This window comes from Pseudomonas sp. SWRI22, assembly GCF_014268395.2.
Classification (GTDB): Bacteria; Pseudomonadota; Gammaproteobacteria; order Pseudomonadales; family Pseudomonadaceae; genus Aquipseudomonas; species Aquipseudomonas paracarnis.
In genome coordinates this window covers 576,717-634,387 of the sequence record NZ_JABWQK020000001.1, presented here as the reverse complement: position 1 = coordinate 634,387, position 57,671 = coordinate 576,717, and the positions used below count along the sequence as shown (strand labels likewise).

49 protein-coding genes (2 of these 49 cut by a window edge) are annotated in these 57,671 nt (G+C 61.2%); 28 read left to right on the top strand and 21 right to left on the bottom strand.

Features of this window, described 5'->3' with window-relative positions; translation table 11 throughout:
• On the bottom strand, positions 1–556 hold the 5' portion of the coding sequence (locus tag HU730_RS02675; RefSeq protein WP_054897776.1) for a L,D-transpeptidase family protein. 1,046 nt of this gene lie to the left of the window's left edge; the window shows 556 of its 1,602 coding nt (coding positions 1–556); it begins with the start codon at positions 554–556; its stop codon lies off the left edge, out of view.
• A gap of 39 nt (positions 557–595) precedes the next feature.
• Between HU730_RS02675 and HU730_RS02670 the strand changes: the two genes are divergently transcribed.
• Positions 596–1,324, top strand: coding sequence for a murein L,D-transpeptidase catalytic domain family protein (locus HU730_RS02670; RefSeq protein WP_019817186.1), 729 nt, complete (start codon positions 596–598; stop codon positions 1,322–1,324).
• Between the two features lie 30 nt (positions 1,325–1,354).
• Positions 1,355–2,101 (top strand): creatininase family protein, encoded by a 747-nt coding sequence (locus HU730_RS02665; RefSeq protein WP_020301789.1) that lies wholly within the window; start codon positions 1,355–1,357, stop codon positions 2,099–2,101.
• 171 nt (positions 2,102–2,272) lie between these two features.
• Here HU730_RS02665 and HU730_RS02660 read toward each other — a convergent pair whose 3' ends face one another.
• Both HU730_RS02660 and HU730_RS02655 read right to left on the bottom strand, forming a co-directional pair.
• Entirely contained in the window at positions 2,273–2,614 is a 342-nt protein-coding gene (locus tag HU730_RS02660; protein WP_034125705.1) for a hypothetical protein, read from the bottom strand.
• A gap of 46 nt (positions 2,615–2,660) precedes the next feature.
• Positions 2,661–3,305, bottom strand: coding sequence for a hypothetical protein (locus tag HU730_RS02655; RefSeq protein WP_054897774.1), 645 nt, complete (start codon positions 3,303–3,305; stop codon positions 2,661–2,663).
• Between the two features lie 137 nt (positions 3,306–3,442).
• Here HU730_RS02655 and HU730_RS02650 point away from each other — a divergent pair, with 137 nt between their 5' ends.
• The gene (locus HU730_RS02650) at positions 3,443–3,727 is read left to right on the top strand and encodes a hypothetical protein (RefSeq protein ID WP_034125707.1); all 285 of its coding nucleotides are present in this window, start codon (positions 3,443–3,445) and stop codon (positions 3,725–3,727) included.
• Here HU730_RS02650 and yfcF read toward each other — a convergent pair.
• Entirely contained in the window at positions 3,686–4,318 is a 633-nt protein-coding gene (gene yfcF, locus HU730_RS02645; RefSeq protein ID WP_186526836.1) for a glutathione transferase, read from the bottom strand. The genes HU730_RS02650 and yfcF overlap by 42 nt on opposite strands.
• 146 nt (positions 4,319–4,464) lie before the next feature.
• On the opposite strand from yfcF, the gene HU730_RS02640 reads away from it, so the two are divergent.
• Positions 4,465–5,904, top strand: a complete 1,440-nt coding sequence (locus tag HU730_RS02640; protein ID WP_186526837.1) for a hypothetical protein — start codon at positions 4,465–4,467, stop codon at positions 5,902–5,904.
• Here the strand turns inward: HU730_RS02640 and HU730_RS02635 are convergent.
• Entirely contained in the window at positions 5,901–6,443 is a 543-nt protein-coding gene (locus tag HU730_RS02635) for a DUF924 family protein (protein ID WP_054897772.1), read from the bottom strand. The genes HU730_RS02640 and HU730_RS02635 overlap by 4 nt on opposite strands.
• Before the next feature lie 71 nt (positions 6,444–6,514).
• Here HU730_RS02635 and HU730_RS02630 point away from each other — a divergent pair, with 71 nt between their 5' ends.
• Positions 6,515–7,669, top strand: coding sequence for a DUF1624 domain-containing protein (locus tag HU730_RS02630; protein ID WP_186526838.1), 1,155 nt, complete (start codon positions 6,515–6,517; stop codon positions 7,667–7,669).
• 77 nt (positions 7,670–7,746) lie between these two features.
• Here HU730_RS02630 and metE read toward each other — a convergent pair whose 3' ends face one another.
• Positions 7,747–10,089, bottom strand: coding sequence for a 5-methyltetrahydropteroyltriglutamate--homocysteine S-methyltransferase (metE, locus tag HU730_RS02625; protein ID WP_052199933.1), 2,343 nt, complete (start codon positions 10,087–10,089; stop codon positions 7,747–7,749).
• Between the two features lie 344 nt (positions 10,090–10,433).
• Here metE and HU730_RS02620 point away from each other — a divergent pair, with 344 nt between their 5' ends.
• Together HU730_RS02620 and HU730_RS02615 are read left to right on the top strand one after the other, a co-directional pair.
• A complete protein-coding gene (locus HU730_RS02620; RefSeq protein WP_032896982.1) occupies positions 10,434–11,531 on the top strand; it encodes a carboxynorspermidine decarboxylase in 1,098 nt (365 codons plus the stop codon).
• Positions 11,532–11,559: 28 nt separating this feature from the next.
• On the top strand, positions 11,560–12,804 hold the full coding sequence (locus tag HU730_RS02615; RefSeq protein WP_032901677.1) for a saccharopine dehydrogenase family protein: 1,245 nt from the start codon (positions 11,560–11,562) through the stop codon (positions 12,802–12,804).
• Positions 12,805–13,136: 332 nt separating this feature from the next.
• Here the strand turns inward: HU730_RS02615 and glsB are convergent, their stop codons facing one another.
• From glsB to HU730_RS02600, 3 genes are all read right to left on the bottom strand, one after another.
• Entirely contained in the window at positions 13,137–14,045 is a 909-nt protein-coding gene (gene glsB / locus HU730_RS02610) for a glutaminase B (RefSeq protein ID WP_014718789.1), read from the bottom strand.
• A 55-nt stretch (positions 14,046–14,100) separates the two neighbouring features.
• Positions 14,101–14,445 (bottom strand): hypothetical protein, encoded by a 345-nt coding sequence (locus HU730_RS02605; RefSeq protein WP_014718790.1) that lies wholly within the window; start codon positions 14,443–14,445, stop codon positions 14,101–14,103.
• 73 nt (positions 14,446–14,518) lie between these two features.
• Entirely contained in the window at positions 14,519–14,929 is a 411-nt protein-coding gene (locus HU730_RS02600; protein ID WP_034125714.1) for a hypothetical protein, read from the bottom strand.
• 109 nt (positions 14,930–15,038) lie between these two features.
• On the opposite strand from HU730_RS02600, the gene HU730_RS02595 reads away from it, so the two are divergent.
• Entirely contained in the window at positions 15,039–15,884 is an 846-nt protein-coding gene (locus HU730_RS02595; protein WP_054897762.1) for a helix-turn-helix transcriptional regulator, read from the top strand.
• Positions 15,885–16,008: 124 nt separating this feature from the next.
• Here HU730_RS02595 and HU730_RS02590 read toward each other — a convergent pair whose 3' ends face one another.
• Both HU730_RS02590 and HU730_RS02585 read right to left on the bottom strand, forming a co-directional pair.
• Positions 16,009–16,803, bottom strand: coding sequence for a class II aldolase/adducin family protein (locus HU730_RS02590; protein WP_072447767.1), 795 nt, complete (start codon positions 16,801–16,803; stop codon positions 16,009–16,011).
• Positions 16,804–16,980: 177 nt separating this feature from the next.
• On the bottom strand, positions 16,981–17,190 hold the full coding sequence (locus tag HU730_RS02585; RefSeq protein ID WP_057977469.1) for a hypothetical protein: 210 nt from the start codon (positions 17,188–17,190) through the stop codon (positions 16,981–16,983).
• 196 nt (positions 17,191–17,386) lie between these two features.
• Here HU730_RS02585 and HU730_RS02580 point away from each other — a divergent pair, with 196 nt between their 5' ends.
• A complete protein-coding gene (locus HU730_RS02580; RefSeq protein WP_020303039.1) occupies positions 17,387–17,890 on the top strand; it encodes a DUF4142 domain-containing protein in 504 nt (167 codons plus the stop codon).
• Between the two features lie 30 nt (positions 17,891–17,920).
• On the top strand, positions 17,921–18,481 hold the full coding sequence (locus tag HU730_RS02575) for a type 1 glutamine amidotransferase domain-containing protein (RefSeq protein WP_096144327.1): 561 nt from the start codon (positions 17,921–17,923) through the stop codon (positions 18,479–18,481).
• A gap of 60 nt (positions 18,482–18,541) precedes the next feature.
• Here HU730_RS02575 and HU730_RS02570 read toward each other — a convergent pair whose 3' ends face one another.
• Positions 18,542–18,748, bottom strand: a complete 207-nt coding sequence (locus HU730_RS02570) for a hypothetical protein (protein WP_003191730.1) — start codon at positions 18,746–18,748, stop codon at positions 18,542–18,544.
• A 299-nt stretch (positions 18,749–19,047) separates the two neighbouring features.
• Here HU730_RS02570 and HU730_RS02565 point away from each other — a divergent pair, with 299 nt between their 5' ends.
• The 4 genes from HU730_RS02565 (at position 19,048) to HU730_RS02550 (ending at position 31,485) form a co-directional block, all read left to right on the top strand.
• On the top strand, positions 19,048–19,524 hold the full coding sequence (locus tag HU730_RS02565) for a hemerythrin domain-containing protein (RefSeq protein WP_003191732.1): 477 nt from the start codon (positions 19,048–19,050) through the stop codon (positions 19,522–19,524).
• A gap of 183 nt (positions 19,525–19,707) precedes the next feature.
• Positions 19,708–22,344, top strand: coding sequence for a Tc toxin subunit A (locus HU730_RS02560; RefSeq protein WP_096144328.1), 2,637 nt, complete (start codon positions 19,708–19,710; stop codon positions 22,342–22,344).
• Between the two features lie 34 nt (positions 22,345–22,378).
• A complete protein-coding gene (locus HU730_RS02555) occupies positions 22,379–27,058 on the top strand; it encodes a neuraminidase-like domain-containing protein (RefSeq protein ID WP_186526839.1) in 4,680 nt (1,559 codons plus the stop codon).
• Entirely contained in the window at positions 27,055–31,485 is a 4,431-nt protein-coding gene (locus tag HU730_RS02550; RefSeq protein ID WP_186526840.1) for a SpvB/TcaC N-terminal domain-containing protein, read from the top strand. The genes HU730_RS02555 and HU730_RS02550 overlap by 4 nt, the downstream gene beginning before the upstream one ends.
• 54 nt (positions 31,486–31,539) lie before the next feature.
• Here HU730_RS02550 and HU730_RS02545 read toward each other — a convergent pair whose 3' ends face one another.
• From HU730_RS02545 to HU730_RS02535, 3 genes are all read right to left on the bottom strand, one after another.
• Positions 31,540–34,434, bottom strand: coding sequence for an RHS repeat protein (locus HU730_RS02545; protein ID WP_186526841.1), 2,895 nt, complete (start codon positions 34,432–34,434; stop codon positions 31,540–31,542).
• Between the two features lie 129 nt (positions 34,435–34,563).
• Positions 34,564–35,109 carry a putative natural product biosynthesis protein gene (locus tag HU730_RS02540; protein WP_181125023.1) on the bottom strand — a complete coding sequence of 182 codons (546 nt, stop codon included), beginning with the start codon at positions 35,107–35,109 and terminating at the stop codon, positions 34,564–34,566.
• A gap of 62 nt (positions 35,110–35,171) precedes the next feature.
• On the bottom strand, positions 35,172–35,555 hold the full coding sequence (locus HU730_RS02535; RefSeq protein WP_054918556.1) for a DUF2946 domain-containing protein: 384 nt from the start codon (positions 35,553–35,555) through the stop codon (positions 35,172–35,174).
• Positions 35,556–35,736: 181 nt separating this feature from the next.
• Between HU730_RS02535 and HU730_RS02530 the strand changes: the two genes are divergently transcribed.
• The 14 genes from HU730_RS02530 (at position 35,737) to HU730_RS02465 (ending at position 52,589) form a co-directional block, all read left to right on the top strand.
• A complete protein-coding gene (locus HU730_RS02530) occupies positions 35,737–36,345 on the top strand; it encodes an SCO family protein (protein ID WP_034125726.1) in 609 nt (202 codons plus the stop codon).
• Positions 36,345–36,827: a copper chaperone PCu(A)C gene (locus HU730_RS02525; protein WP_054896538.1), complete on the top strand. Its 483-nt coding sequence runs from the start codon at positions 36,345–36,347 to the stop codon at positions 36,825–36,827. Before HU730_RS02530 ends, HU730_RS02525 begins: the two co-directional genes overlap by 1 nt.
• Before the next feature lie 144 nt (positions 36,828–36,971).
• Entirely contained in the window at positions 36,972–37,466 is a 495-nt protein-coding gene (locus HU730_RS02520) for a DUF1543 domain-containing protein (protein ID WP_186526842.1), read from the top strand.
• 107 nt (positions 37,467–37,573) lie between these two features.
• Positions 37,574–37,855: a peptidylprolyl isomerase gene (locus HU730_RS02515; RefSeq protein ID WP_034125729.1), complete on the top strand. Its 282-nt coding sequence runs from the start codon at positions 37,574–37,576 to the stop codon at positions 37,853–37,855.
• A gap of 129 nt (positions 37,856–37,984) precedes the next feature.
• Positions 37,985–39,844 carry an extracellular solute-binding protein gene (locus tag HU730_RS02510; RefSeq protein ID WP_186526843.1) on the top strand — a complete coding sequence of 620 codons (1,860 nt, stop codon included), beginning with the start codon at positions 37,985–37,987 and terminating at the stop codon, positions 39,842–39,844.
• Positions 39,844–40,902 carry a microcin C ABC transporter permease YejB gene (gene yejB / locus HU730_RS02505; RefSeq protein ID WP_005788805.1) on the top strand — a complete coding sequence of 353 codons (1,059 nt, stop codon included), beginning with the start codon at positions 39,844–39,846 and terminating at the stop codon, positions 40,900–40,902. Before HU730_RS02510 ends, yejB begins: the two co-directional genes overlap by 1 nt.
• A complete protein-coding gene (locus HU730_RS02500; protein WP_034125731.1) occupies positions 40,902–41,924 on the top strand; it encodes an ABC transporter permease in 1,023 nt (340 codons plus the stop codon). The genes yejB and HU730_RS02500 overlap by 1 nt, the downstream gene beginning before the upstream one ends.
• A 10-nt stretch (positions 41,925–41,934) precedes the next feature.
• Complete coding sequence (locus tag HU730_RS02495) at positions 41,935–43,506, top strand: ABC transporter ATP-binding protein (protein ID WP_186526844.1); 1,572 nt, start codon at positions 41,935–41,937, stop codon at positions 43,504–43,506.
• 145 nt (positions 43,507–43,651) lie between these two features.
• A complete protein-coding gene (locus HU730_RS02490) occupies positions 43,652–45,052 on the top strand; it encodes a sigma 54-interacting transcriptional regulator (RefSeq protein ID WP_186526845.1) in 1,401 nt (466 codons plus the stop codon).
• A gap of 286 nt (positions 45,053–45,338) precedes the next feature.
• Positions 45,339–46,730: a GntP family permease gene (locus HU730_RS02485; RefSeq protein ID WP_054896542.1), complete on the top strand. Its 1,392-nt coding sequence runs from the start codon at positions 45,339–45,341 to the stop codon at positions 46,728–46,730.
• Between the two features lie 7 nt (positions 46,731–46,737).
• On the top strand, positions 46,738–47,511 hold the full coding sequence (locus tag HU730_RS02480; protein WP_186526846.1) for a 3-hydroxybutyrate dehydrogenase: 774 nt from the start codon (positions 46,738–46,740) through the stop codon (positions 47,509–47,511).
• 127 nt (positions 47,512–47,638) lie between these two features.
• Entirely contained in the window at positions 47,639–49,594 is a 1,956-nt protein-coding gene (locus HU730_RS02475; protein WP_186526847.1) for an acetoacetate--CoA ligase, read from the top strand.
• A gap of 138 nt (positions 49,595–49,732) precedes the next feature.
• A complete protein-coding gene (locus tag HU730_RS02470; RefSeq protein ID WP_186526848.1) occupies positions 49,733–52,270 on the top strand; it encodes a PAS domain-containing protein in 2,538 nt (845 codons plus the stop codon).
• 43 nt (positions 52,271–52,313) lie between these two features.
• Positions 52,314–52,589 (top strand): peptidylprolyl isomerase, encoded by a 276-nt coding sequence (locus HU730_RS02465; RefSeq protein WP_003174397.1) that lies wholly within the window; start codon positions 52,314–52,316, stop codon positions 52,587–52,589.
• 125 nt (positions 52,590–52,714) lie between these two features.
• Here HU730_RS02465 and HU730_RS02460 read toward each other — a convergent pair whose 3' ends face one another.
• From HU730_RS02460 to HU730_RS02435, 6 genes are all read right to left on the bottom strand, one after another.
• The gene (locus tag HU730_RS02460; RefSeq protein WP_186526849.1) at positions 52,715–53,620 is read right to left on the bottom strand and encodes a sugar kinase; all 906 of its coding nucleotides are present in this window, start codon (positions 53,618–53,620) and stop codon (positions 52,715–52,717) included.
• Positions 53,621–53,763: 143 nt separating this feature from the next.
• Entirely contained in the window at positions 53,764–54,972 is a 1,209-nt protein-coding gene (locus HU730_RS02455; protein WP_186526850.1) for an amino acid deaminase, read from the bottom strand.
• A 9-nt stretch (positions 54,973–54,981) separates the two neighbouring features.
• Entirely contained in the window at positions 54,982–55,746 is a 765-nt protein-coding gene (locus tag HU730_RS02450; RefSeq protein ID WP_034125739.1) for an IclR family transcriptional regulator, read from the bottom strand.
• Positions 55,747–55,880: 134 nt separating this feature from the next.
• On the bottom strand, positions 55,881–56,270 hold the full coding sequence (locus tag HU730_RS02445) for a RidA family protein (RefSeq protein ID WP_057014351.1): 390 nt from the start codon (positions 56,268–56,270) through the stop codon (positions 55,881–55,883).
• 14 nt (positions 56,271–56,284) lie between these two features.
• Positions 56,285–57,067: an amino acid ABC transporter ATP-binding protein gene (locus HU730_RS02440; protein ID WP_186526851.1), complete on the bottom strand. Its 783-nt coding sequence runs from the start codon at positions 57,065–57,067 to the stop codon at positions 56,285–56,287.
• Positions 57,064–57,671, bottom strand: the 3' portion of a protein-coding gene (locus HU730_RS02435; protein WP_057977441.1) for an amino acid ABC transporter permease. Its footprint extends 55 nt past the window's final position; the window shows 608 of its 663 coding nt (coding positions 56–663); its start codon lies off the right edge, out of view; it ends in the stop codon at positions 57,064–57,066. The genes HU730_RS02440 and HU730_RS02435 overlap by 4 nt, the downstream gene beginning before the upstream one ends.

Here is a 57,671-nt window from a genome sequence, read left to right as displayed (position 1 = left end):
CGCTGGGCCGCGCCTGATCGAAGGCTTGGGCCATGTCTTGCAGGCCGGTGGCGGCGAACGCCAGTACCTCGGCATTAGGATCGCCACTGGGCGGCTGTGAATGCCATAGAGGCTCAAAGCGCGATTGCTGCAGGCGCCCGTAATGCAAATCCTGCAGGGCTTGCAGGTACTGCTGGCTGTTGGCGATATCGCTGCACAGCACGTTGGCCGTGGCATCCGCCGCGGGCAAGCTATAGTGGGTGGGGTCCAGGCCATCGTCGGCCAGCATCAGCAACTGGCTGTGCAAGGCTTGCCGGCGTTCGTCAGCCGACCATAGCGGGGCATCGCCCTGCTGCTGGTAAAAGGCTTGCAGGCGCACCAACGCGGCAGCATCGATACGCGGCGCAAGGTGCGGGCAGACACTGGTCAACTGCGCCAACGCCTGTTGCAGTGGCGCCAGCGCGACCGGTGCAGGGGTGGTGACGGGCAATGGCTCCACCGGCAGCGTTTCGGCTGTAGCGACCAATGGTGCAACGAGCAGGCAAATGCTCAAGTAACATGCGTGTTTTTTGAACAATTGACTTAGCTCCACTCCACAGCGGGGACTCGACTGTAGATGCTGACTTTTATACGCCTGCTCAGGCTAACCAGCCTGGGCTTGATCACTGGGTGCCTGGCTTTATTGAGCAATGTTGCGCTCGCCGCCAATGGCACCTCTCCTTCCCTGTATAGCAGCCTGGCGCGCTCGGCTCCAGAACTCAATCCCACCGTGCTGAAAAGCGCCCTGAGCGCCGTACAGTGCGCGGTCAATAACGGCGAGGAACGTTCCGATCGCCTAGCGGTTATTGACTACTCCCAGCCCTCGACCGCCCGTCGCCTGTGGATCTTCGACCTGCGCAAAAAGACCCTGGTATTGCGCGACCTGGTGGCCCACGGCGCCAAGTCCGGGGAAAACTTCGCTACCCAGTTCTCCAACCTCGAGGGCAGCCACCAGTCGAGCCTGGGGTTGTTCCGCACCCAGGAAAGCTACCTGGGCGCCCATGGCTACTCGCTGCGCATGGACGGTCTGGAACCCGGCTTCAATGACCAGGCACGCGACCGCGCCATCGTGATTCATGCCGCCGACTACGTCAGCCCTTTGTGGAGCAAGCGCGAAGGCCGCATCGGCCGCAGCCAGGGTTGCCCGGCCGTGCGCCCGCAAGTTGCCCGTCAAGTGGTGGACAAGCTCAAGGACGGGCAGTTCATGTTTTCGTGGTACCCCGACCAGCGCTGGCTGAAGTCGTCGACCTACCTCAATTGCAAACCCCAACAGGTGGCGAGTAGTCGTACAATCCGTGGCGGATAGCCTGTCCCCATAGATAAAAGAGAGCGTCGCATGCTTCTACACACCTCCACCTGGATCGAAATCGGGCAGTTCCTGGAACGCAGCCGCACGGTGGTGATTCCCATCGGTTCCAACGAGCAACATGGCCCCACCGGCCTGTTGGGCACTGACTGGATGTGCCCGGAAATCATCGCCCACCACGCCCAGAAGCACGCCGATATCCTGGTCGGCCCGACCTTCAATATCGGTATGGCCCAACACCACCTGGGCTTTCCCGGCACCATCTCCCTGCGCCCTTCCACCTTTATCGCCGCAATTGGCGACTGGGTGCGCTCGTTGGCCGGGCATGGTTTCGAAAAGATCCTGTTCCTGAACGGCCACGGCGGCAACATCGCCACGATTGAAGCGGCGTTCTCCGAGCTGTACGCCGAAGCCAGCTTCGCCCGCCGCCCGGCCGGGTTCGCGCTGAAGCTGGTGAACTGGTGGGACCTGGAAGGCGTCACTGACCTGGCCCAGCGTCAATTCCCGGTCGGGCATGGCAGCCACGCCACGCCGTCGGAAATTGCCGTGACGCAGTGGGCGTATCCGGACGCGATCAAGTCTGCCGACTACTCACCACGAATCGCCAACACCGGCCCGATCCGCGAGGCCCTGGACTTCCGGGCGCGCTTCCCTGACGGCCGCATGGGCTCGGACCCGGCGTTGGCTACTGTGGAGAAAGGCGGTGAGTTGGTGGCGTTGGCGGCGCAGGGATTGGTCAAGACTGTCGACAGCTTCAGCAACGAAGCCAAACCCTGATCCAAATGGGGCCAATACCCTGTAGGAGCGAGCTTGCTCGCGAAAAAATCATAGGCGCCGCGTTTATTCAGGGAGCGCGCGTTACCGTTGACGTCTTTCGCGAGCAAGCTCGCTCCTACAGGGTGTCAAAGGTTGCCCCCGCCCACCTTTGGATTTGCGTTGTGCCTGGGTTTATCTGCAATCCTGTGCGGCCTGCTCCAGCCGCGATGGCTTGATCGCCGAAGCCAGCGGCTTGCGCTCGTACAGGAAGACCTTGGTGCCGTCCTGGGACTTGTAGGCCTCCAGCACATCATCGGCGGCAATCTTGCTGGTCAACAGCACCTTGGCGTGGCGCGAGTTCTGGGTGACGGTCGAGGTGATGCCGTGCTTTTCCAGCTTGGGCAACACGCATTGCACATAGCCGTCGGGGGTCTTGTTGGTTTGCAGGGTCAGTGATGGGGCATTGGGCGCCGTGATACAGCCGGTCAACAATAACGAAGCACAAGCCAGGGCCGGGGCGAAGAAAGAGCGCATAAACATTCCTGAAAATAACCAAATAGGGTTCACAACCATTCGCGGGTCAACCTGCGCGAACCAGGGCCTTGAGCGACGCATCGAACTGCTTCAGGGCATCTTGCTGTACATCGCGTTGTTGCTCGATCAGTGCAGCAATCTCCGGCGCCGCCTTGTCGTGCACCCACACTGACGGCACGTGCTTGTCCACCGAGCCTTCGGCCTTGGCGATAAACTGCAGGTTCGCGTCGTAGAAGCGTGCGACAAAGCGTGCTTCGACCCGGTCATTACGCTGGGTCAGCAATTGGTTATGGGTATCGAGCACCACCACCACATCCGGGTGCGCCTGCACCAGGGCATCCAGGCTGCTATAAACCGTCACCGAGAAAAAAGTGCCCTGCAACGAGTGCATCAACCAGTCGATCGCCAGTTCCGGGTCGGAGCTGTTGACGAACGCCTCGCGAATCCGCCCATCCAAGGCATCCTTGGCGCCGTTCAGCGCCATGGCGTGGTAGCGTTCAAGGTAGCTGAGGTTGTCGCGGGTGTTTTCGCTGAACAACACCCCCACCGACTGGGCACGCTGCAGAGAGTCTACGCTACCCACCAGTGGCAGCAAATGGCCTGTACGCACGTCATCGGCCATCGCCGGGGTGGTCATGACCGCGGTGCCCAGCATCAGGGCCATCAAAGCCAACTGGATAATCGTCCTCATCGCGCATTTTCCTTGAGCTGCGTCTCGATGTGCAGATTCTGCGCGTTTGGCGAAAAAACAGAACTTGTGATCCTTGATGGTGACTATCATTTGAACCGATAGTGTCAGGCCGCCCATAAAATCTATAAGGACCCGCCATGAAGCCCTACCAGAAAATCTTCGATCGTATTCGCGAGGCAGTCCTGCCAGAGTTTCGCGAGCGAGTCGCCGACTACCTGGTCGAGTACGAAACCGTGCTGCTGGACTCACACGCCGACGCCGCAAAAGGCAGCGCCAGCGCCGAGCAACTGCGCGGCTACTTGCGTGGTTTGAACACCATGCGCGTGTTGGGCATGGCCGATTGGGAAGACCTCGACCGGCGCGTTGCCCAGCAGGCAGAGCTAGAGCGCGGGCCGTCGCAGCTCGACCCACTCGCGCACTGACGGCCGCTGCCACTGGCGTTGCGCGTAGGCCACCAGTTGCGCTGGCATGGCGTCACCGTTGAGGATCAGACGATTGAGCATCACCGCCAGGTCCACATCGGCAATCGACCACTGGCCGCACAGGTACTCGCGGTTATCCGCCAGCAAGGCTTGCGCCGCGGTGATCAACTTGGTCGCGGCGGCTTGAGCCTCTGCTGACAACGGCGGCCTCTTCTGCCCGCAGAACACCACCAGCGTCGAGCGCTCCTGGCGAATCGGCAGCAGGTCGCTGCGCAACCACGCTTGAACCTGTCGCGCCCTCGCCCGCTGCTGCACATCCGCCGGGTACACGCGGGTCTCAGGGTAGGCCTGGTCCAGGTACTCGGTGATGGCCGAAGACTCCGACAGCGCAAAATCACCGTCTACCAGGGTCGGCACTCGCTGGGTCAGGGAGCGTTGGACGTAATCTGCCGCCTGGTTCTGCCCGGCATCGAGGTCCAGGGTGAGGGTCTCGAACGCCAGGCCTTTTTCGCGCAAGGCGACAAACACCGACATGGCATAGGGGCTGGTGAACAGCGAATCAACGTAGAGGTGCAGCGTGCCTTGGCTCATGGACAATCTCCTGGTGTGAGGCATCACGCTACGAGATCAGGGCCGATAAAGACAATGCAGGGTTTTTATGGGGGCATTCCTGGCAGGAATAGCGCGGCTAGTGGCAATATTATGGCTCACGCTGATTTTCAAGGAAGGAACAGCACATGAAACAAGCAGTTGTGGTTATCCACGGCATCGGCGAACAGCGCCCAATGGACACCTTGCGCGGCTTTGTCGAAGCGATGATCCCCACGGACACCCCCGATGGCACACCTCTGTACTGGAGCAAGCCGGATCGGCTGTCGCGCAACTTCGACCTGCGCGTACTGAAGGCCTCGGGCCGTACCTCGACGGATTTCTATGAATACTACTGGGCCCACAAGATGCAGGGCACCAAGTTCGGCCATCTGCTGGGCTGGCTGTGGGATATCTTCAAGCGCCCGCGTCGCGACATTCCCGAGGCCATCGTGCCGATCTGGCGCAGCACGCGCTGGACGGTGCTGGTGTTATTGCTGCTGGTTGCCAGCGGTACATTGGCCACGGCCTGGGGCCAATTGCCCCTTAGCGACAACCCCTTCGCGCTGATCCCCCTGCTGCTCGCGGCCATGGGACTGGCGCTGCGCTATTCGGCGCTGGCCTACCTGGGAGACGCCGCACGCTACCTCAGCCCCAACCCGCAAAACGTGATGGTGCGCGAGCAGATCCGTGCTGATGGTGTCGACCTGCTGCGCGCTCTGCACAATCAGGGTGACTACGAGCGCATCATCGTCGTGGGCCACAGTTTGGGCAGCGTGATTGCCTATGACATCGTCGGCTACCTCTGGCATGAGTACCACGACAAACTGACCCAACTGACCCCCAGCAACCGTGAGCTGGCAGCCCGTTATGCCAACCGCGAACCGCTGCAACCGGTGGTCAAGGAGGCCCTGCCCGCAGCCGGCGCCTTGCTGGACGGCAGCCTAAGCAGCCTGTTGAATTTTCGTCAGCAACAGACCGAAGCTTTTGCCGAACAGCGCGGCCTGGGCAACCCCTGGCGCATCACCGACCTAGTCACGGTCGGCAGCCCGATGGCCCACGCCAGCCTGTTGCTGGGCCGCAGCGTCAGTGACTTCAAACAGCGCATGGGACGCCGCGAAGCCCCGGCCTGCCCGCCTACCGAAGACACCCAAGGCTACGGCTACAACGCCCGCCACCCGCTGATGCTCGGCCAAAAGCCCTTCACCCCGCACTACCTGCACCACGCCGCAGCCTTTGCCGTCACGCGCTGGACCAACCTGTACTTCCCTGCCCCCTTCGGCCTGTTCGGCGACATCGTCAGCGGCCCGGTCAAGCCCGTGATGGGCGGCGGCGTGCTGGACTTGCCGGTGACCGTGGGCAACGGCAAAGGCTGGCTGGCCAAGTCCTGGCTCAGCCATACTCACTATTGGAGCGAACGCGGCGGTGCCCAGGGTTACCTCGACGCACTGGGCAAGGATGAACAGGCGATCACCCAAGGCCCGCGTCCTTCAGCCACTGAAGCGTTGCGGTGGGCGATAGACCTCAAGGGCGTGCGGCGGTTTCGCCGTGTCGCCACCCAGCAGAGCCTGGCGCCTGAACACGCCTAACCGGCGAAGCCACCGGCCTTGAGGAAGGCGAGTTCTTCATCGGTGCTCGCCCTGCCCAACACCCCATTACGATGGGGAAACCGCCCGAACCGCTCGATGATGTCGGCATGCTCCTTGGCCCAGTGGTAGGTGCTGGCATCCAACTGCTGGTTCAGCGCCAGGGAGCGTTGCTGGTCCTGCGGGTCTTCCGAATGTTCAAAAGGCAAATAGCAGAACGCGCGCAACTGAGGTTCAACCTGTTGATCCAATCCCGCGTCCACCATCTTTCGCGCATAAAACCGCGCCAGCGGGTCGGTGGCGAACATATGCGCCGTGCCGCGAAAGGCGTTGCGCGGGTACTGATCCAGCAGGATCAATAACGCCAGCGCGCCATCCGCCGTGGTCAACCAACCTTCGAGTTCACGCCGTGCAGCCTGCATATGAGCCGCGTTGAATCTATCGCGAAAGTCCCTATCGAACCCCTCGTCCTTGGCGAACCAACGCTTGGGCCCCGCCTGTTTCCAGAACGCGATTACAGCTTCGGCCGAGTGTGGGGTCATGCTTGTCATCAGCGCCTCGCTTAATGTTATAGAATAACGTCAATATTTTGCCTGCGTGTGATCCTTAACTTATGACTGACGCTATGACTTTACGCAAACGCCTGCTGTCCATCGACGCCCTGCGCGGCCTGGTGATCCTGTTCATGTTGCTGGACCACGTGCGTGAAACCTTCCTGCTGCACCGCCAGGTCAGCGACCCCATGAGCATAGACAGCACCGAGCCTGCGTTGTTTTTCAGCCGCACCCTGGCTCACTTGTGTGCGCCGGTGTTTGTGCTGCTCACCGGTTTGTCGGCTTGGCTGTACGGTCAGAAATATCAAGGTCGTCGCGACGTGTCGGCATTCTTGTTCAAGCGCGGGCTGTTCCTGGTGGTGCTGGAATTCACCCTGGTCAACTTCGCGTGGACCTTCCAACTGCCGCCCAGCGTGATCTACATGCAAGTGATCTGGGCCATCGGCATCAGCATGATCGCCCTCGCCGCGTTGGTCTGGCTACCGCGTGCCTGGCTGATCGGCTTGGCGCTGGTGATTATCGCCGGGCACAACCTGCTCGATGGGCTGCACTTCGCAGCGGGTTCGATGTTGCATGTGCCGTGGGCCATCCTGCATGAACGCACCTGGATTGAAGTCTCTGAAAACCTGCGCCTGCGCACCACCTACCCGGTGCTGCCATGGATCGGTGTGATTGCCCTGGGTTACGGCCTCGGGCCATGGTTTGCCAATGCCACGCTGCCGGCTGTGCGTCAGCGTTATTTACTGGTCGCAGGGGTGGGCGCGTTGGTGGGCTTTGGGTTGTTGCGAGCGCTCAACGGCTATGGCGAGCAGCCTTGGCAGGCGTATGACAGCAGCGTGCTGACGCTGATGAGCTTTTTCAATATCACCAAGTACCCGCCTTCGCTGTTGTTCCTGGCGTTGACCCTGGGGATTGGCTTGCTGTTGCTGCTGGCGTTTGAACGCGCCGGGCATAAGCGCTGGATCGGCGTGCTGGCGGTGTTCGGCGCGGCGCCGATGTTCTTTTATCTGTTGCACCTCTATGTATTGAAAATCCTCTATGTGGCCTGCGTTGCGCTGTTTGGCCTCAACCATGGCACTTACTTTGGCTTCGACGATATCGGTGCGATGTGGTTAGCAGCGCTGCTGTTGCCGATTGCCCTGTACTTGCCCGTGCGTTGGTTCGCCGGCCTGAAAGCACGGCGGCGGGACCTGGCGTGGCTCAAATACCTCTGACCTGATGCAGGGGGCGAATATTGCCCCCTCCCCTTGTAGGAGCGAGCTTGCTCGCGAAAAACTCACAGGCGCCACGTTCATTCAGAAGCTACGCGTAATCGTTGGCGTTTTTCGCGAGCAAGCTCGCTCCTACAGTTTGACTCAGCACGCAGTTGCCGAGCGGCGGTGACCATATGAATGAGCGCCGCCTCGGTCTCCGGCCAGCCCCGCGTCTTCAAGCCGCAATCGGGGTTCACCCATAAGCGCTCTGCCGGAATCCGCTTGGCGGCCTTGCGCAGCAAGTTGGCCATTTCCGAGACATCCGGCACCCGTGGCGAGTGGATGTCGTAGACCCCCGGGCCGATCTCATTCGGGTAGGCGAAGGCTTCGAACGCGTCGAGCAGCTCCATGTCCGAGCGTGAGGTCTCGATGGTGATCACGTCGGCATCCATGGCGGCGATAGACTCGATCACATCGTTGAACTCGCTGTAGCACATGTGGGTGTGGATCTGGGTTTCATCGCCCACGCCACTCGCGCACAAACGAAACACTTCAGTCGCCCAGTCCAGGTAGTGCTGCCACTGCGCCTGGCGCAACGGCAAGCCCTCACGAAAAGCCGCTTCGTCGATCTGCACGATCTTGATGCCGGCCGCTTCCAGGTCCACCACTTCGTCACGAATCGCCAGGGCCAGTTGCCGGGCCTGCACTTCGCGGCTCAGGTCTTCCCGTGGGAACGACCACATCAACATGGTCACCGGGCCTGTGAGCATGCCCTTCATCACCTTGTCGGTGAGGCCTTGGGCATAGCGAATCCACTCCACGGTCATGGCGTTCGGGCGGCTCAGGTCACCGACAATCACTGCGGGTTTCACACAGCGCGAACCATAGCTCTGCACCCAGCCGAACCGGGTGAACGCGTAGCCATCCAGTTGTTCGGCGAAGTACTCGACCATGTCGTTACGCTCGGCTTCACCGTGCACCAACACGTCCAGGCCGAGATTTTCCTGCACCTCGACAGCGTGCTTGATCTCACTGTGCATGGCTTCGACGTATTCGGCGTGGCTCAACTTGCCCGCCCTGTACGACTGACGCGCCAGGCGGATCGATGCGGTCTGTGGGAACGAGCCGATGGTGGTGGTCGGGAACAGCGGCAAGTTAAGGCCGGCCCGTTGCTTTTCGATGCGCTGGGCAAACGGCGACTGGCGCTGGCTGTCCCGTGCAGTGATGGCCGCTACACGAGCTTGAACGGCAGGCTTGTGAATGCGTGGCGATGCAGCACGAGCTGCCTGCACCGCGCGGCTCGCAGCCAGGGCGGTGAGTACGCCAGGGGCTTCGGGCTGATCAACGGCCTTGGCCAGTAGCGCCACTTCCGCGCACTTCTGCACGGCGAAGGCCAGCCAGCTTTTCAGTTCGGCATCCAACTGGTCTTCCCGTTCCAGGTCCACCGGGCTGTGCAGCAGCGAGCAGGACGGCGCGACCCACAGGCGATCGCCCAACTTCTCATGGGCATGCTGCAAGGTGGCCAGGGCTTTTTCCAGGTCGCAACGCCACACGTTTCGGCCGTTGACCACGCCCAGGGACAGCACCTTGTACGCTGGCAGGCGGTCGAGAATGGTCGGGTACTGGTCCGGCGCACGCACCAGGTCGATATGCAGGCCATCCACCGGCAGGTTGGCAGCCAGGCCAAGGTTTTCTTCCAGGCCGCCGAAGTAAGTGGCGACCAATTTTTTCAGCGGGTCGCGCTGGATCAGGTTATAGGCTCGCTCGAAAGCGTTCTTCCAATCCTGAGGCAGATCGAGCGCCAGGATTGGCTCGTCGATCTGCACCCACTCAACGCCCAATTCGGTCAGGCGCTGGAATATCTGGCCATACAGCGGCAGCAGTCGCTCGAGCAGGTCGAGCTTGTCGAAGTCAGCGCCCTTGGCCTTGCCCAGCCACAAATAGGTCAGCGGGCCGATCACCACGGGCTTGACGCTGTGCCCCAGGTCGAGGGCTTCCTGGACCTCTTCGAAGAGTTGATCCCACGCCAGGTGGAATTGCTGATCGACGCTGAACTCCGGCACCAGGTAGTGATAGTTGGTGTCGAACCACTTGGTCATCTCCTGGGCATGGGCACCGCCGCAGCAGCTGTCACTGACGCCACGGGCCATGGCGAACAAGGTATGCAACGTGGCCTGGCCATCCGCCGGGCGGAACCGCTCAGGGACCACACCGAACATCAACGAATGGGTCAACACCTGGTCGTACCAGGCGAAATCACCGACCGGCAACAGTTCGATACCGGCTTGCTGTTGCAGCGCCCAGTGGGTGCTGCGCAAATCACGGCCAACGGCGCGCAGGCCGGCTTCGTCGAGCTCACCCTTCCAGAACGCTTCCTGCGCTTTTTTCAGTTCACGATCGCGTCCAATGCGTGGAAACCCTAGGGAATGAGCGACTGCCATGACTTACAACTCCGATGGTGTGATTGATGGCGGTCATTGTCGGCAGAGGGGCGTCTTGAGACAAACTCATTCTGTTCTAGATCATCACAAGATTTACTCATGTTCAGGCAAGCATGATATTCGCGGCGCTATTGTTGATGTGTGGGGTGCCAGGGGCGCCGTCATCGCGGCCTCGCTGAGGCTCGAGCGCTCCCACAGGAGGCGGCATGATTCTTATGAACGGTCATACTTACGCCCTATGCTTAACGTGGCGCGCAAAATCCGCCGGCTAACCTTTCGATCTGTTCCAAGTGCGGGCACAATGCGTGTCCTTTTTTGGCAGGCACCGCCGCAGGCTCTCAAAAATGATCAAAACGCCGTACTACCTCATCGATAAACAGAAGCTTCTGGTCAACATGCAGAAGATTGCCTACGTGCGTGAACAGTCCGGCGCCAAGGCTCTGCTGGCGCTCAAGTGTTTTGCCACCTGGTCGGTATTCGACTTGATGCAGCAATACATGGACGGCACCACCTCGTCGTCGCTGTATGAGCTCAAGCTCGGTCGCCAGAAGTTCGAAGGTGAAGCGCACGCCTACAGCGTGGCCTGGGCCGACGATGAAATCGAAGAGATGCTGGAGAACTGCGACAAGATCATCTTCAACTCCATCAGCCAGCTGCAGCGTTTTGCCGAACGCAGCGAAGGCAAGACCCGCGGCCTGCGTGTGAACCCGCAGGTGAGCAGCTCTGACTACCTGCTGGCCGACCCGGCGCGCCCGTTCAGCCGCCTGGGCGAGTGGGACCCGGTGAAGATCGATGGCGTGATCGATCAGATCTCCGGCTTCATGTTCCACAACAACTGCGAGAACGGCGACTTCAGCCTGTTCGACAAGATGCTCGGCACCATCGAAGAACGCTTCGGTGCGCTGCTGCACAAGGTCAAGTGGGTCAGCCTCGGCGGCGGCATCCATTTCACCGGTGAAGGCTATGCACTGGATGCGTTCTGCGCACGGCTCAAAGCGTTCTCCGAGAAGTACGGCGTACAGGTCTACCTGGAACCCGGCGAAGCGGCGATCACCAACAGCGCGTCCCTGGAAGTCACCGTGCTCGACACCCTCTACAACGGCAAGAATCTCGCCGTGGTCGACAGCTCCATCGAAGCCCACCTGCTGGACCTGCTGATCTACCGCCTCAACGCCAAGCTGGCGCCGAGCGAGGGTGAACACACCTACATGGTGTGCGGCAAATCCTGCCTGGCCGGGGACATCTTCGGCGAGTATCAATTTGATCGTCCGCTGGCCATCGGCGATCGGCTGTCGTTCATCGACACCGCAGGCTACACCATGGTCAAGAAAAACTGGTTCAACGGCCTGAAAATGCCGTCCATCGTAGTGAAACAACTCGACGGTACAGTCGAGGTGGTTCGTGAATTTGGTTACGACGACTACCTGTCCAGCCTGTCCTGAGCTGGCGGATAAAGGAGAGATAAAGCAATTGAAAAAGAACGTTCTTATCATTGGTGCAGGAGGTGTCGCCAAGGTGGTGGCCCACAAGTGCGCGCAGCACAACGACGAACTCGGTCGTATTGCTATCGCGTCGCGCAACATCTCCAAATGCCAGGCCATCATCGACAGCGTCAAGGCCAAGGGTAGCCTCAAGGTTCCCGCCGATATCCAAGCCTTCGCGCTGAACGCCCTGGACGTGGAAGCGACCAAGGCCCTGATCCGCGAGACTGATTCGCAGATCGTCATCAACGTCGGCTCCGCCTTCCTCAACATGTCGGTACTGCGTGCCTGCATCGACACGGGCGTGGCTTACCTCGACACCGCCATCCACGAAGAGCCGGGCAAGGTCTGCGAGACCCCGCCGTGGTACGGCAACTACGAGTGGAACCACCTGCAAGAGTGCAAACAGAAGAACATCACCGCCATCCTTGGCGTGGGCTTCGACCCAGGTGTCGTCAACGCGTATGCCGCGCTGGCGCAGCAACAGCATTTCGACCGCATTGATTCGATCGACATTCTCGACGTCAATGCCGGCTCCCATGGCAAATACTTCGCCACCAATTTCGATCCGGAAATCAACTTCCGCGAATTCACCGGGCAGGTGTGGAGCTGGCAGAACAGCCAGTGGACCAGCAACACCATGTTCGAAGTCAAACGCACCGACGACCTGCCGGTAGTCGGTTCGCAGAACCTCTACCTCACCGGCCACGATGAAGTGCACTCGCTGTCGAAAAACCTCGACGTGCCCAACGTGCGTTTCTGGATGAGCTTTGGCGAACACTACATCAACGTGTTCACCGTGCTGAAAAACCTCGGCCTGCTCTCCGAACAGCCGGTCAAGACCGCCGAAGGCCTGGAAGTGGTGCCGCTGAAAGTGGTCAAGGCCGTGCTGCCCGACCCGTCTTCGCTCGCCCCGGGCTATACCGGCAAGACCTGCATCGGCGACCTGGTCAAAGGTACCAAGGATGGCCAACCGCGTGAGATGTTCATCTACAACGTGGCTGATCACGAAGAGGCCTATGCCGAGACCGACAGCCAGGGCATCTCCTACACCGCAGGCGTACCACCAGTAGCCGCTGCGCTGCTGGTGGCGCGTGGCGAGTGGGATGTGAAGCACATGGCCAACGTCGAGGAACTACCGGCTGAGCCGTTCCTCAAGGCGCTGGATGTGATGGGCTTGCCGACTCGGATCAAAGACGAGAACGGTGATCGGGCCTGGGATGCGACGGCCTGATAGGCCATAGCTGACCGAGCAAAAGAATGCGCCCCAAGGGGCGCATTTTTTGTTTGAGCTCACCTACAGTTCGAAGAACAATGAGGCTCAAAATGTGGGAGCGGGCTTGCCTGCGATGGCGGCCTGTCAGTCAATGATTCTTCAACTGAACCACCGCTATCGCAGGCAAGCCAGCTCCCACACTGGTTGTGGGTTGCCACAGAATCGGCACCAGGCATAGATCCCTGTGGGAGCTGGCTTGCCCGCGATGGCGACCTGTCAGTCAATGATTCTTCAACTGAACCACCGCTATCGCAGGCAAGTCAGCTCCCACAAGAATAAAGATCACAGTCTCAAAACACCGACCACCCAATCCGCTCACTCAACAATTCCAACGCCTTCATCCCCGCCAGTGAATTACCCGCTGCGTTCAGCTCCGGCGACCACACGCACACCGTGAACTGCCCCGGCACCACCGCGACGATCCCGCCGCCGACCCCGCTCTTGCCAGGCAGGCCCACGCGGTAGGCAAAATTGCCCGCCTCGTCATACAGCCCGCTGGTGGCCATGATCGAGTTCACTTGCTTGGTCTGGCGCGCCGTCAGCACCTGCTCGCCACTGTGGGCACTCACGCCTTCATTGGCCAGGAAGCTGAACGCTCGGGCCAGGTCCAGGCAGCTCATCTGCAACGCGCAATAGTTGAAGTAGCTGTGCAGCACCGCGTCCACATCGTTATGAAAGTTGCCGAACGACTTCATCAGGTAAGCCATGGCCGCATTGCGCGCACCATGCTGGGCTTCAGATTCGGCCACGACGCTGTTGACCAGGATCTGCGGGTTGCCCGACAGGCGCCGTACAAAGTCGCGCATCGACAGAATCGGCACGGCGAAGCGTGACTGGTTGATGTCGCAGATCACCAGCGCGCCAGCGTTGATAAAGGGGTTGCGCGGGCGGCCACGCTCGAATTCCAGCTGCACCATGGAGTTGAACGGCTGCCCCGAGGGCTCGTGGCCCAAGCGCTCCCAGATGGATTCGCCGCCATGGTCGATGGCCTGCACCAGGCTGAAGACCTTGGAAATGCTTTGCACCGAAAACAGCGTGTCTGCATCTCCAGCGCAGTAGGCCGTGCCGTCGTTGCCGTATACCGCGATGCCGAGTTGGTTGGCGGGCACGTCGGCCAGCGCGGGAATGTAATCGGCGACTTTGCCGAGGCCGATCAAGGGGCGCACTTCGTCGAGGATCGACTCCAGCAGCGCCTGCATAGCTTGTCCTGTCATCTTTGTTCGAATCAGTGGTAAACGAGGCGCGGAGGATACGTCAATGGGCGCGCAACACCCACACAATCTCTACCACCCGCTCGGCAATCACCACGTAGATCAGGATCAACAACAGTTGCAACGCCAAGTGATAACGCAACTTGGCCAGGCGGCGGATGCCGTCGCTGACGTTCAACAGCATCAGCACCGTGGACAGCACAATCAAGCCCCAGCCCGCGACGCTGGAGGCGAAGATACCGATCAGCAACTCGCGCGGTCCCACCAGCGCGTTGGTCCCCGCCGCAAACAACAACGCGCAGACCAACAGGTTTTTAACATTGTCGAAAATCTGCGTGCTCAGGTCGTTTTCCAGCAACGCCAGGTACCGCGTCCATAAAGTGCGCATGCTTGAGTACCGAGTGGGAAGGCTCGTCAATCAAGGTAGTTCAATTGTGGACGCTGTCGAGCTTTGGCCAGGCTCAGAAATACGCCACATCCGACACTTCTGCATCCAGCACATCCTGGGCCAACGCCCAGGCGCGATCCTTGGACTCCACCACCAGCAGCGGGTAACCCCAGGCCTTGCCGAACGTCACGGCAAAGGGCTTGAGGGCCAGGCGCTTGGCAGCGCTGGGCTCCACCTGGATCATGCCTTTGACGTAAGCGCGCAAGGCAGCCTTGTTTTTCTTCATCCAGATAGAAGCGCGCTTGCGCTCTTCGTGGGCGTGTTCGTGATTGTTCTCATCCACGGCCTTTTCGTGCAGCAGCAAGAAGGGCTGCTCACGCGCCAGCAGACGTTCGAATGTCAGGAAGGCGTCTTCCGGCGCTCCCTCGCTAGGCGCGTCGAAAAAGATTTTCACCACCGGGAAAGTTGAACTGTCGAGTCGCATGGCAAAGCTCCTTTGATGAGATTGGTTCTCATCATAGGGCGCATGACGCTGGACAGCATTGCATAGAATAGCCAGAATATTTCGCAATCCAGCCAAGGCAGTTATCAGCATGGTTCATCACCGCCTCGACCAATACGACCCCTGCCGGGTCCGCGACGCCGCCGCGATCCCTCGCTCGATTGTTGCAGTGGGCGCCTCGAGTACGTCCGAACGCTGGGAACATATCCCTCACCACCATCAACACGGGCAATTGATCTACACCTTGCGCGGCGTGGTGCATTGTGTGATCGAGGCGGGTATCTGGATCGTGCCGCCGCAATGCGCATTGTGGATTCCCGGCGGTGTGACCCACGCGGCCCGTGGCGCTGGCGAAGCAGATGTATATTGCCTGTTGATCAGCCCGGACGCCGCCAGCGCCCTGCCCCGGCAATGTTGCACGCTGTCGGTGTCGCCATTGCTGCACGAATTGATCGGCAAGGCGGTCAGCTTCCCGCAGCTCTACGACGAAGACGGCGCCCCGGGCCGGCTGGTGGCGACGTTACTCGACGAGTTGGCCTTGGCCCCCCTCGAGGCCCTGCATTTGCCCATGCCCCAGGACCCTCGCTTGCATCGGCTGGCCACCAGCTTATTGGCCAACCCCGGCGACAAATCGACCCTGGGCGAATGGGCCGTGCGCATCGGCATGAGCGAACGCAGCATGACCCGCCTGCTGCTGGAAGAGATCGGCCTGAGCTTCGGTCGCTGGCGCCGGCAGTTGCATGTAATCCTTTCACTGCAGCGCCTGGCTAACGGCGAGAGTGTGCAGAGCGTGGCGCTGGACCTGGGTTATGAAAATGCCAGCGGGTTTATCACCATGTTCCGCAAGGCCATGGGCCAACCGCCGGCGCGTTACCTGGCAGACCGAGCCAGTACTGTCGGGCCGCACAGCAACGTGTCAACTATCGCCTTGACGTGAGGTTTTGATGATCGTTCCCACGCTCTGCGTGGGAATGCCTCGTGTGCCGCTCCGCGTCACGCTTAGGGACGCAGAGCATCCTGGGCTGTGTTCCCACGCAGAGCGTGGGAACAATCCACCCGACTCAGTTCTTGTAGTCGGTATCGGTACGCTCAAGCTGGCGCACCAGCGCATTCCAATGCCGCGCCACGCCCGGGCCTTCGCCATTGCTGAACACCTTGGCCTGCTGCTCGACCTTGGCCACCACGTCAGCCGGTGGGAAGATCAACTCGGCATTCCCCGCTGCCTGTGCCGCAATCTGGATGTTGCAGGCCCGCTCCAGGCTTTGTAGTTGCTGGAAGGCATGCTCGACGCTGACGCCGCCCGTCAACAAGCCGTGGTTACGCAGGATCATCACACTCTTGTCGCCCAAATCCGCCACCAGCCGTTCACGCTCGTCCAGGTCCAGCGCCACGCCTTCGTAACCGTGGTAAGCCACACGCCCCGAGAATGCGATAGCGTGCTGGGAGATCGGCAACAACCCCTGCTTCTGCGCCGACACCGCAATACCGTCGCGGGTGTGGGTGTGCAGCACCGCTTGCAAATCATGGCGTGCGCCGTGGATGGCGCTGTGGATCACATAGCCGGCGTAGTTGATCCCCAGGCCCGTAGGGTCATCGACGAGGGTGCCGTCCAGATCGACCTTGACCAGGTTGGAGGCGCTGATTTCGTCGAACAACAGCCCGAAAGCATTGATCAGGAAATGCTCCTCGGCCCCTGGCACCCGCGCCGAGAAATGCGTGTAGATATGATCGGTCCACTTGTACAACGCCGCCAGTCGGTAGGCCGCGGCCAACTTGACCCGCACCTCCCACTCTTGCGGTGTGACCCGCTGGCGCACATTGCTCAACACACTGGAAATCGGCGTGACGCTACTCATGGCAAATCTTCCTGGATGACCTAAGGGACTTCCAGGCAAGACTAGGGGATGGTCATAAATAATAAAAAGCACATTTTAATCTAAGCTAATTATTATATTTATTTATAAAAAGCAGCAGTGGCAGCGTTCAGGCCACCACGGGAGCAAGCTCCCTCGCCGCCAATCAACTCCGCAGGTTCAACGCCCGTTGTTGAGCTTTTCGTTGATTGCATCCGTTTGCCGTTCAATGTCCTTGATCGAGGTCGGCGTCACGACTTTGTCGATGGTGTCAGTCTTGGGGTTCGCAGGTTCAAGCGTCTGCCCTTTGGTGGCCTGGGCATTACCTTTTTGCGCATCTTCAGAGCTGACGGGGTCGGGGGTTTTATCGGCGGTTTTACGATCAGTCACAGTGCAATCCTCCTGGCAGTGGCAGGCCCCTGAGATGGCGGCCCTATGCAGCAGAACCCTGCGAATCCGGATTGGTTCAAGTCAATTGCCTCGCCTCACCACTGGGCAAAAAAGCGCAAAAAAATTTAAACCTTTTACCCGCCTCTCGATTCAACAGTCAGGTAACGGCATCCCGCCATTTCCAAGGAGAGACACCATGAAAACTCGACTGATGAAACCGATGGGCCTTACCTTCATGCTGATTGCAGGCTCGATTTCCACCGCGATGGCGGCGACCTCCAACGACTTTGTCGACAACGCCGCCGAGGGCGGTATCACCGAGGTGGAAGCGGGCAAGCTGGCCTTGGAAAAAAGCAGCTCGGCGGACGTAAAGACCTTCGCCCAGCATATGGTCACAGACCACACCAAGGCCAATCAGGAACTGATGGCCCTGGCGAAAAAACTCGATATCGAAGTACCCGATGACGCCGCGCTCACCGACCAGGCGAAGAAAGCCATCCTGGAAATGCGCGATGAATCCTTCGACAAGGCCTATGCCAACAACCAGGTAGCAGCCCATGAAAAAACCGTCGAACTGTTCAAGAAAGAAGCGGCCTCCTCGGACAATCCCGAGCTGAAAGCCTTCGCCACCAAGACCCTGCCCACCCTTGAAGCCCACCTGAAAATGGCCAAGGAACTGCAAACCAAATACGCCCATTAAACCATCCATGACCCAAGGAGACACTCGACCATGAGCTCGCAACTCAACGGCAAGCACATCCTCGTCATCACCTCCAACACCGGCATCGAGCGCGACGAGTTGCTCAAGCCTCTGGAGACGCTGCGTGGCTACGGCGCGACCGTAACGCACGCCTCCAGCAAAGGCGGCACTACCCAGACATTTGTCGGCGACACGGAAAAGGACCAGACCGTGGAATCCGACGTGCAACTGTCGGATGTTGTCAGCGCCGACTTCGATGCGCTGGTCATCCCGGGCGGCACAGTGAATGCCGATACGCTGCGCCAGGATGCCGCCGCGCTGCGCTTGATCAATGAGTTCGTGCAGGCCGGCAAGACCATCGCGGCGATCTGCCACGGGCCATGGACCCTGATCGACGCTGGCGTGGTCAAGGGCAAAACCCTGACCGCCTATAAAAGCGTGCGCATCGACCTTGAAAACGCCGGCGCTGCCGGCGTGGTGGGTGCCGAGGTTAAAGAGTGCCAGGCCAATGGCTGGACCTTGATCACCTCGCGCACGCCGGACGACCTACCGGCGTTCAATGAGGCGATTGCCAAGGCCGTCGGCGGCTAATCGGCTTAGCGCAATGAAAACAGGCGCCCCATGGGCGCCTGTTTTTTATCACTCACCGCTTCAGCTTTTACGCTGCTGCGCCATTTCACGCTTGGGTCCGAACATCGCCCACGCAATCAACCCCAGCAGCGGCACGAACACCAGCACCACGACCCACAACCCCTTGGTCTCCCATCCGCCAGTGCTGCGCAAAACGATATTGATCGCCCAGAGTTCCAAGAGCAGCAGAACCACCGCCAATACGATCCAGATATATTCAATTTGCATGATTCACCTCCTGAAGTCTAAGCGTTAGGTCAAGCAGATGCCCCAAGGGTTCCATTAGAATTTTCCTGGCCACCCTTTAGGGCCGCCCGTTGCGCTGGAGCGTCAGCAACCGGTTGTGCGTTGTGCAATCTCAACGCGGCCCGACCATGCAAGCTGCACGACCACCAAGCACACAGAAAAATACAACCAACTGATTTACAAGATAATTTTTAACCATAAAAGTTGGTACGCCTGATGCAACCTTCCTCACCACGAGGCGTGCACTTCGACACGCCCGCATACCCCCCGTGAGGTTACCTATGAATGCCATCGACCTGCTCAAAGCCGACCATGAACGCGTCAAGACCCTGCTGACCCAGTTAAGCGAATCCACTGAACGCGGGGTAAAAAAGCGTACCGAGTTGTTGGCCAAACTCGAAATGGAGATCACCCTGCATACCCAACTCGAAGAAGAGATCCTCTACCCCGCGTTCAGGAAAGCTGGTGGCAAGGAACAGGACATCATGTACCACGAAGCCAAGGAAGAGCACCGTACCGTCGACTCGCTGGTACTGCCGGACTTGAAGAAAACCGACCCCTCGTCCACCGAGTTTTCCGGTCGCGTCAAAGTGGTCAAGGAGTTGCTTGAGCACCATATCGAAGAAGAAGAAACCGAGATGTTCCCCCAGGCCAAGAAACTGCTGGGTAAAGCGCTGCTCGAAGAGCTGGGGGCCGAGATGGAAGCGATGAAGGCCGCGCACAAAAAAGCTATGGCGAAAAAACCGCTGGCGGCGTAACGGCTACCTCCTCGCAGCAAAGTTCGCGCGACAGTGACCCACAGGCCCTGTCGCGCTATCGATTTGCACCGATGATTTCTCCTCGCTCACTCAGCGATCCGGCCGACCGAGCCGGCCTGGCGCCCCATGCTAGCGTGCCATTGCCCTTGGCAGTGGCCGGGGGCTTTCAGGAGATTCATCACAATGGACACGCACTCCCCCACCTATACCCACCTGTTCAAAGAGGACTGGCACCTGCTGTGTTCGGCCTCTTCCATGGCGGCAATCGACTCCCCGATCGCCTACCTGAAGGCGTTATACCTGTTTGCCCAAGCGCTGGAAAAAAGCGGTAAAGGCAAACAGCCCAAGATCACCCTCGACCGGCGACGCCCCGAACTCAAGACACTGCCCCTGGACGAACGCGGCCTCAGCGCTGTGATTCCTCAACTCTCGATGATCAACGAAACCCTGTCCCGCCAGATCGACGCTCATCTCAAACAAACCCGCCGTGAATACCGCGGCCGCTCCCTTGATGAGGTGCTCGGCAGGCAACGCTTCCCCTTCGTGCTGCCGTTCGAACGCGCGCATCGCCAGTGCTGGCTCGGTTTGTCCGGCGGCAAGCCACAATTGGGCGAACTCAGTTACCGCATCAGCCTCAAGCTGCCCACCAGCCAGCGCGCGCAAAACACTTACGGCGTGGTCCGGCACGAGGCCTATGAAGCGCAACGTTTGCTGTCCGGGCTGAGCCCTGCCCAGCAGGTGTTATTGATCGAGCCTTTGTTAATAAGAACGGGAGACGTACAGGCAGAAGATTTTTTTACCCAGCACTATGGTACCCAGGAGCAGCCCCTTGAGGAGTTGTCCCACTGGTTGCAGAAAACCGGACTCACCGCCGATCAGACCGAAGCGCTACTGGCCTGCGGCAAGTATGTGCCGGTGCTGTCGAGCAATGTTCTGGCAAGCGCCCTGCCAACGCCGCCGGCCAAGCTGCGCCTGCACAACGGTGCCGCGTACGTGAACGGGCCGATCACCGAGGCCGGCGCGACCCAGTCGCCCCTGTCGATCAATGCGCAGGACAAGGATGGTGCGCGCCTGCTCAATACCTCATGGGAACGTTATCAGCGCCTGCACCGAATGATCCGCCTGCAACGCTGGACGCAATTGCCCTTCGACGCACTCGACGCCCTGTCGACGAGCGTGGTGCGGCGTGAACACGAGGGCGACCCGGCGCAGCCCGCCAACGACAATACCCTGCGCGCACTGGGCGTCTATCGCTATCTGGAGCGCCGCTACAGCCTGTCATTGCAAGCCTTTGCCGCCGTGCTGGATGAGATACCGGTGTGGGCACCCGGCACTCGTCTGTCGCTGTACGACCAGCTGTTCAATCCCGGCCCGTTGCCAGGCCAGGCATTGACCCTGGACAGGCCGACCCTGGCCTTGAGGGAGGAAATCCCGACAACCCTGCGCCACCAGCTCTGCACCGGCCTGCACCTGAGCGACACCCCAGCCTCGTTGCACTGGCTGATCAAGCAGGCCCGCCTGCATCTACCCGCTTCTTGCCCGACGCTTACGTTTTATAGCGCGCTGTATCGCCAAACCCGTATCGCGCGATTGTTCGGGCTGTCAGTGCTCGACAGCTACCATGTGGCGGCGCTGCTGGGCGGTAAGGATTACACCGCACAACTGGTCAACCCGAGCCTGCGTCGCTCCGGCGTCAATGCCCCTGCCGACCTGCTCGATGTGCTGATGCAAATGGACTGGCTGGTCCGCTGGCTCAACGACACGGGTCAAACGGTTGATCAGCTTCGCCGCCAATTGCTATTGGATGCCCAATCCCCACCGCCCCACGTGCAGACGTACATCACCCAACTCGATGAGGTGGTCGAATTGACCCGCCATGGCCTGTTGGCGCAAGAAGACCTCGCTGACCTGTCATTGCCCCAGCCCGAGCCTGACACCAAAGCGGCGCCCATTGCCTGGCATGCCCTCATCGTACAAGGGCTGCTGCACAGCCAACCGCTGCTCAAGCCCGCGCCGCCCAAAGAACTGCCCAATGGGCTGGTGCAGCTTATCGAAGCCCAGACCCTGAGCCTCGACCCAGAACGCAACACGGCTCTGCACAGCGATGCCAAACAGGCAGTGACCAAGAAGCTGGGCGCGTTCTACCAACAAATGCAGCCGCTGAAAGCAAAAATCGACACGCTGCTCAACGCTCCCTCACACCTTGCCGGTGACCCCGCCGCGTACCTGCAATGGCGCAAACTCGTGGTTCGACAAATTGCCCGAACCGCCACTGCTGAATCCACCACGGAGCTGCACAAAAATGTATTGCTGAGCCTGCCGGATGCTGAAGTGTCCTTGGGGCTGGCAGTGAGCCGTGAGGCCTTGCAGGCCTTCGTGCTCCATCCGCACTGGCTGAGCCCGGACCACACCGCGGCCTCGCTGCTCAAGCTGACGCTGAGCACGCTGTACCTGCTGCAACGCTTTGCCCATTGCCTCAGCACCTACGGGCTGGCCCAGGACAGCGTGCTCGCCTATTTACAATGCGCCAATTCATCCTCCGTCGAAGGCTCCGCCATAACTGACAATGGGGCTTGCACCTCGCAACTGGCCGCATTGCTCAAGTGGGATGTCGATGAAATCAACCTGCTCGTTGAATCTCTGCCTGCCAAACAGGTGAGGACCCTGGCCGACCTGGACTGGCTCCTGCGTTGCCATGAAGCCGTCAGGCTCACCGGCCTTTCCGCCAGCGCCTTGCTCAAGGCTGCCGACCTGCATGCCACCTTGATGAATGAAGACTGGCAACACGTTGGCTCGGCATTGATCGCCACAACCCCCTAACCCCGTTGTATTTCGCCTGGTTCAAGGAATGACCATGTCTGACACCCTCACCCAACACCTCAACGAACACCTGCGCGACGCGATGCTGGGGTTCTACCTCAACAGCGTGCTGCCTGAAGACACGGCAGTGGCCGATACCGTCAAGACCGTAGACGATATCTATACCTATTGGCTGCTCGACCCCCAGGTCAGCCATACGGTGCCTACCACCCGTGTCGCCAGCGCCATTGCCAGCCTGCAGCAGTACATCACCGGCATTTACCTGGGCCTGGAGCCCGGCTACGACGAACAGGGCATGAGCGCTGACGAGCAGACCGAGTGGCGAGACCAGTTGCTGTCCTATTCACTGTGGCGTGCCCACCAGCAACTCCAGCACTACCCGGCCACCTACCTGAGCCCTGCATTGCGCCATGACAAAAGCGACAACTTCAGGCAACTGGAAAACCAGCTCAACCAATTTCGCATCGAGCCTGCGCCGCTGCAGGCAGCCGTCCACAGTTACCTCAGCCGCTTCGAAGCACTTGCCAACATCAAGACCCTCAATGGTTATATCGACGGTGATAAAGACAGCTTTGCCAGCAGCACTTATTACTTCACCGGCAAGTCCAGTCCGGAAAACACCTATTACTGGCGCACGCTGAAAATGGCCTCGGGCGACGCGGCCACTCCGCCAGCCTGGTCCTCCTGGCAAAAGATCCCGCTGTCGATTGACGATAACGTCCCCGAACAGACGATTCGCCCGGTGGTGTTCAACGGGCGCCTCTTCGTGGTGTGGGCCCAATGCATCAACCCGACGTCCTCGTCGAGGGACATCACCCCGATTGGACGAGGTGATGTCGAATCGGAGAGGGAATACCAACAACGGCTGGAAACCCGGATAAAGACCACCTATCTACAGTTGCGCTTGTACTTTTCCTATAAAAAACTGGATGACAGTTGGAGCGTGCCGCAGGCCTGCATTCAGGAATACAGCCTTGCACAGGGCCTTGACGAATTGAGCTCGGAAGACCTGATGAGTGCCACTGCGTCCATCGCCGTACTCGATTCAAAAAGCCAACCGCCGTCACTGTTCCTGGGCCTGAGCGCACAGCCGAACCATCAAACGGCTTCCTCGCACAACGGCGTGCATCGGCATTTCTTTCAAGCGGTACGGCTGGATCAGCACTTCAACGTCCATTGGCTGGAAACCCTGGGCAGCACTCGGCGGATGTTCTCCTGGCATAAAGAGTCTGAACTGGCCGGGCGGTACCAGGCCCTGTTCGGGCACCACAACAGGTCAAGATTTCAATTCAGGGCGCCCGAAACGGTCCAGGTCAAAGTTCACTCCCTGACCAACAATGCGCCCCATGGCACCACCCATGGCTGGAATTACGAAGACAATCAACAGCATATCCGCAGTCTTTCGGCTGAGAGCGATATCCGGTTCAACCGAACGACGTCAGTACTGGAGGTCACCACCCGCCTGGCGAAACGCTTCGAACCGCACCGCACTGTCAGGTTCAGCAAGGCAGACGCAATGGCCAATTTGACCATCACCCTCAGCAGCAGCGGTCCTGCCCAGAACGAGATGCTGGCGTTAGGCCCCACCGCCGAGATTTTCCTGGAGAGCGCCAGGCTGGCAACCTTCTCCAACGTGCGCATCGACTTGACCCTCAAGTGCAACGAGACCGGCGTCAGCTATGCCCAATTCATAAAAAATGCAGCGAATCAGCCGACGACCTTTACCCTGCCGCAGATTGAAAAAGATCAAGAAACCCCGAAAAGCGCGACATTCAATCTGCGCGACCAACGCATTAGCCAAGAAGCCTTCGATTATTTTTTCAATACGCCGGACGCCACCTATACCGTCATTCTCTCGTTCTACAACAATCAAGCGGAGTCCAGCAGCCATGCCTACGACTTGGTACTGGACAAGGTCCAGGTCCAGCAGAAACAACGCCTGTACAAACCCGTGTTGATGTATCCCAGACAGGGAGACAGCGCTTTACCGGAAAGCCCTCATCGCAATAACACGGTACTCGTCGGCCTGGCAGACGCCTCTCGGCGCACTCTGCGCGACACGTTCACTGAACTCTCCGAAACGCACACGCTTGAGGCGCAGATCGAACTCTCTCCCTCGACCTTGCACCCCTACGACGAGGACTCCACTGACACGACGGCTTCCACATTGACGCTGATTCACGGCGTGTTGCTACTGGAAAGCGATGTGCATTACCCCGACCCCATCATCCTGGGCTACGCGCTGAAAACCGCGACTTTCACCCTGCCGCCCGATAACAGCACCCCCATCATTCCACTGGCTCCGTTTATCCGGCGACTCGCTACCCCGCCCTATGGCACGGCAGAGTTCATCGACTTCAACGGGTCCACTATCGAGTCTCTCGATAAACCTGAAAACAAACGAGCGCCCATACGCACCAACACCTGCGTGGCCGGGCTGCTGGCAAAAACCGCGGGCGCAGGTTTGCATGAGCTGTTTGCGTTGGCGCCGGATGCCTGGCGCGAGCCGCCATTGCCAAGCGAGAAAAAGCCCAGTCCCCTGGACTTTCACGGCCCCCATGGCACCTATTACTGGGAGTTGTTTCTTTACCTGCCCTGGCTGTTGGCACAACGCCTGAACCAGGAGCAACAATACGCCGAGGCCGAAACGTGGATACGCTACGTGTTCGATCCCGTACACCCATCCGGGTTCTGGCGCCTGCCTGCGCTGCTTACCAGTGCGCCACAACGCCACGACGTCTCGTCCGTGTCCCACCCATTGGCGACAAGCAGCGCGGTACATTTTCGTCAGGCGCTGTACCTGCTGTACGTCGACATCCTGCTCAATCGCGGGGATGCGGCCTACCGGCAAATGACTCGTGACGGCCTGGCCGACGCCAAGTTGTGGTACATCCGCGTCAAGGGCTTGCTCGGGCCAAGGCCGCCGCTCAACCCGGTCGATCCCTGGGCAGCCACGACCTTGGACAAACTGCAAAACCCTTCCACGCTCGATAGCACGACAGTACCTGCGGGCACCTCGCGGCTGTGTCGGTCCCTGAGCCCTGATTTGCTGCTGCGCTGGGACAAGATCGAATCTCGCCTGCACAACCTGCGCCATCACCTGGATCTGACCGGCAAACCCTTGAGTCTGCCGCTGTACGCCGCGACCCTGACGCCTCAAACGCTGCTTGCCGCGTACCAGCAAGGGGTGGTCGGCGCCAGCCTGCGCCCGTCGATACGCACCGCCCAGGCCGCGCACTATCGCTTCCAGGTGCTGCTGGGACACGCCGTGCAAGCGGTCGACAACCTGATCCAGTTGGGGACGACCTTACTGTCGTTGTTCGAACGCAAAGAGCAGGCCCAGTACCTGGAAACCCAGCAGCAGCAAGCCTGGGACGTGGCGAGGCTGGCCGTCGAACAACAGGCCCAGGCCGTACAGTTCGATGCGAGGAACCAGGAGGCGCTGTTGGCAGGACGCCGCATGGTCGAAGCGCGGGTGGCGTTCTTCGAACAGCAGCTCAAGCGAGGCATCAGCCCGGCCGAGGCCCAGGCCACCCAGGAGTACCAGGACAGTGCGCGCTGGGACACCGCTGCCGCGGTGGCACAAGCCGGCGCGGGGCTGGCGATGCTGATACCGAATATTTTTGGCACCTCCAACGGCGGCGTGCGCTACGAGGGCGCTTTTCACGCCCTGCACGCGGCGTCCCAAGGCATTGCCAATGAAAAGCGCGCCAACGCTGCCCACCTGGACCGCACCGACCTGTTTGCCCGACGCGCCGCCGAGTGGGCCCATTCGCTTGAACAGGCACGCCTTGAGCTGGCCCAGGTCGACGCCCAACTGCAGGCTTATACCGAACAGCAAGCCCATACCCGCTTGCAACTGGGCCTGGCCCAGACCAGCCTGACCCAGGCACGAAGCCTGTACGACCAGCTCGGCAAACGCTTTACCAACGCCCAGCTGTATCAATGGCTCAATGGCCAACTTTCCACTTTCTACTACCAAGCCTATGACTCGACCCTGTCGCTGTGCCTGGCGGCCGAGGCCTGCTGGCAGGAAGAACGGGCTCAGTGGGACAAGCACTTCATTCAAACCCAGCATTGGACCCATCAATATCGCGGCTTCAGCGCCGGCGAAGCGCTCAAGCAAAATCTACTGAGCATGAGTAACGCCTACGTCACCCACAACGAACGTTTGCTGGAGATCACTAAAACCGTGTCGCTGCGCCATCTGCACAGCCAAGACCCGATGGCCACGCGCGACATGCCCTGGGCCGCGCTTAAAGCCGACCTGGTAAAAACCGGCACCTTGACCTTTGAACTGACCCTCAAGCTGTTTGACGACGACTACCCAGGCCATTACCTGCGGCGTATCAAGCACGTCAGTGTGTCCCTGCCCGCCACGCTGGGGCCCTATGAAGACATCAAGGCCATCCTGACCCAAACCGCCAGTACCACGCACGTCACCCCCGCGACCAGACACACCGAAGCCGCGGTAAAAAAAGACCTGCGCGCCAAACAGCAAATCGCCCTGTCCAGCGGGCTCAACGACAGCGGCTTGTTCACCTTGAACTTCGACAGCGACGAGCGTTACCTGCCGTTCGAATACACAGGAGCGATCTCCACCTGGCAACTGACCTTTCCCAACCATGCCCGGCAAAACGCTCTGCTCGAATCCCTCACCGATATCATCGTGCACCTGCGCTACACCGCTAAAAACACCGGAGGTCAACGATGAGCGTGCAGCCGCCCGAACTCTTGGAACCTAAGATTCCGGCGCTGCCCAAGGGCGGTGGCGCCATCCAGGGCCCCGGCGCGCAATGGGGCGCCGTGGGCACACGGGGTGAGGCGTGCCTGGAGGTGCCCTTGCCCATTTCGCCGGGCCGAGGCTTCACGCCGGCCCTGAGCCTGGGTTATCGCAGCGCCCTAGGCAATGGGCCCTTCGGCCTCGGCTGGGCGATGTCGGCAGGCGCCATCAGTCGTGATACCCGCAAAGGCGTACCGGCCTACGGTGATGACGACCGTTTCATCAGCCCCCAAGGCATCGACATGATCCCTGAGCGTGATGCCGACGGCGAAATTCAGGCCACGACCTGGAACCACTATAACGGCCTGGCCCTGGACGAACCCCACCGAGTGGTGCGCTATTTTCCGGTGATAGAAGCGCGCTTCGACCGTATCGAGCATTGGTCTTGCGACAGCGACAAGGCCGGGTTCTGGCTGGTTCAGGGGGCCGACGGCTGCGTGCACCTGTTCGGCAAGACCCTGATCGCGCGCTGTGCAGACCCGAACGACGATCTACGTGTTGCCCAATGGCTGTTGCAGGAAAGCCTCAACCCCCTGGGTGAGCAGATCTATTACCACTACAAACACGACGACCAGCCGCCAAGCGCCGCCAGGGACTATCGCGCCCAGCGTTATCTGGCGCGGGTGTGCTACGGCAACCTCAAGCCCCTTGAGCACCTGGCGCTGTGGCGCGCGGACGCCCTCGCTGACAAGCAATGGCACTTCGAACTGCTGCTGGATTATGGCGAACGCCACACCGGCCTGAGCCAAGTGCCGACCTATGCCGAACAACACGCCTGGCCGGTCCGCAACGACCCGATCAGCAGTTATGCCTATGGCTTTGAACTCGGCACCCTGCGGCGGTGCCAGCAAGTGCTGATGTTTCATTACTTCCCCGACGAGCCGAGCCTGGGCGCCGAGCCGGTGCTGACGCGGCGTCTGTTGCTGGAGTACACCCATCGCCACGCCATCGGCAGTTGCCTGAACGCCGTGCACAACCAGGCCTTTGACGCCCAGGGGAACGCCAGTGCCTGGCCGCCCCTGGAACTGGCCTACAGCGCCTTCGTGCCGACGCTGGACGCCGCGCGCTACCAAGCGTTCGACGCCATGGCGGGCGTCAACGATGGGCAGCATTATCAACTGGTGGACCTGTACCGCGACGGCTTGCCGGGCATCCTGCACCGCACCGATAAAAGCTGGTATTACCGCGAGCCGCTCAGGGCCCCCGGCCCAGCCAGCAGCAATGCGCTGATCTATGGTTCATGGCAGGCCCTGCCACGCATCCCCCTCGCCGATACCGTCCAAGCCACGCGCCAGGCACTGTCGGATCTTGACGGCGATGGGCATCTGGAATGGGTGGTGGCGCAACCGGGGCTGAGTGGTTTTTTCAGCCTCGACTCGCAGCGGCAATGGTCGGGTTTCGTGCCTTATGCGGCGATGCCCCAGGAGTTTTTCCATCCCCACGGGCAACTGGCCGACCTGATGGGCAGTGGGAGGCTGGACCTGGCCTTGATCGGCAGCCGTAGCGTGCGCCTGTATGCTCAGCGCCAGGACGGCGGGTTTGATCCTGGCCAGGAGGTGCGCCATGCGCCCGACGATGAGGGGCTACCCACCCTCAGCCATTCGCCGGCTGAATTGATCGCCTTTTGCGACCCCCTGGGCAGCGGCCAACAACACCTGGTGCGTATCCGCCATAACGAAATCAAATGCTGGCCCAACCTCGGCCGTGGACGCTTCGGCAAAGGGTTTGTCTTCGCCACACTGGCGTTCGACCACGCCAGCTTCGATGCCGCCCATATTCGCCTCGCCGACCTGGATGGTTCAGGCGCGGTGGACCTGATTTACCTGGCGCCTGAACACGTACAGATCTATATGAACCGCGCCGGCAGCGGGCTGGCATCGGAGCCACTGACATTGCCTTGGCCCGAGGGCGTGCGACATGACGCGACGTGCCAGGTCAGCTTTGCCGACCTTCAAGGCCTGGGCTGTTCCAGCCTGATCCTGAGCGTGCCGCACATGACCCCCCAGCACTGGCGGTATGACTTCGTCAGTCTCAAACCGTATTTGTTAACCGCCACGCTCAACAACCGGGGGGCCACCACCCAGCTGAGCTACCGCAGCAGCGCCCAGGAATGGCTCGACGAAAAACAGCACTGGCAAACCCTGGGAGTGCCCCAAGGCAGTAGCCTTGCGTTCCCAGTGCAGGTGGTCAAGCGGCAACAGCAAAAGGACCTGGTCAGCGGCAACCGCTCCACCCAGTATTTTCGTTACCGGCAAGCCTGCTATGACCGTGAGGAGCGCCAGTTCCTCGGCTTTGGCCTGGTGTTGCACACCGAGCAACCCCCTACGGCCGATGCGCAGCCTGGGGTGTTGACCAAACGCTGGTTCCACACCTTTGAGCCCTCGCAGGAGGCTTTTTACCCGGGCGACCCACAGGCGCCCGCGCTGGGGCCAACCCTGCTGGGCCAGTTGGAGGCCGGGCGCACGGGAGACACGCTGATCACCACGCCCGTCGCAACCACCCGCCGCGCGATGCAGCGTGCATTGGCGGGGAGCCTGCTGCGTGAAGAGGTGTATGCCGCCGCCGATGCGCCACCACAGGCAGTGCCGTATTCGGTGCAGCAACAGCGCTATCTCATACGGCAATTAAGCCCGTCGGCCAAGGCCGGCGAACCGGCGGTGCTGCTGCCACTGTTGCTGGAGTCGCTGACCTGTCGCTACGAGCGCCAACCGGACGACCCGTGCTGCCGGCACATCCTCAATCTGCGCTGGGACCGCTACGCCGGCAATCTGCACAGCGTGGTGGTCGACTATGCCCGTCGCAGGACAGCCAGCGACTCCCCACCGCCTGGGCCAGCCCACCAGCAGCAGTGGTGGCGTGACGCACACGACTCAGCGCAGCAGACGTATTACCTCAACGAAACCCGCGCCCGCTTCATTCACCTGGACGCCGCGCAGCGCTGGCGCTTGCACTTGCCCTACCAGCAACGAAGCAACGTGCTGGTGCTGAGCAAAGAGGCGTTAGCGATTGAAAAAATAAGCTATGAACACTTCATCGCGCAGGGCCCGTCCGATCCATTGGGAACAGCGGCCGAACGCAGGCTGGGGGGGCTGTCGGTGCAGCACTACTGCGTGGCGGAGCACACCGAACCCTTGCCGGCCGGCACCGCGAGTTTTCAGGCGCTGCCTGCCTATATCGAGACAGCCGAACTCGATCAGCAAGCGCTGGAGGTATATGAGGGCGGCACTGTCACTGCTACGCTCAGTGCACAGCACTATCAGGCCATGGCCGCGTTCCTGTCACCGGACCCCGGGCAGGACGAGGCCATCACCCTGTGGTCCCTCGGCCAGGGTTACACCCGCTACGGCCAGGCCGAAATGTTCTATCGGCCTCGTCGGCATCAGGCGAGCCTGAGCCATGGGTTCACGCAGTCCGAGTACGACCGCTATGGGCTGTACATCATCAAAGTGCAATTGGCGGACGGCTGCACGACCCAGGCGCAGTACGACTACCGCCTTGGCCTGCCGGTGACGGTGACTGACGCACAGCGTACACAACGCTACGCGCACTACGACGCCCACGGGCAGCTGCTGGCGACCGGCCTCAAGGGTGAGGAGCAAGGAAAGCCCGTCGGCCATGACGCCCCTACGCCCTTCATCCGCACGCCCGATACGGGCCCGGCGCAGGCCCTGACTGATCCGAAGGCGGCGTTGCTCAACGCTCAAAGCGCGTGCTTCTACGACGTGTTCAGTTGGATGGGGCGCATTCCACCCGCCAGCATCCAGGCGCAATGGGTAAGCAACGGTTACCTGCTGCCCAGCGGGCATATTCGTGCCTCGGCGTTGGCACGCCTGAACAGCCTGAGCGCTGCGCTCCCCCATCATCAAACCCTCAAGCGCCTGATTCAGGCGGCCAGGCAAGTGCCGGTGCACGTCGTGGTACTGCACGCCGACCGTTGGCAAGGCACGTCGCAAACGGCGCAGATCCAGGTAGCCCTCGCCTTCAGCGACGGCTTTGGCCGCGTGCGGCAAACCCAGGAAAAGGCGCAACCGGGCCCAGCCTTTGCAGTCGATGACGCCGGTATGTTGAGCGCGGGTGCCGAGCCAACCGATGCCACTCGCCGTTGGCGGATCAGCGGCCGTGTGGAGTATGACAATCAGGGTTGCCTGGCGCGCACCTGGCGACCTTACTTTGCCGACCGTGCCGGCTATATCGACGATGCGGCCTTCAACACCTTGCGTCCCAGCGAGCAGCACTTTCATGACGCGTTGGGGCGCCCGGTACGCGTGCTCAATGCCAATGGCGACACGCGGCGCCAGACCTACCACGCCTGGTACAGCATCGCTGAAGACGAAAACGACACGCACGCGCCGGCCTGACAACAGAGCCGGGCCGTTACACGGCCCGCGCTCCTTGGCCTGACGTTGCGCGTATTAACGGCGGTGAGGGTCCATCACCCTGACCGCCCGATAGTTAAGCCCACTGATGTGCTGGATCATCACCCGATAGGCGCCACGACCGCGCTGCCCGCGATAACGCGGCAAGTCAAAACTGCGGACATTCTGCCCACCCGCCATGGCATGGCCGGTATGAAAATCCAGTGTGCGGTCTTCCAGCCGATCAATCACCCTTCTGAGAATTTCACCTCCCGGGCCATGTAATTCATTCTGAATAGGTGTGACGTCAATCTCGAGGGGCTCAGGCACCAGCCCGGAGGAAGGTCCCGGGCTTACCGGTTGCGCGGCGGGCACCTCAGAAGCGGAGCCTCTGCGGCCCACGCTCGTGACTCTGGTTTGCGGTTGTACTTCGGTATGGGCCAGCCCAGCCGCTGGCAGCGGGCTGGCGCCCACTTTGCGTGCCGGGGCGCGCAGTTCTATGCCTACAAACCCCAACCTGGCAAGCGTAAAGCTAGGGTTACGCTCCGTTCGTGAGGCTGTTTCAGCCCGGTCCCGATGCTCGGTGGGCCCAACGTACCCATAGAGACCGCCCCGCGCTGCCGGGGTCAGCCCGTAGGACAGTTTTTTAGTGTCGGCGGTAGCCAGACGGTGTTCCAGGAAAAAGTCCGCCAACTCGTTGACTTCATGTTCGGTAGCGCCCTGTCGGCGGCCCAGCTCTTGCGCGCCGGCCATTACGGACTGCTCATAGAACGCTCTTCGCTGAACGTCAGTGGTGCTTAATCGCTGATGCGCGTAAAGCGCCACGCCCACCACACCTGAAATCAGCCCGAAATAAGCCAGTTCAATCCTATAGCCCATCTCTACCCCTACTCCGTGCCCGATCAACAACACCAGGAGCAGAACCGTCACCACCTCCAGCATCGAGCGGCGCTGCAAACCGTCTTCGTCTACATAACCCATGGGGTTGTTCCCCACCATCGCATACAGGTTCAGCCCATCCACATCCCCCGCCGGGTCAGCGCTGATCCACCGCAACAACCACGGCGCGTAGTACCTGAAGCCGTAGTAATACAGCCCGCTGGCGTCGCGCTCCTTGCCCGAATAACGTCGGGTTTTATAGTTCGCCTCCAAGGCATTTTTTGCCGCCCACCAGGCAGTTGCGCCGAAGGGGTAATAACTTTCCTGGCTCAACAGGCCGGCTGCCTCGTCCAGCTCCAGAGTGCCGCTGCCCAAATGATCGTCGAGGCTGAACCGCAGTTGCTCGTCCTGCATCTCGTCGGGGCGCTGCTGCTCCCACTGCAGCCCTCTGACCGAATGGCGCCCGCCCGGAGCAAGCACCACGTTCAACCACTCGCCATCCGGCCCGTGGCGATGCAGCTCCAGCCCTGGCAGATAAAGCACTTCATGGGTGTGAGTCTGCGTCTTGCCATGTGCCACGCGACGCTTGATGACTCGCTGGCCGGTGCCGTCATACAGATACACCTCATCGTCATGTTCGCCATTGTCACGCAGCACCTGCGCGACGCGAACCAACTGGTTGCGCCCGTTCCAGGTCAACGCCTGCCCAGGCGCCAGAGCCTGGAGATTGCCACGTTGGTCGAAGCCGTTGCCCAGGCCCGGCGCCTTTGCGCCCTCGCGGGCACTCACGCTGTGATTGCTGTGTTCGCCCACCTGCATCCGTTGGGTATAACCGCTGCCGGTACTGGGCACATGGCGCATCTGCGTCAGGTTACTGGCCGAGTCGTAGGCATAGTGGCGGGTGTAGTTGCCCCAGAGGTTGTCGTCTGTGGCGCCGAACGTGATTCGCCCGGGCAGTGCGGATGCGCCGGTATTGCGCGCGTTTTCACGGCCGGTGGCCTTGATCAATCGCGACAGGCTGTCGTATTCGAATGTGCTTACTGCCTCCACCTGCACGTTGCTGGCCCAGCGGGTCGGCTGCGCCGCATCGCGGATGCGCAACACATTGCCGACCCGGTCGTAGCTGTAGAAGAGGTCTTGCAGTCGCTTGCCTGCCGAATCCTTGAGGTGGGCGCTCAAGCGTGTCAAACGTCCATCAGTGTCCGAATACTCGGCAACGCTGAGCACGCCATTACCCAAGCGTTCGCTCAACACCTGGCCCGAGGCGTTGACGCTGCGTTGATCCACCAGGGTCTTGCGCGCTCCGCTTTTGAACAGGATCTCGCTTTTCGTCAATTGGCCGTCGACACCGTATTGAGATTGCTGGCGATTGCCGCGCGCGTCGACCTGCTCCAGGCGTTGCCCCAGCGCATCGTGCTGCCAGGTGGTGGTGAAGGTCTGGGCTTGCAACTGTGCATCCCGCTCACTCACGGGCAGCGGCCAGTCGGGCGCGGTGTGCGACGTGCACAGGCGCCGGGTTTGCTCGGTGATGTTGCCTTGCACGTCGTAGCGCTCAACGAGCAACGTGCCTGCCGGGTCATCGTGACGAATCATGCGCCCACAGCGATTGCGCGCCGCCTCCGTGGACGTCATGCCCGCGTAACTCATGCGCTCGACACAGCGTTCAGCCGCTGCCTCCTCCGCGCGCTCGAATACCGCCACGGGGCGCAGCAACGGGTCGTATTCGAACCGCTGGCGCGTGCCTCGACTGTCCCACTGTTGCACGACCTGGCCGCCACTGCCGAGCAAGCGCGTCTGACGGCCCGCATCCACGCTGTCGGTGCTCAGCACTTGCCCGCTCAAGCTATAACGATGAGACAGATTGGGCCGCACGTCGGGATCGGCAGCGTGCAACTCAAACAGCCTGGAGTCCCACTGTTGCTGCAACAGGCCGCGAGCGTCGAACACCTGCCGTGTGACCTGCGCGCGGGGTGATTGCTGCGCGGCATTGCGATGGTACGCCACGCTGCGCACGGTCAACCCTCGCGGGTCGACCACCGTCAGCGTGGGCGTGTTGTGATGCAAAGAAGACATAACCTGATGACCTGGAAACCAAAGAAGCCTAGAGCCTAGTCATCAAGCCGGTGCCAGCCTGCGGGCTCCGCACGCTGCGCAGTGTGCGGCGCTTCCGAGGGTGTCGTGAGGCTTACCGGACGCGGCGCTTCATGGCACCGGCAGCCAACCGCTGAAAGCACCTTGGGCACCCAACGGGGACCAGGCAAAATCCCAGGCGGGCGGCGGCAATGCCGGTCGCGGCGCGGCTATCGAAGGGTGGCCCTTCCAGTCGAACAGGGTGCAATCGCGCCAGCTCAAGACAATGCCTGCCGCCGGGCTGTCATCCGTCAGCACCCAACGCGCAGCAGCGGCGGCCATGAAGGCCTCGATCGGTTCCTCATCGATCTGTGTGCGGTACGCCGAACTCAGCAACCAGCGGCATACGTTCAGATGGTACGTCCAGTCCAGCGGCGGCTGGTTGCGATAGGCCCAGGTCATGAAGGCGCGAAACAGGTTCAAGCCCTCCGGTGGGTCGAGCTTGAGCAACGCCGGGCAGATGTCGAACAAGGTATGCCAGTGAGGCAGCAGGCGTGCATCCAGGTGCACGAAGCAGCGCGAATTACTCGGGTAATCAGACAGCGCCGGTTGCGCACGCAGGCGCCGCGACGCCTTGCTGACCAGGCGGCCGGCGCCGGCAGGCAATTGAGGGTTCATAGAGTGTTCTCACAATCGTGACGAGAGAATGCCTCCTGGTTACAGGAAGCCCAAGGCACACGTCAGGATGCGGGAGAAGCGCGGGGGTTGGCCGAGGGCCAGGAATAGCGCGGCGGCGCCTTGTTGCGCCGCTCATGGGCGACACGCGGGGCTTGGGTGAGGCCGAGCAGCCAGGCCAGGCCGATCAGAAACACCAGGGCAACGGTAACCGCGTTGCACACCGGGCAGGCAAAGTAGTTCGAGATGTTGCTGGAGGACGGGTTCGCCAACCCTTTGTCGGAAATTGGCGACTGCCCGCCGTCCACCGAACAGAACAGCCCGCCGATGCCGTTGAGCTGCTGCCCCATCATCTGGCCATGCCCCAAACCGCAGGCGAACAGGTTCATCAGCACGCAGAAGTACAGGGCCCAGGCGATCAGTGAGCGGTCAGAGTGGCGCAATTTCATGGCGGCGACTCTACCACCGAAGCCATAAAAGGACGCAATGCGACGCGCCCCTGTGGCAGAACGTCGCAGATTACGCGCGCCGGCCAGGGTTGCTAGACTCTGCACCCTTCTCGTTACTCCTTTTCAAAGCCTGGCGGAGCAGCTCCACGGCCCTACAGGCGTTTCACAGGATGCACAGTTGATGAGTACGTTATTCACCCGCCGCAAAGTGCTGACCGGCATGGGCCTATTGGGCCTGGGCAGCCTGCTGGGCGGCTGTGACTACAGCCCCAAGCTGAACTTCAAGTACGGCAAGGACCTCAGTGACAAGATCATGGGCCGCACCTTCAAGCTCAAGAACACCGACGGCGAAACCGTCACCCTGAGCTCGTACCGCGGCCTGATGCCGGTGGTGTTCTTCGGCTTCACCCAGTGCCCGGCCGTCTGCCCGACAGCCCTGGCCCGCGCCGCCCAGGCCAAGAAGCTGATGGGCCGCGATGGCAAGATCATGCAGGTGGTGTTCATCACCCTGGACCCCGAGCGCGACACCCCCGAAATTCTCGACAACTACGTCAAGGCCTTCGACCCAAGCTTCGAAGCGCTCTACGGCACCCCGGAAGAAATCGCCGTGGCCGCCAAGGAGTTCGGGATCTTTTATGAAAAGATCCCCGCCGGCGACACTTATACCCTCTCCCACACCGCCACCAGTTTCGTGTTCGACACCCGTGGCAACCTGCGCCTTGGCTTGCAGGCATCCCTTACCGCTCAAGAGTGCGCAGAAGACCTGCTCACCGTCATGGAGGTCTGCTAATGACTGCCGTTCAACACCTCAAGCGTCTCACCCTCGGTCTAACCCTGCTGGGCCTCGCTGCCCACGCCAGTGCCCAGGTACAAGTCACTGACGCCTGGGTACGCGCCTCCGTAGTGGGCCAACCGTCCAGTGGCGCCTTCATGACCCTCACAGCCGACAGCGACAGCAAACTGTTGAGCGTGGCATCGCCAGTGGCCAAGGACGTGCAGATTCATGAGATGAGCATGAAGGACGACGTCATGCGCATGGGCCCGGTGGGCTCGGTGGCCCTGCCTGCCGGCAAAGCCGTCAAGCTCGACCCCAACGGCTACCACGTCATGTTGATGGGCCTGACCGGCCAGATCAAGGAAGGCGACCAGGTACCACTGACCCTTACGGTAGAAGATGCCAAGGGTGAAAAGCAGGCCGTCGAAGTGAAGGCAACGGCGCGTGGGCTGGATGGCATGGACCACAGCAAGATGGACCATAGCAAGATGCATTGATTGCGCAAACAAGCCTGCAGCTCTTGCTCTGCTCCCCGGTAACGTTGGTTGAGGGTTGCCCCTCATCCATAGAATCTCCCACAGTTTGATTGCCGGGAGTGATCAGATAGGCTGTCAGGCCGCCCTCCCCAGGAATCATCGGTAATGCTGTTTGTCGTCATGCTCGGGGGCAAGCACCCGCGGGCCAGGATCGAAGTACACGATGTGGTGTTCGCCGTGGCGGACACCCTGCAAGCCACCTACCCGCAATTACGCGACGCCTGGTTCGGCAGCCCCAAAGGCGTACACATCGATTCATGGATGGCCGTCGATGGCGTCGACGGCTGGAAGGTTGAACTGAGCCACCTGGCGCCCCACGGCGATGCACTCCGCCTGTACTTCATCAACCTGGGCGGTTACGAAGCCAATAGCTTTGGCGAGTCCCATCACTACCTACTTGTGGTCGCCCGTAACAAAAAGGAGGCCATGGGCAAAGGCAAGCAGCAGATGCTCAGCCACTGGTCCCAGGCCCACACCGACGCGGTGCTGGATATCGACGACTGCCTGCCCATCGACCTGGTGGACGGCCGCTATATCCACCTGGTGCAAGCGGCGCACCGCACGATCGTGCAGCGCAACGACTACCTTGTGCTGCCTTGAATCCTCACAGCGAAAACAGTGCCGGCTGAAACCCAGTGGAACTTTGCCGAGAAATAACCGCCTGAATCCGGTACGCTCACCGTTTTTTACTCTAGGAGTTACTCACCATGGCCAAAGCCACCGCCCGTCACATCCTCGTTGCCTCTGAAGACAAGTGCAACGAACTCAAGGCCCAAATCGAAGGCGGCGCTGATTTCGCAGAAATCGCTAAAGCCAACTCCAGCTGCCCATCCAGCCGCCAGGGCGGTGACCTCGGTTCGTTCGGCCCAGGCCAGATGGTCAAGGAATTCGACACCGTGGTCTTCAGTGCCCCGGTCAACACCGTGCAAGGCCCGGTGAAGACTCAGTTCGGCTACCACCTGCTGGAAGTCACCAGCCGCCAGGATTGATTCAATCCGCGCTGATGCTATAAACAACGGCCCGCCCTTTGGTGGGCCGTTGTGCATCTGATGACTGGCGATGCCCAGGCCATTAGCGTACAAATCCTTATGACTCTTACCCGGCGCTCAAGGCTGATAATGCGATTGGCTTTTTCATCTCTGCTCTGTTCCACCCTGGCCTTGCTAATGGCCAGCGCTGCGGTGATCGCAGCCCCGCAAACCTACCTGACGGTGTACGGCGAGCCCGCCAAATACGCCGAAGGTTTCAGCCATTTCGACTATGCCAACCCCAACGCTCCCAAGGGCGGCAGCCTGCGGCGTTCCGCGCTGGAGGTGGGGCGGTTTGACCATGTGCTGCCGTATATCGACAAAGGCATCGGCGTATCCCAGGTCGACGGCTGGGTGTATGCGCCCTTGGCGTTGCGCTCGCTGGATGAGCCTTACACCGTCTACGGCCTGGTGGCGCAAAAGATGGAGCGCGCCGACGATGGCCTGTCACTGCGCTTCTACCTGAACCCCAAGGCGCGCTTTGCCGATGGCAAGCCCATCACCGCGCAAGACGTGCGCTACAGCTTTGACGTGCTGATGACCCAAGGCAGCTTGCGCTTTCGCACGCTATTTGCCGACGTGAAGCACGTCGAGGTCGAAGGTGAGCGCCAAGTGCGCTTTGACTTTTCCAGCAACGAAAACCGTACCCTGCCCCTGGATATCGCCACCTTGCCGGTGTTCCCCGAGCACTGGTGGAAGACCCGCGACTTTGCCAACGGCGGCGGCTACGAAGCGCCACTGGGCAGCGGCCCCTACAAGGTCAGCAAGATCGACTCCGGCAGCACCATCACCTTCACCCGTGACCCCGACTGGTGGGGCAAGGACTTGCCGGTCAGCCGCGGCCTGTACAACTTCGATCACCTGAGCCTGGAGTACTTCGGCGACACCGAAGTAGCGCGCCAAGTGCTACGCGGCGGCGCCTATGATTTCAACCGTGAATTCTCCGCCACCGGTTACTCCATCGGCTACAACGGCCCGGCCCTGGACGATGGCCGCCTGCAGCGCGCGCACCTGGCCAAGGAGATGCCGCAGCCAGCCCAGGGCTATGTGTTCAACGTGCAAAAACCGATATTCAAGGATCGCCGCGTGCGCCAGGCCCTGGCGATGCTGTGGGATTTTGAATGGGCCAACCGGCAGATGATGCGCAACTTGTACATCCGACAGCAGAGCTATTTTTCCAATAGTCCGCTGGCCGCCAGCCAGTTGCCCACCCCGGAAGAACTGGCAATCCTCGAACCCCTGCGCGGGCAGATTCCCGACGAGGTGTTCACCCAGGTGTTCAAGGCCCCGGTCACCGATGGCAGTGGCATGATCCGCGACAAACAGTTGCAAGCCTTGGCCCTGCTGGAAGACGCCGGCTGGAAACCTGTGGGCGACAAACTCGTCAATGCCCAGGGCGAGCCACTGGAATTCACCTTCCTCAACGTCCAGAACGGCCTCGAACGCCTGTTGCTGCCCTACAAACGCAACCTGGCGCAGATCGGCATCACCCTGAATATTCGCCGCATCGACTCCTCGCAGTACGTCAACCGACTGATGGCCCGCGACTACGACATGATCGTCACGGGTTTCCCGGTCACCACCTCGCCCGGCATGGAGCTGTACAACTATTTCGGCTCTGCCGCCGCGTTCGATTCGGGCGCCAATAACTACATCGTGCTCAAGGACCCGGCCGTCGATACCCTGATCCATGGCCTGGTCAAGGCCGACACCCAGGCGAAGATGCTCACCTATGCCCACGCCCTGGACCGCGTACTGCAATGGAATTACCTGTGGATCCCCAACTATTACCCACCGGGCACCTCCGCCGCATGGTGGAACCGTTTCGGGCGCCCGGCCATCGAGGCGAAGAACGACGAAGCCCTGGAAACCTGGTGGGAAGTCAGCCCCACCCCGCTGACGAACGAACAAATGCAGGCTGAGTTGAAAAAACGCGGAGAGGCCCACTGATGTTTGCCTATATCGTACGGCGCCTGCTGCTGATCATCCCGACGCTGGTGATCATCCTGCTGGTGAACTTCGTGATCGTGCAGGCCGCGCCCGGCGGGCCGGTGGAGCAAGCCATCGCCCACTTGCAAGGCATTGGCGGCGGTGGTGTAGCCGGCGCATCCGGCGAAGGCATCAGCGGCTCGCGAGCCAGCCGCGGCCTGGACCCGAAGCTGATCAAGGACATCGAGAAACAATACGGCTTCGACAAATCCGCGCCGGAACGCCTGTGGTTGATGCTCAAGAACTATGCCCAACTGGACTTCGGCAACAGCTTCTTTCGTGGCGCGACGGTGACTGACCTGATCCTGGAAAAGATGCCCGTCACGATTTCCCTTGGCCTGTGGGCCACGTTGATCACCTATCTGGTGTCGATCCCGCTGGGCATACGCAAGGCCGTGCGCCATGGCAGCAGCTTTGATATGTGGAGCAGCACGGCCATCGTCATCGGTTACGCGATGCCGGCGTTCCTGTTTGCGATGTTCCTGATCGTGGTGTTCGCCGGCGGTACCTCGTTGAACTGGTTCCCGGTACGCGGGCTGGTCTCGGAAAACTTCGCCGAACTGAGCACCGTGGGCAAAATCGCCGACTATTTCTGGCACCTGGTACTGCCAGTAACGGCGCTGGTGATCGGCGGCTTTGCCACCTTGACCATCCTGACCAAGAACTCGTTCCTCAATGAAATTACCCGCCAATACGTGGTCACCGCCCGCGCCAAGGGTTTGAGCGAACGCCGGGTGCTGTACGGTCACGTGTTCCGCAATGCGATGTTGCTGGTGATCTCGGGGATTCCCCAGGCGTTTATCAGTGTGTTTTTTGCCGGCTCGCTGCTGATCGAGGTGATCTTCTCCCTCGATGGCCTGGGTCGCATGAGCTACGAGGCGGCCGTGTCCCGCGACTACCCGGTGGTGTTCGGCTCGCTGTTTATCTTCACCCTGTTCGGCCTTCTGATAAAACTCATAGGTGACCTCTGCTACACCCTGGTGGACCCGCGTATCGACTTCGCCGCGAGGAACGCCTGATGCTCAACCTGTCTCCCGTGGCCCGCCGGCGTTTCGAACGTTTCAAGAAAAACCGCCGTGGTTGGTGGTCGCTGTGGCTGTTTATCGGCCTGTTCATCCTGACCCTGGGCGGCGAGTTGATCGCCAATGACAAGCCCTTGGTGCTCAGTTTCAAGAACGAGCTGTATTTTCCGGTGTTCAAGCGCTACACCGAGCAGCAGTTCGGTGGGCAGTTGCCGTTCCAGGCGGACTACCGCAGTGACTACGTGCAAAAGCTGATCAAGCAGGATGGCGGCTGGATGCTGTTCCCGCCGATTCCGTTCAGCGATGACACGCCCAACTACGAACTCTCCCGCCCTGCCCCGAGCCCGCCGTCGGCGGTGAACTGGCTGGGCACCGATGACCAGTCCCGCGATGTGTTGGCCCGGGTGATCTTTGGTGCACGGGTGTCGATCCTGTTTGCCCTGGCCCTGACCGCCATCAGCGCCGTCATTGGCATTGCCGCCGGGGCGTTGCAGGGGTACTACGGTGGCTGGGTGGACTTGCTCGGCCAGCGCATCCTGGAGGTGTGGTCTGGCCTGCCGGTGCTGTACCTGCTGATTATCCTGTCGGGGTTTGTGGAGCCGAACTTCTGGTGGTTGCTGGGGATCATGGCACTGTTTTCCTGGTTGGCCCTGGTGGACGTGGTGCGCGCCGAGTTCCTGCGTGGGCGCAACCTGGAGTACGTCAAGGCCGCACGCGCCCTGGGCCTGGGCGACGGCAAGATCATTCGCCGGCATATCCTGCCCAATGCCATGACCGCAACCCTCAGCTATTTGCCGTTTATCTTGACCGGGGCGATATCCACCTTGAGCGCCCTGGATTTCCTTGGCTTCGGCATGCCCGCCGGCAGCGCCTCCCTGGGCGAGCTGATCGGCCAGGGCAAGCAGAACCTGCAAGCGCCGTGGCTGGGCTTGACGGCGTTTTTCACCTTGGCGCTGATTCTGTCGTTACTGGTGTTTATCGGCGAGGCACTGCGTGATGCCTTCGACCCCCGCTCATGAGTGACTGCGTATGAACCTGATCGAAATCCGCGACCTGTGCGTCGCCTTCAACGGCCAGACCGTCGTGCGCAACCTGAGCCTGGACGTGCGCCCTGGCGAGTGCCTGGCGCTGGTGGGCGAGTCGGGCTCGGGCAAGTCGGTGACGGCCCATTCGATCCTGCAACTGCTGCCGCAAGCCGGCACCGAAACCCTGGGCTCCATCAAGTATCGCGGCCAGGAACTGATGGGCGCCTCACCGAGCACCTTGCAAAAATTGCGCGGCAACCGCATTGCCATGATCTTCCAGGAGCCGATGACCTCCCTCAACCCGCTGCACAGCATCGAAAAGCAGATCGGCGAAACCCTGCTGCTGCACAAGGGCCTGGGCGGCAAGGCGGCGCAGGCGCGCATCCTCGAACTGCTGGAACTGGTGGGCATCCAGAAACCCCAGGAACGGCTCAAGGCCTACCCCCATCAATTGTCCGGCGGCCAGCGCCAGCGGGTGATGATCGCCATGGCCCTGGCCTGCGAGCCCGAACTGCTGATTGCCGACGAGCCCACCACGGCGCTGGACGTGACGGTGCAGCGCAAGATCCTGCTGCTGCTCAAGTCCTTGCAACAACGCCTGGGCATGTCGCTGCTGCTGATCAGCCATGACCTCAACCTGGTGCGCAGTATCGCCCAGCGGGTCTGTGTGATGCGTGCCGGCGAAATCGTTGAGCAGGCTGACTGCCAGGCCTTGTTCACCGCACCGCAGCATCCCTACAGCCGCCTGCTGCTGGACGCCGAGCCCTCGGGCGATGTGCTGTGCAGCGAGCCCCGTGAGACGGTACTGGAAGTGGATGACCTGAGCGTGCAATTCCCCCTCGGTGGCGGGCTGTTCCGGGCCAAGACCTACCTGCGCGCGGTGGACGGCATCAGCCTCAGCGTGCAGCGCGGCAAAACCCTGGGGATTGTCGGCGAGTCCGGTTCCGGCAAGTCCACCCTGGGCCAGGCGATCCTGCGCTTGCTCGACTCCAGCGGCGGCATTCGCTTCCAGGGTGAGGCCCTGGACCCGCTCAACCATCAGCAGATGCGCCCATGGCGCAAGCAGATGCAGGTGGTGTTCCAGGACCCCTATGGCAGCCTCAGCCCGCGCATGTCGGTGCAGCAGATCATCAGCGAGGGCCTGGAAGTACACGCGCCGTGCAGCCTGGCCGAGCGTGACGCGCAAGTCATCCAGGTGCTCAAGGACGTGGGCCTCGACCCTGCCAGCCGACATCGCTACCCCCATGAGTTTTCCGGTGGCCAGCGCCAACGCATCGCCATTGCCCGCGCCCTTGTACTCAAGCCAGCGCTGATGCTGCTCGACGAACCGACCTCGGCCCTCGACCGTACAGTGCAGAAACAAGTGGTGGCGCTGCTGCGCGAACTGCAGGACAAATACGGCCTGACCTACCTGTTTATCAGCCATGACCTGGCGGTTGTGCGGGCCATGGCCCATGACATGATCGTGGTCAAGGATGGCAAGGTGGTGGAGCGTGGCGCGAGCCATGATGTGTTCGAATCGCCCCAACACCCGTACACCAAAGAACTGCTGGCAGCAGCGCACATCCCTTTGTGAGGTGAGATTGTTCCCACGCTCTGCGTGGGAACACAACCCGAGACGCTCCGCGTCGTGTCTTGGCCCTGCGCCAAGTGACGCAGAGCGTCACGGTAGACATTCCCACGCAGAGCGTGGGAACGATCATTAACAGGATTCTGTACCCATGAGTACCAGCCTCAAGGACTACCAACAGGTTCGCGGCCTGGCCATCCAGTCGCTGTTCGAGATCATCGAGCAGTCCAGCGAGGGCACAGTCATCGTCGACCGCGATGCGAACATCGTGTGGATGAACGAGCGTTACGCCAAGCGTTTTGGCCTCAAGAGCGCCGACCAAGCCATCGGCCAGCCTTGCGAGCAGGTGATTTCCAACAGCCTGCTGCGCCAGGTGGTGCGCAATGACCGGCCGATCCTGCTGGATATCCAGGACACTCCCAAAGGCCCACTGGTGGTGATGCGCCTGCCGATCCACGACGAGGCCGGGGCGGTGATCGGCGCGATTGGGTTTGCGCTGTTCGATGAACTGCGCAACCTGTCGCCGTTGATCGAGCGTTACCTGAGCATGCAGCAGGAGCTGGCCTCCACGCGCTCGCTGCTGCGTTCGCGGCAAAGCAAATACAATTTTGCGCACTTTATCGGCACCAGCGCCGCCAGCCTTGAGGTCAAGCGCCGAGCGCGGCGCAGTGCGAGTGCCGAGTCGCCGGTATTGCTGCTCGGGGAAACCGGCACCGGCAAGGAACTGCTGGCCCAGGCCATCCACGGCGCATCGCCCCGGGCGCACAAAGCCTTTGTGAGCATCAACAGCGCGGCGATCCCCTATGATCTGCTTGAAGCCGAATTCTTCGGCACCGCACCCGGCGCCTTTACCGGTGCCGACCGCAAGGGTCGCCCCGGCAAGTTCCAGATTGCCCAGGGCGGCACGTTGTTTCTCGATGAGATCGGCGACATGCCGCTGCCACTGCAAAGCAAATTGCTGCGGGTGTTGCAGGAAAAGGAATTCGAGCCGGTGGGCTCCAACGAGATGCTGCACAGCGATGTGCGGGTAATTGCCGCCACGTCCATGGACCTGGAGGCAGCGATCAAGCGTGGCGAGTTTCGCGCCGATCTGTATTACCGCCTCAACGTGCTGCCGATCCAGGTGCCGCCGCTGCGTGAACGGCTGGAGGATATTCCGGCGCTGAGCGAGGCGATCCTTGAGGAGTTGCGCAGCCAGCACGAACTGGACCGCGATGCCCTGGCGCTGTTGGCCCAACATGCCTGGCCGGGCAATATCCGCGAGCTGCGCAATGTGCTGGAGCGGGCGGCGTTGCTGAGTGATGACTTGGTGTTGAATGCCGAGGAGATACGCACAGCGATTGGCACTTTTACGCCGGTTGAACGCCGTGCGCTGGTGTCGATGGAAGAAGAGACATTCAGTGCGGCACGGGAACGGTTAGATCGGCAGGTGATCGCAGCCGCGCTCACGGCGTGTGAAGGGAATGTGGTAGAGGCAGCCAAGCGGTTGGGGCTTGGGCGGTCAACGTTGTATAAAAAAATGCTGGCTCTTGGAGTAACCCAGTCTCATTAAAGAGACTAGATTCCCACTATGGAGACAATCCTGTGTGGGAGCTGGCTTGCCTGCGATAGCGTTGGTTCAGCTAGGGAATATGGCACTGTTACACCGCTATCGCAGGCAAGCCAGCTCCCACAAGGGATCTCCACTCGTCTCTCGATTGAGACTGCCTTCTGGAAAACCGTCGTTAAAAAGTAAATAAATCTATATATATCAACAAGTTATAAATCTGGCACACATCTCGCTATAGCTTCCTCCCACAGCCTCACCCACAACAATAACAATCCGATGGAGACACACCATGAGTGTGATCATTGCCCTGGCCGCGCTCGCGCTGCTGATGCTGGCCGCCTACCGTGGCTATAGCGTTATCCTGTTCGCCCCCATCGCCGCCCTTGGCGCGGTGCTGCTCACCGACCCGTCCGCCGTCGCACCTGCCTTTACCGGGGTGTTCATGGAAAAGATGGTCGGTTTTATCAAGCTGTATTTCCCGGTATTCCTGCTCGGTGCGGTGTTCGGCAAGCTCATTGAGCTGTCGGGGTTTTCGCGCTCGATCGTGGCCGCTGCGATCCGCTTGCTCGGCACGCGCCAGGCGATGCTGGTGATTGTGCTGGTCTGCGCCCTGCTCACCTACGGTGGCGTGTCGCTGTTCGTGGTGGTGTTTGCGGTTTACCCGTTTGCCGCCGAGATGTTCCGCCAGAGCAATATCCCCAAGCGCCTGATCCCGGCAACCATCGCCCTCGGCGCGTTCTCGTTCACCATGGACGCCCTGCCCGGCACGCCGCAGATCCAGAACATCATCCCCAGTACCTTCTTCAACACCACCGCCTGGGCGGCGCCGTGGCTGGGGCTGATCGGCACGATCTTCGTGTTTTGCGCCGGCATGCTCTACCTCGCACGCCAGCGCAACAAGGCCCAGCGTGCCGGTGAAGGCTATGGCACCGAGTTGCGCAATGAGCCGGAAACCGCCGACAACCTTGCCTTGCCCAACCCATGGGTCGCGCTGTCGCCGTTGATCCTGGTGGGGGTGATGAACCTGTTGTTCACCCACTGGATCCCGCAGTGGTACGGCAAGACCCACAGCCTCAGCCTGCCGGGCATGAGCGCGCCGGTGACCACCGAAATCGCCAAGCTCACCGCGATCTGGGCGGTGCAGGCGGCATTGCTGGTGGGGATTATCGTGGTGCTGGTGTTCGGCTTCTCGGCGATCAAGAGCAAGCTGGCCGAAGGCAGTAAAAGCGCGGTAAGCGGTGCGCTGCTGGCGGCAATGAACACCGCCTCGGAATACGGCTTTGGCGCAGTAATCGCCTCGCTGCCAGGCTTTCTGGTACTGGCGGACTGGCTCAAGGGCATCCCCAACCCGCTGGTCAACGAAGCGATCACCGTGACCTTGCTGGCCGGTATCACCGGCTCCGCTTCCGGCGGCATGAGCATCGCCCTGGCGGCGATGTCCGAGAGCTTCATTGCAGCCGCCCACGCGGCCAATATCCCCCTTGAGGTGCTGCACCGAGTCGCGGCCATGGCCAGCGGCGGCATGGACACCCTGCCCCACAACGGCGCGGTGATCACGCTGCTGGCGGTCACCGGGTTGACCCACCGCGAAGCCTACAAGGACATTTTTGGCATCACGATCATCAAGACCCTTGCGGTGTTCGTGGTGATCGGCACTTTCTACGCCACCGGCATTGTGTGAGGTTTTCATGACAACTTTGAATGGCAAGACCGCCCTGGTCACCGGCTCCACCAGCGGCATCGGCTTGGGGATTGCCCTGAGCCTGGCCAAGGCCGGCGCCAACCTGATTCTCAACGGCTTTGGCGACGCCAGCGCGGTGATCGCCCAGGTGCAGGCGTTTGGCGGCAAGGTCGGGCATCACCCGGCAGACGTCAGCGACCCCACGCAGATCGCCGACATGCTCGCCTACGCCGAGCGCGAGTTCGGTGGCGTGGACATCCTGGTCAACAATGCCGGTATCCAGCATGTGGCAGCGGTAGAAGACTTCCCTGTGGAGCGCTGGGATTCGATCATCGCCATCAACCTGTCCTCGGTGTTCCACAGCACACGCCTGAGCTTGCCGGGCATGAAGACCAAGGGCTGGGGGCGCATCGTCAATATCGCCTCGGTGCATGGGCAAGTCGGCTCAGTGGGCAAGGCGGCGTATGTGGCGGCCAAACATGGGGTGATCGGCCTCACCAAGGTGGTGGGCCTGGAAACCGCCACCAGCAATGTCACCTGCAACGCCATCTGCCCGGGCTGGGTGCTGACGCCGCTGGTGCAGAAGCAGATTGATGATCGCGTGGCCACTGGAATAGACCCCCAGCAGGCGCAGCAGGATCTGTTGGCAGAGAAACAGCCGTCGCTGGAGTTTGTGACGCCGTCGCAGCTGGGGGAACTGGTGTTGTTCTTGTGCAGTGAAGCCGGCGCCCAGGTGCGCGGCGCGGCCTGGAACATCGATGGTGGCTGGCTGGCCCAGTAAACCCGTGATGATCGTTCCCACGCTCTGCGTGGGCACGCAGACCGGGGCGCTCCGCGCCCCAAAAGCGGACGCCGAGCGTCCAGTCAGGCATTCCCACGCGAAGCGTGGGAACGAGAAGAGGCAGCTTATGTCCGACATCCTCTGGCAACCCTCCCCGGAACGCATCGCCAACACGCGCATGGATCAGTTCCGCCGCTTCATCAACCAACGGCACGGCGTGCAGCTCGACGACTACCCCGCCCTGCACCAATGGAGCATCGACCAGCGCCCGGATTTCTGGCAGGCGATTGTCGCGTTCTTCGACGTGCAGTTTCGCAGCCCATCCAGCGTCACGCTGATCGAAGACATCGAGATGCCCAGCGCCCAATGGTTTCCCGGCGCCACCCTGAACTTCGCCGAACACCTGTTGCGCCGGCGCGACGATCATCCTGCGGTGGTGGCTGTCAGCGAAGACGGCCAACGTGAACAATTGAGCTATGCGCAACTGGCGGAACAGGTTGCCGGCCTGCAAAAAAGCCTGCGGGCGGCCGGTGTCGGCATAGGTGACCGGGTGGCCGCGTGTATGCCCAACACCTGGCAAACCCTGGTGGGCATGCTCGCCACCACCAGCCTCGGTGCGATCTGGTCGTGCTCCTCGCCAGATTTCGGCACCCAAGGCGTCATCGACCGCTTCGGCCAGATCGAGCCCAAGGTGCTGATCACCTGCGCAGGCTACCGCTATGCCGGCAAGCGCATCGACCAGAGCACCAAGCTCAATGAGATCCTTGGACGCCTGCCCTCCCTGCAACAGCTGATCATCGTGCCTTACGCCAAGCCCGAAGCGCAGGCTGGGGACTACACCACCCACGCCCACGTCGCGCTGTGGGACGACTTCTATCAAGCCGGCGGCGAACCGGAATTTGTCGCGGTGCCGTTCGATCACCCGCTGTATATCCTTTATTCCAGCGGCACCACCGGCATCCCCAAGTGCATCATCCACGGCACTGGCGGCGTATTGCTGACTCACCTCAAGGAACACGGCCTGCATGCCGACCTGAACCGCGAGGACTGCCTGTTCTACTACACCACCTGCGGCTGGATGATGTGGAACTGGCTGGTGTCGGTGCTGGCGATCGGCGCCACCGCGGTGCTGTACGACGGCTCGCCGTTCCACCCCGGCCCCGAACGTTTGATCGACCTGATCGATGCGGAAAAAATCAGCGTGTTCGGCACCAGCCCCAAATTCCTCGCCACCCTGGAAAAGTCCGGGTTGCAGCCGCGCCTGAGCCACGATCTGGGCAGCCTCAAGGGCTTGATTTCGACCGGCTCGCCGCTGTCGCCCCAGAGTTACGACTACGTGTACCGCGAGATCAAAGCCGAGCTGTGCCTGTCCTCGATGTCCGGTGGCACCGACATTGTCTCCTGCTTTGTGATCGGCAACCCGGTGCTGCCGGTGCGGCGTGGTGAGATGCAATGCAAGAGCCTGGCCATGGCCATCGAAGTGTGGGACGACCAGGGTCGGCCCCTGATCGGAGAGAAAGGCGAACTGGTGTGCACCCGACATTTCCCTGCCATGCCCATCGGGCTGTGGAACGACCCGCAGCAGCAGAAACTGCGCGCTTCGTATTTCAGTCAGTTCCCCGGTGTATGGGCCCAGGGTGACTATGCCGAGCAACGCGCCAACGGCAGCCTGTTGATCCACGGGCGTTCCGATGCGGTGCTCAATCCCGGCGGCGTGCGCATTGGCACCGCCGAGATTTATCGCCAGGTGGAAAAGGTCCCGCAGGTGCTGGAAAGCCTCGCCATCGGCCAACATTGGCAGGACGACGTGCGCGTGGTGCTGTTTGTGCGCCTGGATGCTGGAATTGAACTGGACGAGGCGCTGCAACAGCAGATCCGCCAGGTGATTCGCGCCAACACCACACCGCGCCATGTGCCGACCAAGATCCTCGCTGTCACGGATATCCCCCGCACCATCAGTGGCAAAATCGTCGAATTGGCGGTGCGCAACGTGGTGCATGGAGAGCCGGTGAAAAACACCGATGCCCTGGCCAACCCCCAGGCACTGGAGCAATTTCGCGACAGAGCTGAGCTGGCTTATTAGATGAAAGGTTTCAGCGCTGACGCAGCGTTTTGAAGAAAAACCCTCAAGGCATGCTATTTTTCCGGGGTAGCCACCCGTTGCCGCTCCTTGGGATAATGGGTGTTGTCATTTTTCAAAGCGTCATGCTCAGGGCTTTTTATGAATGGAACATCCACCGGTAGCGAAGCCGCTGCGTTGATCAAGCGGCTGGACTGGGCGCAAAGCCCACTCGGTGAGGCCAGTGAGTGGCCGCAAAGCCTGCGCACTGCCGTCGATATCGTCGTGCATTCGCCCATGCCGATGGTACTGCTGTGGGGCCCGCACCTCACACAACTCTATAACGATGGCTTTGCACACCTGATTGGCAGCAAGCACCCCGGCGCCTTGGGCCAGCCGGCGCACCACACCTGGCCAGAGCTTGAAAGCTTCGCCGCGCCGGTCTACGACGCCGTGCTCGGCGGCCAGGTACGTACCTTCAGCGAGCAACGCTTTGTGCTGCACCGCCAGGGCTGCGATACCGAAATCTGGCTGGATCTGACCTACAGCCCGGTGCGCGATGAAAGCTGCCGGGTAGCCGGCATTCTGGTCACGGCCATTGAAACCAATGAGCGACGCAGCAAAACCCTCGAACTGCAACAGCGCTCCGAAGCAAGCCTCAAGGCCCAGCACAACACCGAGCAACGCCTGCAACTCGCGTTGGCGGCCACCGACGCGGTGGGTACCTGGGACTGGGATATCGGTGAAGACCGCGTCATCGCCGACGCCCATTTCGCCTACCTGCATGGCGTCGACCCCAACGATTCAAGCCTGCTGCCCATCAGCGCCTACCTGCACGGCGTGCATCCCGAAGACCGGGGCACAGTGACGCGCAGCATCAAGCATTGCATCACCCATGGCACCGAGTACGCCGAGGAATACCGCCTGCAACAGGCCGATGGCCAGGTGCGCTGGGTGTTCGCCCGTGGCCGCTGCTACAAGGATCAACAGGGCCGGCCGGCGCGGTTCCTCGGCGCCGCGCTGGACCTCACCGAGCGCAAAAACACCGAGCAGGCCTTGCGCCAGAGCCAGACCGAGCTGCAACTGATCATCAACGCCATGCCGGTGTTGATCGGCTACGTTGACCACGAACAGCGCTTTCGCCTCAACAACAGCGCTTACCTCGAGTGGTATGGCAAAACGCCCCAGGAGCTGTACGGCAAGACCATCCGCGAAGTGCTCGGCGACGAGGTGTATGCCGGGCGCGCAGACAAGATCGCCGCCGCGCTCAAGGGCAAGGCGTGCAGCTTCATGACGGTGACGCCTCATCGCGATGGCCGCCCGCGCCATGCACTGATGAAGTACCTGCCGCGCTTTAGCAGTGACGGCTCGGTGAATGGTTTCTACATCTTTGTGATCGACGAGACCGAACGCAAGCTCACCGAAGAAGCCCTGCGCCACCTCAACGAGAACCTTGAAGAACGCGTGGCCCAGCGCACCCAGGCGCTGGCCGAAGCCAACCAGCGCCTGCAAAACGAGATGTTCGAGCGCGAGCGTGCCGAAGATGCCCTGCGCCATGCGCAGAAGATGGAAGCGGTCGGCCAGCTCACCGGCGGTATCGCCCATGACTTCAACAACATGCTCACCGGCATCATCGGCAGCCTCGACCTGATGCAGCGTTACATTGCCGCCGGACGCAGCGACGATATCGGCCGCTTTGCCGATGCCGCCGTGTCCTCCGCCCATCGCGCCGCCGCCCTCACCCACCGGCTGCTGGCGTTCTCGCGGCGCCAGTCACTGGACCGTCGCCCCACCGACCCCAACCAACTGGTGGCGTCCCTGGAAGACCTGTTCCGGCGTACCAAGGGCGCGCATATCGAACTCAAGGTACAACTGGGCAAGGACATCTGGCCGGTGAACACCGACGCCAGCCAGTTGGAAAACGCCCTGCTCAACCTGGTGATCAACGCCCGCGACGCCATGCCCGACGGCGGCGAGCTGCTGATCGAAACCGCCAACAGTTACCTGGACGGCACCGACATCACCACCCTGGAACCGGTCAAGGCCGGCGACTATGTGATGCTTGGTGTGAGCGACAACGGCAGCGGCATGGCGCCGAAAATCCTCGCCAAGGCGTTCGACCCGTTCTTTACCACCAAGCCCATCGGCCAAGGCACTGGCCTTGGGTTGTCGATGATCTACGGCTTTGCCCAGCAATCCGGCGGCCACGTGACCATCCAGAGCGAACCGGGCCAGGGCACCTGCGTGCGCCTGTACCTGCCGCGTTTGTATGGCACGACGCTGGAAAGCAGCCTGCCCGCCAGCCTGACCGAAGCGCCCGTGGCCCTGGCCGGTGAAGCGGTGGTGGTGGTCGAGGACGACCCGGCGGTGCGCATGCTGGTGGTCAATGTGCTCGACGAACTGGGCTACACCGCGCACCAGGCGGCGGATGCCCGTGCGGCGCTGCCGTTGCTGGAGTCGGATTTGCGTGTGGACTTGCTGGTGACCGACGTTGGCTTGCCCGGCATGAACGGCCGACAACTGGCGGAAATCGCCCGTCAGCATCGCCCCGGCCTGCGCGTGCTGTTCATGACCGGTTATGCCGAGAAAGCCGCCGAACGCCAGGGGTTCCTGGAGGACGGCATGGACATGGTCGCCAAGCCTTTTTCCATTGACCTGTTGGCCAACAAAATCCGTAGCATGATCGGCGTCGAGGCCTGAGTTCAGGCATAATCGCGCGCCGTCGCACAGCTGGTAGAGCCCCATGAAAGCCCAAGCCCGTCATATCCTGGTGAAAACCAGCGAAGAAGCCGAACAACTCAAGCAGCGCATTGCCAAGGGCGAAGCCTTTGATGTGCTGGCCAAGAAGTACTCCACCTGCCCGTCGGGCAAACGCGGTGGTGACCTGGGCGAAGTGCGGCCCGGGCAGATGGTGGGGGCGATTGATGCAGTGATCTTCAAGAAACCGGTGAAGGTGGTGCACGGGCCGATCAAGAGCAAATTTGGGTATCACCTGGTGCAGGTGTTTTACCGGGATTGATACGGCTGCCTCCGATCGTTCCCACGCTCTGCGTGGGAATGCCTCACTGGACGCTCTGCGTCCGCTTCTGGGACGCGGTGCGTCCCGGGCTGCGCTCCCACGCAGAGCGTGGGAACGATCAGTGATCATCTCGGTATCAGCGCCCCGGGCACCTGAATCACCCGGCTTGCCAACCGATGCCCCGCCAGTGCGGCGTCTTGGGGCGAGCCACCCTTGAGTCGACAGGCCAAATACGCCGCACTGAACGAATCCCCCGCCGCCGTGGTGTCCACCACCTTCTCCACTTTCAACGACGGCACCGCAAAGCGCTCGCCCGCGCAACGAATCAGGCACGCATCCGCTCCCCGCTTGAGCACCACTTCTGCAATCGACGGGTACGCCGCGAACACCTGCTCGCTATCCTCATAACCAAACAACGCGCGTTCGTCATCCTCGGTGAGCAAGGCAATGTCCACCTCGGCCACCACCCTGCGATACGCTTCACGAGCCGTTTGCACATCGGCCCACAACCGGGGCCGGTAATTGTTATCGAACACCACCCTGGCGCCGCGCCGGCGGGCTTCGATCAGCGCCTGCAGTAAACGCTCACGCCCGATGCCTCCCAGCACGGCCAAGGTAATGCCGCTGAAATACACCACATCATAGCCCGGCAGGGCCGCCAGCACCGGCTTGGCGGCAGGCGTGGTGAAGCAGTCGCGCACGGCCGCCTCGTTGCGCCAGTAGAGGAATTTACGTTCGCCCTGGGCGTCGGTCTGGATGCAATACAAGCCCGGCAGGCGCCCTGGTAGGCGCTGGACTCTATCCAGGCCAAGGCCTTCGGCGCGCCAATGCTCGCACATGGCTTCGCTGAAGCTGTCATCGCCCAGGGCGGTGACGTAGTCAACGCTGCCGGCATCGCCCAGCTCGCGGCGCAGGTACACCGCGGTGTTCAGGGTGTCACCGCCGAAGCTCTGGTGCAGGCTGCCGTCGGCGCGGTGTTGCAGTTCGATCATGCATTCGCCGATGAGGGCGATGCGGGGGTGGGTGTTCATGGCAAAGTTCTCAGGTGTGCTGGAGGGCCCCATCGCGGGCAAGCCCGACTCCCACATTCGACTGCATTCCTTCAGTTAAAACGCGGTCACTGTGGGAGCTGGCTTGTCGGGTCGCCGCATCGCTGCGATAGCCGCGACTCGGTCTAGAAGCTGGTACGCAGAGACTCGACCACCTGCAACTGCTCATCCACCAGGCACCCCACCTGCCACTTGTCAAAGGTCAGGCAAGGGTGGGACGTACCAAAGGAAATGATGTCGCCAATACGCAATTCAACCTCCGGCGCCACAGTCATGAATGCATGCTGGTCCATTACCGCCGTGACCTTGCACCCGCTCACATTATCACCTTGCGCCGGCACGATCCCGGCCCTGTAGCGCTTGAGCGGCACTGGCAAACCGGCGTCGTAGGCCACGTCGCGCTTGCCCAGGGCAACCACCGCAAAACCAGGCTCCGGCAGCGACTGCACATGCGCCCAGACTTCCATTGCCGGGCGCAGGCCCTCGTTGAGGTCGCTGCGGCGTTCGAGTACGCAGCACTGCGCCTCTTTATAGATGCCATGGTCGTGGGCCACGTAACTGCCAGGGCGCAACACGCTGAGGAAACGGCCGGCGGCGTTTTGCGTTTCGAACGACTCGGCGATCAGGTCGTACCAGGCCGAGCCCGATGCGGTGATGATCGGCTTGGGCAGGTCGAACAGGCCGCTGTCTTGCAGTTCCACCGCCAGGCTCACCAGGCTGGCGGCGAAGGCGCGGATACCGCTGATGGCGTGCTCACCGTGGATCACGCCTTCGTAACCCTCGATACCGGTGAGGGCCAATGCCGGCTGGGCCTGGATCGCCTTGGCCAGGTCGCGCACTTGCTGCTCGCTGCGGCAGCCGCACCGGCCACCGACCACGCCATACTCGATCATCACGTTGAGGCGCTGGCCACGGGCGGCGAAGAACAGGCCCAGGTCGGCGACGTTGTCCGGGTGATCGACCATGCAATGGAAGTCAAAATCCTTGTCGGCCAGCAGGTCGGCGATCAAGGCCATGTTCGCCGCGCCCACCAGTTGGTTGGCCATCAGCACGCGACGCACGCCGCTGGCGTAGGCGGCGCGGGTCTGCACGGCGGTAGCCAGGGTGATGCCCCAGGCACCGGCGGCGATCTGGCGCTGGAACAGCGCGGGCATCATGCTGGTCTTGCCGTGGGGCGCCAGCTCGGCGCCGCTGCTGCGGACAAAGTCCTGCATCCAGCGGATGTTATGTTCCAGGGCGTCACGGTGCAGCACCAGGGCCGGCAGGCTGACATCGCGAACCAAATGGGCACCGACTGCGGCGGCCCCTTTTTCAACGGCATTGAGGGCAGACATGGAAAACTCCTATTCGTTGATGCGCCGGGCCAGGCTGTTGGCACTGTCGATCAGTACCCGGCGATAGTCGTGGTAGTTTTTGCTCGCATCAGCCCGGGGGGCGACGATGCACAGGGTCGCGATGCTGACGCCCTGGGCATCGCGCACCGGGGCGGCAAAGCAGTGGGTGAAGGTGTCGGCCACACTGTCGAAGGAGAAGAACCCATCCAGGCTGGCCTGGCGAATCTGCGCCAGAAAGGTGTCCAGCGGCAGGCGCAGGCCATCCGGCAGGATGAAATCGTCGGGATCGATCAGGTCGACGATCTGCTGATCGCTCAAATGCCCCAGCAACAAGCGTCCCGAGGCAGTCCACGGAATGGGCGCGTTTTCACCGATGTCCGAAGAAATACGGAAATGCCGCTGGCCTTCGCGCATCAGCGCCACCGTGTATTTGCGCCCGTTGAGCAGGCACATCTGCGCGGTTTCGTGGGTCTGGCTGACGATCTCCTGCAAGGCGTGGTCGGCCTCGCGGGTCAGGTCGAAGTGACGCAAGTGTGCCTGGCCGAGGAAATACAGCTGGCGCCCCAGATACACGTGGCCGTCCTTGCCCACGGTCTCCAGGATGCGCCGCTCCAGCAACGACGCCACCAGTTCGTAGACCGTGGATTTGGGGCTGCCAATGCCGCTGGCAATATCATTCGGGCGCAGGGGTTGGCCGATTTCCTTGAGAAAATCGAGGATATCGAACGCACGGTCCAGGCCTTTGGCGCGGCGTTTGATGGTGTCTTCGGTCATGGCAGTACTCGGTCCCGTTCCAGATGATCGTTCCCACGCTCTGCGTGGGAATGCATGCGGTGACGCTTTGCGTCACATGCGCGGACGCAGAGCGTCCAAGGCGGTATTCCCACGCAGAGCGTGGGAATGATCAGTTAGGCCTTTTTCTTGTAGGCGACGCAATCGATCTCGACCTTGCAATCGACCATCATATTGGCCTGAACACAGGCGCGCGCCGGTGCGTGCTCCGGGGTGAAGTATTCGCCGAATACCTTGTTGAAACTCCAGAAGTCCCGTGGGTCTTCCAACCATACGCCCACCCGCACCACATCCTTGAGTTCGTAGCCGGCTTCTTCGAGGATCGCCACCACGTTGCGCATCGTCTGGCGGGTTTGCTCGATGATGCCGCCACTGATGATTTCACCGTCCACCGCAGGCACCTGGCCCGACACGTACAGCCAGCCATCGGCCTCCACCGCGCGGGCGAACGGACGTGGCTGGCCGCCACCTGCGGTGCTGCCGGTGCCGTAACGAGTAATGCTCATAAAGTTGCTCCTTGTTAAAAACGAATGTTCTTGAGAAATTCTGCCAGGCGCGGCGACTGCGGCCGTTCGAAGATGTCCTTCGCACTGCCCTGCTCTTCAATGCGGCCCTGGTTCATGAAGACGATCTGGTCCGAGACCTCATAGGCAAAGCGCATCTCGTGGGTGACCAACAACATGGTCATGCCCTCCTCCGCCAACCCCTTGATCACGCTGAGCACTTCGCCCACCAACTCCGGGTCGAGGGCCGAGGTGACTTCGTCGAACAGCATCAGGCTGGGGTTCATGGCAATGGCCCGGGCAATGGCCACGCGCTGTTGCTGGCCGCCGGACAATTGGCCGGGAAAGTGGTTGCGGCGCTCCAGCAGGCCGACGCGGTCCAGCCATTTTTCGGCCAGCGCTACCGCTTCATCCTTGCCCATTTTCTTGACCTTGAGCAAGCCGAGGGTGACGTTCTGCAGCGCGGTCAGGTGCGGGAACAGGTTGAATTGCTGGAACGCCATGCCGGTCATTGCGCGGTGCTGGGCGATCAACCGCTCCGGGTGGCGTACACGCTTGCCGCCGACATCGCTGTAGCCGATGGACTCGCCATCCAGGGTGATCTGCCCGCCCTGGAACTCTTCCAGCAGGTTCACGCAGCGCAGCAAGGTGGTCTTGCCCGAGCCGCTGGAGCCGATCAACGTCACCACATTGCCGCGCTGCATGGACAGGTCGACGCCCTTGAGCACTTCCACCTGGCCGTATTGTTTACGCAGGCCACGAATGTCCAGCAGCGCTGGGTTGGTTTGAGCTTGGTTCATGGCAAGGCCACCCGTTTTTCAATGTAGCGCCCGAATAATTCGATGGCGTAGTTGATGACAAAGAACAGAAAACCGGCGAACAGGTAGAACTCCAGGGTCATGAAGGTGCGCGCGATCACCTGCTGAGTACTGAGCAGCAATTCGGCCACGCCGATCACCGACAGCAAGGTGGAAGCCTTGACAATTTCCGTGGAGGAATTGACCCAGGTCGGCAAGATCTGCCGCAGCGCCTGGGGCAGCAGCACATAGCCCAGGGACTGAGAGAACGTCAGGCCAATCGCCTTGCCCGCTTCCATTTGCCCACGGGGAATGGCCTGCAGCGCGCCGCGCACGATTTCCGATACATGGGAGCCACAGAACAAGGTGAGCCCGACAGCACCGGCCTGGAACGCACTGATTTGCCAGCCAAGGGCCGGCAGCATGTAGAAACATGCCAACACCAGCACAAACACCGGCGTGCCACGGATCAAATCGACATACAGACGGAACGGCGCACGCATCCAGAACTTGCCGTAGGTGAGGATCAACCCGGCGACGATGCCGATCAGGGTGCCAAAGACAATCGCCAGCGCCGAGACCGCCACGCTGGCCTGAAAGCCGGCCC

What these genes read in the sequence shown, in the direction of transcription:
- HU730_RS02520 (WP_186526842.1), top strand. Translation starts at nt 36,972, where the DNA reads ATGCTGTTTGTCGTCATGCTCGGGGGCAAGCACCCGCGGGCCAGGATC.
- HU730_RS02670 (WP_019817186.1), top strand. Translation starts at nt 596, where the DNA reads ATGCTGACTTTTATACGCCTGCTCAGGCTAACCAGCCTGGGCTTGATC.
- HU730_RS02570 (WP_003191730.1), bottom strand. Translation starts at nt 18,748, where the DNA reads ATGCAAATTGAATATATCTGGATCGTATTGGCGGTGGTTCTGCTGCTC.
- yejB (WP_005788805.1), top strand. Translation starts at nt 39,844, where the DNA reads ATGTTTGCCTATATCGTACGGCGCCTGCTGCTGATCATCCCGACGCTG.
- HU730_RS02580 (WP_020303039.1), top strand. Translation starts at nt 17,387, where the DNA reads ATGAAAACTCGACTGATGAAACCGATGGGCCTTACCTTCATGCTGATT.
- HU730_RS02485 (WP_054896542.1), top strand. Translation starts at nt 45,339, where the DNA reads ATGAGTGTGATCATTGCCCTGGCCGCGCTCGCGCTGCTGATGCTGGCC.
- HU730_RS02635 (WP_054897772.1), bottom strand. Translation starts at nt 6,443, where the DNA reads ATGACCCCACACTCGGCCGAAGCTGTAATCGCGTTCTGGAAACAGGCG.
- HU730_RS02515 (WP_034125729.1), top strand. Translation starts at nt 37,574, where the DNA reads ATGGCCAAAGCCACCGCCCGTCACATCCTCGTTGCCTCTGAAGACAAG.
- metE (WP_052199933.1), bottom strand. Translation starts at nt 10,089, where the DNA reads ATGGCAGTCGCTCATTCCCTAGGGTTTCCACGCATTGGACGCGATCGT.
- HU730_RS02540 (WP_181125023.1), bottom strand. Translation starts at nt 35,109, where the DNA reads ATGAACCCTCAATTGCCTGCCGGCGCCGGCCGCCTGGTCAGCAAGGCG.
- HU730_RS02510 (WP_186526843.1), top strand. Translation starts at nt 37,985, where the DNA reads ATGCGATTGGCTTTTTCATCTCTGCTCTGTTCCACCCTGGCCTTGCTA.
- HU730_RS02495 (WP_186526844.1), top strand. Translation starts at nt 41,935, where the DNA reads ATGAACCTGATCGAAATCCGCGACCTGTGCGTCGCCTTCAACGGCCAG.
- HU730_RS02575 (WP_096144327.1), top strand. Translation starts at nt 17,921, where the DNA reads ATGAGCTCGCAACTCAACGGCAAGCACATCCTCGTCATCACCTCCAAC.
- HU730_RS02490 (WP_186526845.1), top strand. Translation starts at nt 43,652, where the DNA reads ATGAGTACCAGCCTCAAGGACTACCAACAGGTTCGCGGCCTGGCCATC.
- HU730_RS02620 (WP_032896982.1), top strand. Translation starts at nt 10,434, where the DNA reads ATGATCAAAACGCCGTACTACCTCATCGATAAACAGAAGCTTCTGGTC.
- HU730_RS02600 (WP_034125714.1), bottom strand. Translation starts at nt 14,929, where the DNA reads ATGCGACTCGACAGTTCAACTTTCCCGGTGGTGAAAATCTTTTTCGAC.
- HU730_RS02560 (WP_096144328.1), top strand. Translation starts at nt 19,708, where the DNA reads ATGGACACGCACTCCCCCACCTATACCCACCTGTTCAAAGAGGACTGG.
- HU730_RS02450 (WP_034125739.1), bottom strand. Translation starts at nt 55,746, where the DNA reads ATGACCGAAGACACCATCAAACGCCGCGCCAAAGGCCTGGACCGTGCG.
- HU730_RS02605 (WP_014718790.1), bottom strand. Translation starts at nt 14,445, where the DNA reads ATGCGCACTTTATGGACGCGGTACCTGGCGTTGCTGGAAAACGACCTG.
- HU730_RS02445 (WP_057014351.1), bottom strand. Translation starts at nt 56,270, where the DNA reads ATGAGCATTACTCGTTACGGCACCGGCAGCACCGCAGGTGGCGGCCAG.
- glsB (WP_014718789.1), bottom strand. Translation starts at nt 14,045, where the DNA reads ATGCAGGCGCTGCTGGAGTCGATCCTCGACGAAGTGCGCCCCTTGATC.
- HU730_RS02440 (WP_186526851.1), bottom strand. Translation starts at nt 57,067, where the DNA reads ATGAACCAAGCTCAAACCAACCCAGCGCTGCTGGACATTCGTGGCCTG.
- HU730_RS02460 (WP_186526849.1), bottom strand. Translation starts at nt 53,620, where the DNA reads ATGAACACCCACCCCCGCATCGCCCTCATCGGCGAATGCATGATCGAA.
- HU730_RS02480 (WP_186526846.1), top strand. Translation starts at nt 46,738, where the DNA reads ATGACAACTTTGAATGGCAAGACCGCCCTGGTCACCGGCTCCACCAGC.
- HU730_RS02545 (WP_186526841.1), bottom strand. Translation starts at nt 34,434, where the DNA reads ATGTCTTCTTTGCATCACAACACGCCCACGCTGACGGTGGTCGACCCG.
- HU730_RS02650 (WP_034125707.1), top strand. Translation starts at nt 3,443, where the DNA reads ATGAAGCCCTACCAGAAAATCTTCGATCGTATTCGCGAGGCAGTCCTG.
- HU730_RS02555 (WP_186526839.1), top strand. Translation starts at nt 22,379, where the DNA reads ATGTCTGACACCCTCACCCAACACCTCAACGAACACCTGCGCGACGCG.
- HU730_RS02530 (WP_034125726.1), top strand. Translation starts at nt 35,737, where the DNA reads ATGAGTACGTTATTCACCCGCCGCAAAGTGCTGACCGGCATGGGCCTA.
- HU730_RS02640 (WP_186526837.1), top strand. Translation starts at nt 4,465, where the DNA reads ATGAAACAAGCAGTTGTGGTTATCCACGGCATCGGCGAACAGCGCCCA.
- HU730_RS02475 (WP_186526847.1), top strand. Translation starts at nt 47,639, where the DNA reads ATGTCCGACATCCTCTGGCAACCCTCCCCGGAACGCATCGCCAACACG.
- HU730_RS02455 (WP_186526850.1), bottom strand. Translation starts at nt 54,972, where the DNA reads ATGTCTGCCCTCAATGCCGTTGAAAAAGGGGCCGCCGCAGTCGGTGCC.
- HU730_RS02660 (WP_034125705.1), bottom strand. Translation starts at nt 2,614, where the DNA reads ATGCGCTCTTTCTTCGCCCCGGCCCTGGCTTGTGCTTCGTTATTGTTG.
- HU730_RS02470 (WP_186526848.1), top strand. Translation starts at nt 49,733, where the DNA reads ATGAATGGAACATCCACCGGTAGCGAAGCCGCTGCGTTGATCAAGCGG.
- HU730_RS02535 (WP_054918556.1), bottom strand. Translation starts at nt 35,555, where the DNA reads ATGAAATTGCGCCACTCTGACCGCTCACTGATCGCCTGGGCCCTGTAC.
- HU730_RS02565 (WP_003191732.1), top strand. Translation starts at nt 19,048, where the DNA reads ATGAATGCCATCGACCTGCTCAAAGCCGACCATGAACGCGTCAAGACC.
- HU730_RS02525 (WP_054896538.1), top strand. Translation starts at nt 36,345, where the DNA reads ATGACTGCCGTTCAACACCTCAAGCGTCTCACCCTCGGTCTAACCCTG.
- HU730_RS02630 (WP_186526838.1), top strand. Translation starts at nt 6,515, where the DNA reads ATGACTGACGCTATGACTTTACGCAAACGCCTGCTGTCCATCGACGCC.
- yfcF (WP_186526836.1), bottom strand. Translation starts at nt 4,318, where the DNA reads ATGAGCCAAGGCACGCTGCACCTCTACGTTGATTCGCTGTTCACCAGC.
- HU730_RS02590 (WP_072447767.1), bottom strand. Translation starts at nt 16,803, where the DNA reads ATGAGTAGCGTCACGCCGATTTCCAGTGTGTTGAGCAATGTGCGCCAG.
- HU730_RS02465 (WP_003174397.1), top strand. Translation starts at nt 52,314, where the DNA reads ATGAAAGCCCAAGCCCGTCATATCCTGGTGAAAACCAGCGAAGAAGCC.
- HU730_RS02500 (WP_034125731.1), top strand. Translation starts at nt 40,902, where the DNA reads ATGCTCAACCTGTCTCCCGTGGCCCGCCGGCGTTTCGAACGTTTCAAG.
- HU730_RS02595 (WP_054897762.1), top strand. Translation starts at nt 15,039, where the DNA reads ATGGTTCATCACCGCCTCGACCAATACGACCCCTGCCGGGTCCGCGAC.
- HU730_RS02655 (WP_054897774.1), bottom strand. Translation starts at nt 3,305, where the DNA reads ATGAGGACGATTATCCAGTTGGCTTTGATGGCCCTGATGCTGGGCACC.
- HU730_RS02550 (WP_186526840.1), top strand. Translation starts at nt 27,055, where the DNA reads ATGAGCGTGCAGCCGCCCGAACTCTTGGAACCTAAGATTCCGGCGCTG.
- HU730_RS02665 (WP_020301789.1), top strand. Translation starts at nt 1,355, where the DNA reads ATGCTTCTACACACCTCCACCTGGATCGAAATCGGGCAGTTCCTGGAA.